The 57,671-nt window shown below is 42.5% G+C and carries 45 protein-coding genes, 1 tRNA gene and 1 pseudogene (1 of these 47 running past the window's edge); 14 read left to right on the top strand and 33 right to left on the bottom strand.

The features are described 5' to 3' along the window. Positions 1–2,725, top strand: the 3' portion of a protein-coding gene (locus H9X96_RS20435) for a triple tyrosine motif-containing protein (RefSeq protein ID WP_187668063.1). It extends 173 nt beyond the left edge of the window; 2,725 of the gene's 2,898 nt are visible here — the last part of the coding sequence; its start codon lies off the left edge, out of view; its stop codon occupies positions 2,723–2,725. Between the two features lie 105 nt (positions 2,726–2,830). Here H9X96_RS20435 and H9X96_RS20430 read toward each other — a convergent pair whose 3' ends face one another. After that, a complete protein-coding gene (locus H9X96_RS20430; protein ID WP_187668062.1) occupies positions 2,831–4,324 on the bottom strand; it encodes a PLP-dependent aminotransferase family protein in 1,494 nt (497 codons plus the stop codon). An 89-nt stretch (positions 4,325–4,413) separates the two neighbouring features. Here H9X96_RS20430 and H9X96_RS20425 point away from each other — a divergent pair, with 89 nt between their 5' ends. Continuing rightward, positions 4,414–5,604, top strand: coding sequence for a multidrug effflux MFS transporter (locus H9X96_RS20425; protein WP_187668061.1), 1,191 nt, complete (start codon positions 4,414–4,416; stop codon positions 5,602–5,604). Between the two features lie 116 nt (positions 5,605–5,720). Here the strand turns inward: H9X96_RS20425 and H9X96_RS20420 are convergent, their stop codons facing one another. The 21 genes from H9X96_RS20420 to H9X96_RS20320 all read right to left on the bottom strand — a co-directional run bounded on the left by H9X96_RS20420 (position 5,721) and on the right by H9X96_RS20320 (position 35,362). After that, on the bottom strand, positions 5,721–6,209 hold the full coding sequence (locus H9X96_RS20420; protein ID WP_187668060.1) for a DUF4625 domain-containing protein: 489 nt from the start codon (positions 6,207–6,209) through the stop codon (positions 5,721–5,723). A gap of 73 nt (positions 6,210–6,282) precedes the next feature. Continuing rightward, positions 6,283–6,819: a DUF4625 domain-containing protein gene (locus H9X96_RS20415; RefSeq protein WP_222943948.1), complete on the bottom strand. Its 537-nt coding sequence runs from the start codon at positions 6,817–6,819 to the stop codon at positions 6,283–6,285. A gap of 50 nt (positions 6,820–6,869) precedes the next feature. After that, positions 6,870–9,113, bottom strand: coding sequence for a TonB-dependent receptor (locus H9X96_RS20410; protein ID WP_187668059.1), 2,244 nt, complete (start codon positions 9,111–9,113; stop codon positions 6,870–6,872). Positions 9,114–9,240: 127 nt separating this feature from the next. Continuing rightward, complete coding sequence (locus H9X96_RS20405; protein WP_187668058.1) at positions 9,241–9,606, bottom strand: hypothetical protein; 366 nt, start codon at positions 9,604–9,606, stop codon at positions 9,241–9,243. A 231-nt stretch (positions 9,607–9,837) separates the two neighbouring features. Next, positions 9,838–10,740, bottom strand: coding sequence for an AraC family transcriptional regulator (locus H9X96_RS20400; protein ID WP_187668057.1), 903 nt, complete (start codon positions 10,738–10,740; stop codon positions 9,838–9,840). 119 nt (positions 10,741–10,859) lie between these two features. Further along, the gene (locus tag H9X96_RS20395) at positions 10,860–12,101 is read right to left on the bottom strand and encodes an FAD-binding oxidoreductase (RefSeq protein ID WP_187668056.1); all 1,242 of its coding nucleotides are present in this window, start codon (positions 12,099–12,101) and stop codon (positions 10,860–10,862) included. A 60-nt stretch (positions 12,102–12,161) separates the two neighbouring features. Next, a complete protein-coding gene (locus H9X96_RS20390) occupies positions 12,162–13,163 on the bottom strand; it encodes a 4-hydroxyproline epimerase (RefSeq protein WP_187668055.1) in 1,002 nt (333 codons plus the stop codon). A 1-nt stretch (position 13,164) separates the two neighbouring features. Next, positions 13,165–14,709, bottom strand: a complete 1,545-nt coding sequence (locus tag H9X96_RS20385) for an aldehyde dehydrogenase (NADP(+)) (protein ID WP_187668054.1) — start codon at positions 14,707–14,709, stop codon at positions 13,165–13,167. Then, positions 14,706–15,641, bottom strand: a complete 936-nt coding sequence (locus tag H9X96_RS20380; RefSeq protein ID WP_187668053.1) for a dihydrodipicolinate synthase family protein — start codon at positions 15,639–15,641, stop codon at positions 14,706–14,708. Before H9X96_RS20380 ends, H9X96_RS20385 begins: the two co-directional genes overlap by 4 nt. Before the next feature lie 276 nt (positions 15,642–15,917). Continuing rightward, a complete protein-coding gene (locus tag H9X96_RS20375) occupies positions 15,918–18,086 on the bottom strand; it encodes an IPT/TIG domain-containing protein (protein ID WP_187668052.1) in 2,169 nt (722 codons plus the stop codon). Between the two features lie 32 nt (positions 18,087–18,118). Beyond that, the gene (locus H9X96_RS20370; RefSeq protein WP_187668051.1) at positions 18,119–21,376 is read right to left on the bottom strand and encodes a carboxypeptidase regulatory-like domain-containing protein; all 3,258 of its coding nucleotides are present in this window, start codon (positions 21,374–21,376) and stop codon (positions 18,119–18,121) included. 30 nt (positions 21,377–21,406) lie between these two features. Next, complete coding sequence (locus H9X96_RS20365) at positions 21,407–22,405, bottom strand: fasciclin domain-containing protein (RefSeq protein WP_187668050.1); 999 nt, start codon at positions 22,403–22,405, stop codon at positions 21,407–21,409. 2 nt (positions 22,406–22,407) lie between these two features. Beyond that, positions 22,408–23,742, bottom strand: coding sequence for a hypothetical protein (locus tag H9X96_RS20360; RefSeq protein ID WP_187668049.1), 1,335 nt, complete (start codon positions 23,740–23,742; stop codon positions 22,408–22,410). 6 nt (positions 23,743–23,748) lie between these two features. Then, entirely contained in the window at positions 23,749–24,837 is a 1,089-nt protein-coding gene (locus H9X96_RS20355) for a fasciclin domain-containing protein (protein ID WP_187668048.1), read from the bottom strand. A 4-nt stretch (positions 24,838–24,841) separates the two neighbouring features. Continuing rightward, entirely contained in the window at positions 24,842–26,062 is a 1,221-nt protein-coding gene (locus H9X96_RS20350) for a hypothetical protein (RefSeq protein WP_255431185.1), read from the bottom strand. Then, complete coding sequence (locus H9X96_RS20345) at positions 26,062–27,801, bottom strand: DUF4397 domain-containing protein (protein WP_187668047.1); 1,740 nt, start codon at positions 27,799–27,801, stop codon at positions 26,062–26,064. The genes H9X96_RS20350 and H9X96_RS20345 overlap by 1 nt, the downstream gene beginning before the upstream one ends. Next, positions 27,801–31,241 carry a TonB-dependent receptor gene (locus tag H9X96_RS20340; RefSeq protein WP_187668046.1) on the bottom strand — a complete coding sequence of 1,147 codons (3,441 nt, stop codon included), beginning with the start codon at positions 31,239–31,241 and terminating at the stop codon, positions 27,801–27,803. Before H9X96_RS20340 ends, H9X96_RS20345 begins: the two co-directional genes overlap by 1 nt. 284 nt (positions 31,242–31,525) lie before the next feature. Further along, positions 31,526–32,557, bottom strand: a complete 1,032-nt coding sequence (locus H9X96_RS20335; RefSeq protein WP_187668045.1) for a FecR family protein — start codon at positions 32,555–32,557, stop codon at positions 31,526–31,528. Between the two features lie 72 nt (positions 32,558–32,629). Further along, positions 32,630–33,229, bottom strand: a complete 600-nt coding sequence (locus tag H9X96_RS20330; RefSeq protein WP_187668044.1) for an RNA polymerase sigma factor — start codon at positions 33,227–33,229, stop codon at positions 32,630–32,632. Positions 33,230–33,304: 75 nt separating this feature from the next. Next, positions 33,305–34,483, bottom strand: coding sequence for a hypothetical protein (locus H9X96_RS20325; RefSeq protein ID WP_187668043.1), 1,179 nt, complete (start codon positions 34,481–34,483; stop codon positions 33,305–33,307). A 39-nt stretch (positions 34,484–34,522) separates the two neighbouring features. After that, positions 34,523–35,362, bottom strand: coding sequence for a hypothetical protein (locus H9X96_RS20320; RefSeq protein WP_187668042.1), 840 nt, complete (start codon positions 35,360–35,362; stop codon positions 34,523–34,525). A gap of 258 nt (positions 35,363–35,620) precedes the next feature. Between H9X96_RS20320 and H9X96_RS20315 the strand changes: the two genes are divergently transcribed. Continuing rightward, the gene (locus tag H9X96_RS20315; protein WP_187668041.1) at positions 35,621–36,394 is read left to right on the top strand and encodes a glucose 1-dehydrogenase; all 774 of its coding nucleotides are present in this window, start codon (positions 35,621–35,623) and stop codon (positions 36,392–36,394) included. Positions 36,395–36,497: 103 nt separating this feature from the next. On the opposite strand, the gene H9X96_RS20310 is transcribed toward H9X96_RS20315, so the two are convergent. Then, positions 36,498–37,331: a DUF1080 domain-containing protein gene (locus tag H9X96_RS20310; protein ID WP_187668040.1), complete on the bottom strand. Its 834-nt coding sequence runs from the start codon at positions 37,329–37,331 to the stop codon at positions 36,498–36,500. A 298-nt stretch (positions 37,332–37,629) separates the two neighbouring features. On the opposite strand from H9X96_RS20310, the gene H9X96_RS20305 reads away from it, so the two are divergent. Both H9X96_RS20305 and H9X96_RS20300 read left to right on the top strand, forming a co-directional pair. After that, positions 37,630–38,070 (top strand): SRPBCC family protein, encoded by a 441-nt coding sequence (locus H9X96_RS20305; RefSeq protein WP_187668039.1) that lies wholly within the window; start codon positions 37,630–37,632, stop codon positions 38,068–38,070. A 422-nt stretch (positions 38,071–38,492) separates the two neighbouring features. Continuing rightward, complete coding sequence (locus H9X96_RS20300; protein ID WP_062548246.1) at positions 38,493–38,684, top strand: cold-shock protein; 192 nt, start codon at positions 38,493–38,495, stop codon at positions 38,682–38,684. Positions 38,685–38,838: 154 nt separating this feature from the next. Here the strand turns inward: H9X96_RS20300 and H9X96_RS20295 are convergent, their stop codons facing one another. Continuing rightward, positions 38,839–40,176 (bottom strand): alpha-L-fucosidase, encoded by a 1,338-nt coding sequence (locus tag H9X96_RS20295; RefSeq protein ID WP_187668038.1) that lies wholly within the window; start codon positions 40,174–40,176, stop codon positions 38,839–38,841. Between the two features lie 80 nt (positions 40,177–40,256). Beyond that, positions 40,257–40,472 (bottom strand): annotated as a pseudogene (locus H9X96_RS23155) (GNAT family N-acetyltransferase); the annotation flags it as partial. Positions 40,473–40,775: 303 nt separating this feature from the next. Here H9X96_RS23155 and H9X96_RS20285 point away from each other — a divergent pair. Together H9X96_RS20285 and H9X96_RS20280 are read left to right on the top strand one after the other, a co-directional pair. Continuing rightward, entirely contained in the window at positions 40,776–42,359 is a 1,584-nt protein-coding gene (locus tag H9X96_RS20285) for a BCCT family transporter (RefSeq protein WP_187668036.1), read from the top strand. 21 nt (positions 42,360–42,380) lie between these two features. Continuing rightward, positions 42,381–43,262, top strand: coding sequence for a universal stress protein (locus tag H9X96_RS20280; protein WP_187668035.1), 882 nt, complete (start codon positions 42,381–42,383; stop codon positions 43,260–43,262). Between the two features lie 32 nt (positions 43,263–43,294). Here H9X96_RS20280 and H9X96_RS20275 read toward each other — a convergent pair whose 3' ends face one another. The 6 genes from H9X96_RS20275 to H9X96_RS20250 all read right to left on the bottom strand — a co-directional run bounded on the left by H9X96_RS20275 (position 43,295) and on the right by H9X96_RS20250 (position 49,447). After that, positions 43,295–44,026, bottom strand: coding sequence for a hypothetical protein (locus tag H9X96_RS20275; RefSeq protein WP_187668034.1), 732 nt, complete (start codon positions 44,024–44,026; stop codon positions 43,295–43,297). A gap of 33 nt (positions 44,027–44,059) precedes the next feature. Next, positions 44,060–45,052, bottom strand: coding sequence for a hypothetical protein (locus H9X96_RS20270; RefSeq protein ID WP_187668033.1), 993 nt, complete (start codon positions 45,050–45,052; stop codon positions 44,060–44,062). Between the two features lie 91 nt (positions 45,053–45,143). Continuing rightward, positions 45,144–45,890, bottom strand: coding sequence for a LytTR family DNA-binding domain-containing protein (locus H9X96_RS20265; protein ID WP_255431184.1), 747 nt, complete (start codon positions 45,888–45,890; stop codon positions 45,144–45,146). After that, positions 45,887–47,377 carry a sensor histidine kinase gene (locus H9X96_RS20260; protein ID WP_187668032.1) on the bottom strand — a complete coding sequence of 497 codons (1,491 nt, stop codon included), beginning with the start codon at positions 47,375–47,377 and terminating at the stop codon, positions 45,887–45,889. Before H9X96_RS20260 ends, H9X96_RS20265 begins: the two co-directional genes overlap by 4 nt. A 204-nt stretch (positions 47,378–47,581) precedes the next feature. Then, positions 47,582–48,922, bottom strand: coding sequence for an NADP-specific glutamate dehydrogenase (gene gdhA, locus H9X96_RS20255; protein WP_187668031.1), 1,341 nt, complete (start codon positions 48,920–48,922; stop codon positions 47,582–47,584). Positions 48,923–49,204: 282 nt separating this feature from the next. After that, positions 49,205–49,447, bottom strand: a complete 243-nt coding sequence (locus H9X96_RS20250) for a hypothetical protein (protein WP_187668030.1) — start codon at positions 49,445–49,447, stop codon at positions 49,205–49,207. A gap of 122 nt (positions 49,448–49,569) precedes the next feature. On the opposite strand from H9X96_RS20250, the gene H9X96_RS20245 reads away from it, so the two are divergent. Next, on the top strand, positions 49,570–50,322 hold the full coding sequence (locus H9X96_RS20245) for a thioredoxin domain-containing protein (protein WP_187668029.1): 753 nt from the start codon (positions 49,570–49,572) through the stop codon (positions 50,320–50,322). A 153-nt stretch (positions 50,323–50,475) separates the two neighbouring features. Next, positions 50,476–51,867, top strand: coding sequence for a DUF3943 domain-containing protein (locus H9X96_RS20240; protein ID WP_187668028.1), 1,392 nt, complete (start codon positions 50,476–50,478; stop codon positions 51,865–51,867). A gap of 21 nt (positions 51,868–51,888) precedes the next feature. Here the strand turns inward: H9X96_RS20240 and H9X96_RS20235 are convergent, their stop codons facing one another. Then, entirely contained in the window at positions 51,889–52,179 is a 291-nt protein-coding gene (locus H9X96_RS20235; protein ID WP_187668027.1) for a hypothetical protein, read from the bottom strand. Between the two features lie 128 nt (positions 52,180–52,307). Here H9X96_RS20235 and H9X96_RS20230 point away from each other — a divergent pair, with 128 nt between their 5' ends. Further along, on the top strand, positions 52,308–53,018 hold the full coding sequence (locus H9X96_RS20230) for a hypothetical protein (RefSeq protein ID WP_187668026.1): 711 nt from the start codon (positions 52,308–52,310) through the stop codon (positions 53,016–53,018). A 37-nt stretch (positions 53,019–53,055) separates the two neighbouring features. Here the strand turns inward: H9X96_RS20230 and H9X96_RS20225 are convergent, their stop codons facing one another. Further along, on the bottom strand, positions 53,056–54,540 hold the full coding sequence (locus H9X96_RS20225) for a PLP-dependent aminotransferase family protein (protein WP_187668025.1): 1,485 nt from the start codon (positions 54,538–54,540) through the stop codon (positions 53,056–53,058). Positions 54,541–54,607: 67 nt separating this feature from the next. On the opposite strand from H9X96_RS20225, the gene H9X96_RS20220 reads away from it, so the two are divergent. The 4 genes from H9X96_RS20220 to H9X96_RS20205 all read left to right on the top strand — a co-directional run bounded on the left by H9X96_RS20220 (position 54,608) and on the right by H9X96_RS20205 (position 57,298). Continuing rightward, the gene (locus H9X96_RS20220; RefSeq protein ID WP_187668024.1) at positions 54,608–55,237 is read left to right on the top strand and encodes a hypothetical protein; all 630 of its coding nucleotides are present in this window, start codon (positions 54,608–54,610) and stop codon (positions 55,235–55,237) included. Then, positions 55,224–56,219 carry a biotin synthase BioB gene (bioB, locus tag H9X96_RS20215; protein WP_187668023.1) on the top strand — a complete coding sequence of 332 codons (996 nt, stop codon included), beginning with the start codon at positions 55,224–55,226 and terminating at the stop codon, positions 56,217–56,219. Before H9X96_RS20220 ends, bioB begins: the two co-directional genes overlap by 14 nt. An 85-nt stretch (positions 56,220–56,304) precedes the next feature. Beyond that, a complete protein-coding gene (locus H9X96_RS20210) occupies positions 56,305–56,655 on the top strand; it encodes a hypothetical protein (protein WP_187668022.1) in 351 nt (116 codons plus the stop codon). A 567-nt stretch (positions 56,656–57,222) separates the two neighbouring features. Then, a tRNA-Lys gene (locus tag H9X96_RS20205) sits at positions 57,223–57,298 on the top strand. Positions 57,299–57,671: the final 373 nt, after the last annotated feature.

Here is a 57,671-nt window from a genome sequence, read left to right as displayed (position 1 = left end):
AAATAATGAAGGGCTGCTCAGCTTTGATGGAACTTATTGGAAGACCTATCCTATTTCCAATAAAACCATAGTCCGCTCTCTGGCCATTGCAGATGACCATAAGATATATGTTGGTGCACAAGGTGATTTCGGTTATTTCTCTCCTGTGGAGAATGGAAAACTGCAATACCACAGTCTGATTGATAAAATACCTGTTGCCGACCGGTCTTTTGCAGACATCTGGGACATTGTGGCCTTAAATAATGAAGTATTCTTCCGCTCTGGAAAGCGAATCTTTAAATTGGCTGATCATAAGATCACTGTCTACCCGAATGAGTCAGAATGGATCTTTCTAGGCATGGCCAATAAAACCCTCATTGCACAGGATAAACAGAAGGGACTGCTGCAATATAAAAACAAGCAATGGCTTCCATTTTTAAACCATCCTCTTCCCGGAGCCGGATTTCTGCTCACCTCCATATCTGCCTATCATGCAGACACCTTATTGTTATCCACTTGGCAAAACGGACTGTACACCCTCAGCAACAACACCTTAAGCAAACTACCCGGTTATCAGTCGGAAAAATACAGCAACAAACAAGTATCCAAAGCCTTCCGCTTAAATGACGACATGCTGGTAGTGGCCACCAATATCAGCGGCTGTTATATCGTCAATAAAAAAGGCGACATTCTTTATAATTTTTCCCGGAGACTAGGCCTTCAAAGCAATGTAGTCTTGAGTATGCTGAAAGACAAGCAGCAAAATCTTTGGCTAGGATTGAATAATGGCATTGATTTCATCGCAAATAATGATGCCATCAGACACCTCAATCCAGAAGTTTTCAATGAAGGTGTTGGGCATACTTCTATGCTGTACCACAACGAGCTTTACCTTGGCCTATCCGGTGCACTGTTCAAAATTCCGGTAAAACCAGGTGCCGACATTAGCTTGCTGCAAGATAATTTTAAATACGTAACGAATACCGAGGGACAAGCATGGGGCATGAACATCGTGAACGACCGCCTGCTATTAGGGAAACATGAAGGTGCTTTTGAGGTCAAAGGCAATACCGCGATTAAGTTGGCAGATGGTAAAGGCTACTGGAACTTCCTAGGCTATCAGCTCCAGCAGCAAGCCGTTATCCTAGCCGGAAATTACAACGGAATAGACATTTTAGGCGAGAAAAACGGCAGTCTTGCTGCCATAGGAAAAATTGAAGGCTTTAATGAATCGGCTAGGTTTACTACCGTAGATAAAAACCAGGTAATCTGGGCTTCTCAACCCTATAAAGGGGTTTATAAAATTGAGCTCAGCAAAGCCAATGCGCCGAGAATCAGGTTGTATACCCAAGCCGATCAACTCCCTTCTACTTATAATAACCACGTTTACCGGGTTAAAGACCGGGTAGTGGTCAGTACAGAAAAAGGCATTTATGAATACAACCCGAAAAGCGACCAATTTGAACCCTCCCCATTATTCCATTCCGTTTTCGGCGACTTGTACATCCGCTATTTAAAAGAAGATCCAGATGGCAATGTCTGGTTTGTGCAAGACAAGAAACTCGGGGTTTGTGATTTTTCTAATGGCAAACCGAAACTCATCTATATTCCAGAGATGAATGGCAAACTAGCAAGCGGATTTGAACATGTAAACCCCATCAATAGAAACAATATTCTGGTGGGCGCACAAAAGGGCTTTTACCATATCAATTATGAAAAATACTTAAAAGGCTTGAGTCAGCCGGTAGTGCGTATCAACGTGGTTAAAGCGATTGGTAAGACGGACAGCCTACTTTTTGCCGGTTATTACGGAGAAGTGAACGACCTAAAAACGCAGCAGCTCATTCCAGAAACCAAGTTCAGCTCCAATTCTTTCCATTTTGAATTTGCAGCAGTATTACAGAAAAACCAGACCAATATCACCTACAGCTATTACCTGAAAGGATTCGACAACAAATGGTCAGCGTATAGCATAAAAACCGAAAAAGACTATACCAATCTACCCTATGGTAGTTATACTTTTCAAGTAAAAGCCCGTAATAATTTCGGCGAAGAATCTTCCGTAACGAACTACGATTTCGTGATTCTTCCGCCCTGGTACCAAACTCTTTATGCTTACTTTTTCTATGCGGCACTTACCGTATGGCTGATGTATTTAATCTATAAAAGACAGCAAAAGAAGTTTTCAAAACAGCGGGAAGAATTCCAGAAAGAACAGGAACGCCTAAAATATCTGCACCAGCTGGAAATCGATAAATCTGAACAGGAAATCATTAAACTTAAAAATGAAAGGCTCATCACGGAAATAGAGATTAAGAATTCAGAACTGGCCTCTACTTCTATGCACCTGGTTCAAAAGCAGGAGTTGATCACGAAAATCAAAAACGACCTCAGTAAATTGAATACCAATATTCCTTCTGATGAGAACCTCTATAATTTAAGAAAGATCATCAGATTACTGTCTTCGGAAGAAAAAAACGGAGAAAGCTGGGAGCAGTTTTCTATTTACTTTGATAAGGTACATGCCAATTTCCTGGAGGACTTAAAAGCGGAATACAGCAACCTGACTAATAACGACTTGAAATTAGCGGCCTATTTAAAACTGGGTCTATCCACCAAAGAAATTGCACAGCTGATGAAGATCTCGCCAAGGGGTGTAGAAATCAGTCGCTACAGACTCAGAAAAAAGCTTCAAATTCCAGCAGAGGTAACCCTGTTTGATTTCCTATCAGAGTTCAGGAATTAAATAGAGATCATCTCAAATATGGCTAAGGATATGGAGCGCCAGCGAATAAGCAAAAGCATAGAGGTAATCATTTTTCGTGCTAACAGGAATAAATCATAGTCGAATTTATTCTTCCCTTAAAATACTTTTCAACATGAGCACTGCCGCTTCCATGAGCTGATGGCTAAATCCGGTAAAGCCTATAATCAATGCTTTTGGATGCTTAAAATCTATCGCTAACTCATCTACAGCATAGATAAATACTCCCCTTGCTCTAGCTTTGAGCGCAATGGCTGTGCCATCCTGATTGGTAATTAGCCAGGCTACCAGGTGCATTCCTGCCTCGGCTGCCGCAATCCGAAGCTGATTTCCAAGGTGTTGTTTTAACAAACTAATCAATTCTTCCTGTGCTTTTCGATAGATCAGCCGCATTCTTCGTAAGTGTCGGGTATAATGACCTCCAAGGATAAACTCCGTTAAAATGGCCTGGTCAATTACCGGGCTCTGCCGATCAATAACTGCCTTTGCAATCGTAAATTGCTGTGCAATGGCTGCTGAAGGCAGCACCATGTATCCAATTCTTAGTGCAGGAAATAAGGTCTTGTTAAAGGTACCCACATAGATCACTTTTCCAAAAGTATCCAGCCCTTTGAGTGCCGGTATTGGTCTATTTACGTATCTGAATTCACTTTCATAATCGTCTTCTATCACCCACATGTCCTTTTGGGCGGCCCATTTCAGCAGCTTTATTCTTTCCATTAAGGGCATTGTTTCTCCCAATGGATATTGATGTGATGGCGTTACATACGCCAGTTTTGCCCTTGGAAAATTTGCCATCGCATAGTCCAGATCCATCCCTGAATCTTTTATAGGAACCGGACATATTTGAGCACCGAAACGGGCAAAAGCGGATTTCGCACGTAAAAATCCGGGGTCTTCCATCCAGCATTGATCTTCTTTTTTTAAAAGCACTTCTGCAATGAGGTGCATCGCCTGACTAGAGCCATTGACCAGCACAATCTGATCCGCAGTGCAGCTGATGGAACGGTTCATCCGAAGGTAATCTGTAAGGGCTTCCCTCAATGGCAAATACCCCTGCGCACTATCATATCCCAAATGCAGCTGATGAATATTCCGGTACACATTGGCCGCAATTCTCGCCCAGATCTGGAATGGAAAATCAACCAGAGAAGGCGTAGAAGGTTGAAATGGCAGCATTGCCTCCTGCCCCACATAGTTGAGCACATATTTTGTATGTGAAGGAAGATCAGTCATCTCAACTGGTTGCAAAACTTTTTCTTCCGGGGATACATGCTGCTTAGATTTCCTGTTATCAGGTTTTAGTTCATTGACTTGCTCAGAAACATAAGTACCATTACCTGTTTGACCGTTTAGAAAACCTTCGAGTGTCAGCTGTTCAAAAGCCAATAACACACAATTTCTGGAAATACTAAATTCTGCCGCCAGGCTTCTGGTAGAAGGCATGCGGTCGCCATGCTTCAGCATTCCCTCAAATACGCCCTGCTTCATCGCAACATACAACTGAATGTAAAGCGGTGTTTTAAGTGTGCGATCTAGATGGATGAAAGTCAGCAGGATTTCAGGCGATATTTTGCTCATAAAGTGGCTCCATAAATTACTTACATAATGGCTCTTTCTACGGAACCAATGTAAGCTTAGTTTTGCAGAATACAAATGACTATTTCACCATGCAAAAGCGCAATCTGCACCCAGTACTCGTTACACTCACCCTAGGTATTTTAACGGCTATAGGATCTATTTCCATTGACATGTATTTACCCGCTTTTAGTGTGATGTCTTCGTATTTTAAAGTACCAATGGTGCGGATGGAAACTACAGTAACGCTGTTTCTATTCGGGATGTCATTTGGTCAGTTGTTTATTGGTCCTCTTTCTGATATATGGGGTAGAAAATTACCCTTAAAAATAGGCTTGACAGTTTACATTTTATGCAGTGTAGCTTGTATGCTGACCAGCTCTTTCCCCCTATTATTGGCCTTACGATTCCTACAGGGCTTGGCAGGAAGCGCCTGTCAGGTAATCTCCAGAGCATTGGTCAATGATTTATATAAGGGTAATCGCGCGGCACATGTCTTCACACTTCTACAAATATTGATGGGGGTTTCGCCCATTCTTGCCCCTATGGTTGGCGGTCTGCTCTCTGATGAGTCTACCTGGAAGTACTTGTTCTTGATTATGGCCCTGCTTTCAGGAATGGGTTTATTGGGTTGCTTAACGGTGCTGCCAGATGGAAAACCCGGTACCGTCATCAAGAAACTAAATTTTAAAGGCATCCGAAAAGGTTACAGCCAATGTATCAAAAGCCCTTCCTTTGTCAATTATGCTTTAGTGAGAGCGGTAAGTAACAGTGCTGCCTTTGCCATGATTACCGGTTCTCCTTTTGTATTTACTCAAATCTATTCCATCGGCGAGAAACAATTTGGTTTTATCTTTTCTTTGCTGGCCGTAGGGATTATTTGCACAGGTATCATCAATACGAGGTTGCTGAAATATTTTGAAGTCAAAGTCATCACAAAATATGCCTTGATCTTTCAGCTGATTACCGGACTGGGGATGATCTTAGTGATTTACTTTAATGGCCCATTCTATGTGCTCCTGACCTTTACTTTTCTATTCTTATCGATGCTGGGTCTGATTTTACCAAATACAACAGCTTTATACCTGGCTTCCTTACCTGCGTTTTCAGGTTCAGCATCAGCACTGATCGGCTCACTGAGTTATTTATCGGCTTTCCTGATTACTTCGGTTTTAAGTTTACTCCATAATAACACTGCTTACCCGATGGTATTCACGATGTGGACTTGTACGATCGTTGCTTTGGGCTGTTTGCTGTTTAGGAGAAGGAATAACTATCGTTAGACATGACTAAACTAAGTCCTTTACATAAAATCGCCTGGATAGCGATAATTGTTTACTGCTTTAAGTATAAAAAAAGAGGCCTTACAGATGAATATGGTAAGGCCTCTTAGCCATGATTAATTAATTTTGATGCTCAGTCCTTTGATCGTCTGCCAGCCTTCCTTGTCCGTAAGTCTGATCATAAAATGATAATCTCCTGGATCTATGTCGGCAGGAACATCAATCTCTGTGTTCAGCTCATAAGATTTCAGTCCGGCTGGAATAGCGATATTCTTAATCAGTAAAAATGGCTTTACCGCTTGCTTTACCGGTGCCATGTCACATTCTTGCAATTCTGTACTGTGGGTATGGTGGTCAAAATTATGATGAATGTCTACACTCACTGAGCCTAGTTCTTTATTATCGCTCAGCAGTGCTTTAAAGGAGAACTTCTCTCCTCTTTTCAGCACACCGCACTGCTTTGGAAATGCAGTCGGACTATCTGTATTAATTTCCGGGTAAGTTGTATCTATCGGCTCTGCCTTATCTTTACTGCAATTGCTCAGCGCTGCAGCCAAAAACAAACCACCAACCAACAGGTTCAGTTTCTTTACATTTATCCTCATCGTTATTTATAATCTATGGTGATTGGAATCACCTTGTACACACTTCTGTTATAGGTCGTATTTTTATACAAAATCACCAGGTTATACTTCCCGGATGCCCATGACTTTTGTCCGCTGATTGGCTGAGCATGGTCTCATTGCGGGAGATCATATCGCGGCCAATGACAGGATCTACGGGCATATTTGTAGGATCGGTAATGGTAATTTCTTCCTTGATTTCTAGCTTTGTACCGTTTTCATCCTGTACAATAAACAAGAAATCATACTTTCCTTCAGGTGCTTCCGCAGGCACCGTAAAATGCTGGTGCACATTCGTGTTTTTTGTGCCGATGTATTCTTGCCAGTCGAACTCCAGTTTCCAGGTATTGCTATACTTTTCCGTACTTTTCTGCAGGATTCTAAGCTGTACCGCCTTTATTTTACTCGCCGCAATTACAGCTGCATTAAAATGGAAATCTCTTCCCCTTAGCGCTTGTTTATTGTTCGCAGTACCGATCTCTATATTATCGGCAGTCGGTTTGGCCAGTTCTATCCGCTCCTTCTCCTTTTTACATGCCGAAAAAGCTATGAAAAAGAAAAGCAGCATGGCCATCATTTTAGTTGTTTTCATGTTTAATAATTTGCCGGTGTTTAACCTTTTGTAAGTGTACATTTATTGGTTTATGATTTGTGAAATGGAATATTAAAAGGGAGTTTTATAGAGATAATAAGGTTCCTGCCGGATTCCGGAAGACCGATTAAGCGGTAAAAACTGGTGTGGTTCAGGTAGCGTGTATTCATCAGATTCTGTGCTTGCAGACTGACCAATACAGGTTGCTTTTGGAACCACAATTCCGTTCCGATCTGCAGGTCAATCAAACCATATCCTGGTGTTTTCTTTTCTGGCGGAACAATGTTATGCTGACTGGAAGTCAGCCTGTAGTCTATAGAAAAATAAGTCTTTTGGAAGTGTTCGTTAAGCACTGGCGACCAGCTCAGGTTAAACAATGCCGAGGCAGGAGGAGAAAATGGAAGCGTGTACCCTTTCTTGTCCCCCGACAATTGCCGTGCGTATAAATATTCTCCAGAAAAAGAAGTAGTCAGGGTTTTCAGAAGTTTCAATTTGAGCTGCAGCTCTCCCCCATAACGAAGCACTTTACTCTGCGCATATTGGAAAACCTGATTCCCCGCACCGTAATAATCGTCGTGTCTGGACGTCGGATTTAAGTAAATGTAATTCGGGAAATAATTGTAAAATGGGCTGAGCAATACTGACCATTTATCAGCCGTCCAGCCCAGACTTAAATCTGCCTGATAAGAATGTTCAGCATCGAGCCTAGGATCTCCCTTTTCAAAACTGAAATAATGGTAATTCACCCCATTAGCGCCGAGTTCCTTTGCAATTGGCATCCGGAAACTTTTACCCACATTGGCTTTCAAGGAAAATTGCTCCAGGTTATAATTCAATCCGGCCGACCAAACCAGGCTGTGAAATGTCCGGCTCAGGTCTTCCGAACGTACCAGTTTTTCAAAGGCAGCAGGCGCGTTAGCGGTACGCTTCGAGGCAAACCAATCTGTATATTTGAACATATGGAGATGGCTAAAATCATACCTTAAAGCGCCATGAAGCAAGAAATCATCATTTATTCTATACTTATCGTACGCAAAAATCCCTGCCGAAACCTGCTTAAAAGAAGGCACTAAAAAAGTCCAGCCGTTGATGGTGTTTTGCTGATATTCCGCACTGAGCCCAGTCGTGAATTCATGTTTCCCAAATAACAGCTTATCCCTTAAATTGAAACTATATACCTGTTTGTCAAACTCCCGTTCCAGATTCGGAGCAATCGACATCGTATCGGGATATACTGGCGGCATAAAACCATGGTTCACATACTGGCTAAACTCTTGTCGGAAGTTGCGCTGATAACCCAGATCTAAGAAAAACTGATGTGCATTGACCCGGTATTCTGTCCTGTTGATCAGCTTAAAATGGTTCACCTCCTGACTGGGCATTTGGATATCCCTGCTGGAGGCATCGTGCATTTCTTCGTCTACATTTCTCGGCTCCAAGCCATGTGCATTGGCGAAAAACCCGCTTTTGCTGTATACATTACTAAGGTAAACCAGGGATTTGAAACGCTGGCCAATATATCCAGTCGTATAGTGTATAGCCGTTTCTCTGCCTGCGGTATTGCGCAATTGTCTGTCCTGCAATTTTACTGCATAATCATAAACGAAGATTGTATCGATGGGCACGCGGTAATCTCCATAATTCTGGTAAGTAAGCCGGGCATCAAAAAACCAATTTTCCTGACGTCCGTTGAGGTTTACGGAGCTGCCGTACAGCTTATTGTTACTTTTGCCCAGAACATTTACCGATCCGCCCAATGAATTTTTAGCGGGGATGCTTTGGGGTTTAAGGTCTATTACTCCGGCAATTGCATCAGAGCCATACCTAAATGAGGCAGCCCCTTTAATCAATTCCACTTCGCCAAGCGCAAACTGATCGATCTCCAATCCATGATCGGCCCCCCATTGCTGTCCTTCATGTTTCAATCCCTGATCAACTACCAATACCCGATTAAAACCTAGTCCGCGGATAAGTGGTTTAGACTGACCAGAACCAATGCCGATGGTTTTAATTCCCGGCAAACGCTCCAGGGATTTCATTAAACTTCCACCCAGGTTGCGCTGTATAAAACCGCTGTTCACAATTTCTATATTTAAAGCTTCTTCTTCCTTGCGCAGCTGTTGCCGGCGGTCTTTAATGATAACTTCTTTCAGCTGTTTTGGAGCTTTTTTTTGAGGCTTTAACGTAGTATCTTGAACAGTCTGATGGCTTTGTCCAAAAACCGCAGGGCTGCAAATGAAAATCGGGACACTGCAAATTAAAAAGCATAGGAATAACCTGTAGAATTTCTTCATGGAATTGAAAATGTTGGAAAAAAGGGATGCGCAGAAACTTAGGGACCTTAAATAGGTCTGCAAAAACTCATCATCCGGATTAAGAATAATTTAGATCGCAAATGACCGCTAGAAAGCGGCCAGAAAATTAGGCCGTTTGGGGTGGTCCCTTATTGGTAAAACCCTGAACTGTGATTTTATAGTTCCTGGTGAAGCGATGCGGAATGGTGCTGATTAATTTTGAAAACACCGAAGGTAACTCCATAAGGTAATGGGAGAATATTTGCTTACCCTGGATATGGTGGTAATAATCGCAAACGGAGCATTTATCTGAAAGCTGTAATTGTTCTTGTCTGCTATTTGGCTCTGGATTGTTATTTTCTTGATGACGACTATCAACTGCCGTATGTTCGTGTAAAATCGGAGCAGCAGCAATACATAAAAACAGCAAGACCATCAGTAAGGATACCCCCTGCTTTAATCTGAACTGTATTTGTTTTTTGCTTCTTCTCACAACTGCATCAAAGTTGCATTATTATTTCATAACAAACAAGATAAATGCAACAAAGTTGCCAAACGTAAGATTTGTAAGCTCCCCAACAAAAATGAAATACAAATTTTTTTATCCTATCTTTCTCCTCCTAATGACTTAAAAGGCGACTAGCGCCATCGGAAAAGAAGCGACTGCTAATGGTGTGAAATTTGGCATCTGTTTACCCAACGCGGTAAAAACCTATTATAGTTTTTATGCGCCCGCATAGTTCACACGGCTGATTTGTCGGTATCGGTCCACATAATCACGAGGGGTTTGCCCGATCACCTGTTTAAATACCCGGTTGAAATTAGTAATGCTATTGAAGCCCACTCTAAATGCGACTCCGGAAATACTTTCCGAGCTTTCCCCCAGCACCAGACTTTTACAGGCATCGTTTACCCTTACTTCGTTTAAGAAAGAAACAAAGGTATGCCCAGTATGCTTTTTAAAATAGCGACAGAATCCTTGTCTGGTCATACATGCGGAATCTGCTACATCTTCCAGGGAAATCTGATGGTTGTAATTCAGCGTAATAAAATTGATGATTTTGCTCAGGCGCATGCCTTCAGATTCCGAAAAATCAGGGGAATAAAGATTGGAACAGAGTGATGCTGCTGTTTCGCTGCTTGCATTTAAGCGGTCTAAGAATTCCAGGAAATGATGCAGCCGATTCGATCCGCCTGCATTGTGGATGTCTATAATTCTCGAGTAAAACTCATTTTTCATCGCTTTTGGAACTTTAAAGCCATGCCTCATTTTAGTAAGGAAAGCGGTACTGAGCTTCATCTCCGGCAGGTTAAACAAAGGTGCCATTAATCCTGCCGGATTGAAGTATAGGGAAAGTGCCTTGATTTCGATTTGGCTATCAGGCAGGAAATATTCTGGGTTACTCTTAAAAAGGTGCGGCAGTTTTGCCCCGATCACAAAAATATCTCCGGATTGAAAAGCATGGAGATCATTTCCAGCCAGTAAGGTCCCTTCTCCTTTCTGTATCCAGGTCACCTGCCATTCATCATGGCGGTGAAAATGGGGATAAAAATGAGGCTGGGCAATCATTTCCGAAATCACACTCTTGTCGTCCGGAACAAGAATGGTGAATGGCAATACCTTCATAGCTTATATTTTGGTTGGTCTGGCAATTAAAGCTACCAATATTCACCCTTAATACAAAGGGCAGAAACTTTTCGGTTAATATCCTGCTATATATTTTGACTAAACAGCACACCAACCCACTATCGATCAGGAGAAAAAATCGCAATATCCATTTCAGGAGGTTGTTCTGCGATCAGCTGGCTCACCAGAAAGCCGGTTGCAGGTCCTAAACTCAGGCCCATCATTCCATGTCCGGTAGCCACAATCAGGTTAGTCAGCTTTTTAGTTCTGCCAATATAAGGTAAACCATCTGGTGAAGAAGGTCTGAATCCGAACCATATGTGTTCTGCTTTTGGCAATAAAGGATTTAAATCCGGAAAATATTTGGGAACGGATTCTACAATTCCCTTTACCCTTTTCATATCCACCCTTTGGTTGATTTTATCCAGTTCCATCGTGCCGCCAAATCTCAATCCCCCGTCCATTGGCGTAATGGCCACTCTTGCTTCACAGAGCAATGCTGGAATGGTCATCCTTTCTTCGATTTCCGGCTCCATAAAGGAATAGCCTTTTCCGGGCATAATGGAAATGTCCAATCCAGCAGTTTTTGCAATTGCCGGCGACCAGGAGCCGGTAGCCAGCACGTAATGGTCTGCTTCCAAAAGTCCTTTTTCAGTGCGTACTGCGATGATTTTGCCGCCTTTTTTCTGAAGTTCCTGTACTTCTTCTCCCTTACGAATTTCGACACCATTCTTTTCCAGGTACCTGGTTAGTGCAGCAATGAGCTTGCCCGGATATAAATGGGAGTCACAACGGTAATGAACGGCGCCAAGTACATCAAGATCCAGTTTCGGCTGCAGGGCTTTACAGGCGGCGGCATCCAGCAGGGCCATATCCAGTCCTAATTCATTGCCTTTTGCTGCAAGATGTGCCTCTTCTTCCGCTGCTTTTTCCGTTTTATAAAAGGCCAGAATCCCATGGTTACTCATCTCGAACTTAAAGTTTTCTGCTGTAGCGAGTTCTTCGTATAGTTTTTTGCTGAGTAATGAAAGGTCTCTTAATGGAACTGCTGCTTTTGACACTTGCTTTTGGTTCGCATTTCTCATGAATTTGATCCCCCATTTCAGGAGATCCATATTCAAGGAAGGGCGCACATAAAACGGACTTTTCGCGTCAAACATCCACCTGATCCCCTGAGTGATCATTCCCGGTGAGGCCAAAGGCACAAAATGGCTGGGAACAATCATGCCGGCATTGCCCAATGAGCAGGAATCCCTGATTTCTCCTTTATTGATGATGGTGACCTCGTAGCCTTTTTTATGTAAATAATATGCGGTGCTGAGCCCCATTATGCCCGCACCAATGATTAAAACCTTAGACATAATGCTGTTGTAAATAAACGTAGGTATAGTTTAAAATAATTCCCTGTGTAGTTCTTCTTTTTAAATCACTTGAAAGCCGTAAGCATAGGGATCATCGCTGTCTATTTTGATGGTGTTATAGCCAAAAACTTTAGCCCAGCCTTCCACACTTGGAATAATGGCTGTTATCCCTTTGAGGTCTACCTCCGCTTCTACCCGTCCAATGAATTTGCTGCCGATAAAGCTTTCATGAATAAAGTCTTCCCCAATTTTAAGTTTTCCTTTGGCATACCACTGCGCTAATCTGGCAGATGTTCCGGTACCGCAAGGAGACCTATCTATCGCCTTATAGCCATAAAAAACGGCATTTCTGGCGGTTGAGCTTTTATCTAATGTAGTTCCGGTCCACAGTATATGACTGCAGCCATTGATGGTAGGATCCAGTGGATGAACAAATGTATACTGCTCGTTTATGCGTTTACGGATCACCTGGCTCCAGCCAATCAGCTGTCCGGCAGTATAATTTTCCAGGCCAGGAAAGTTTTGCTGAGGATCTATGATCGCATAAAAATTACCGCCGTAAGCGACATCAAAATTCAGCAGCCCTAAATCTGGACATTCCACACTCATATTTTCTCCGGCGAGATAGGAAGGCACATTTCTTAATTTAACAGCGGTGACTTTCTGATCTTCCTGCTTGTATTCAATGAGTACCAATCCTGCTGGGGCTTCCATTCTGATGATTCCTGGTGTTTTCGGCTGGATGAGCCCCTCCTCTATGGCAATCGTAATCGTACCAATTGTCCCGTGACCACACATCGGGAGGCAGCCACTGGTTTCAATAAACAACACGGCTACATCATTTTCAGGATTGTGAGGCGGGTATAAAATACTACCCGACATCATGTCGTGTCCCCGGGGTTCAAACATTAGCCCGGTTCTGATCCAATCAAATTCATTTAAGAAATGCTGGCGTTTCTCGCTCATATTGTTACCGGTCAGCTGCGGGCCGCCACCGGCAACCAGTCGGACTGGATTGCCGCAGGTATGGGCGTCTATGCAAAAAAAGGTTTTACTTGCCATGTTATTTCGTTAATTGCTGATTGATCTTTCTATAAATATTTAATGGATTTCCATCTTTTAATGCATCTGGCAGCAGTTCCTGGGGCCAATCCTGATAGGCCAGCGGCCTCACGAAACGGTAAATTGCATCAGTGCCTACGGAAGTAAAACGACTGTCGTTCGTTGCTGGAAATGGTCCGCCATGCTGCATTGCCGCACAAACTTCTACTCCTGTAGGTACACCATTCAAAATGATCCTTCCGGTTTTGGATTTTAATTGGCTGACCAGGTTTTGATGGGTTTGGAGGTCCTGATTTGTGGCCATGAGGGTCATCGTTAGCTGGCCACTTAATGCAGCCAGTGCCCTTTCTAATTCCTGGATATTTTCGCAGGAAACCAGTATGGAATGCGGGCCGAAAACTTCTTCCTGCAAGGCTTCATTATCAATGAAATCTGAACCATTTACCGCGATGATTCTTGGAAGCGACTGGCTTTTCAAATGCTGGTTTTGAGCAGCGATTTCAGCTACTGCGAGCAGGAAAACACCTTTCTCTTTCAGCAGGGCATTTGCGCGGTTAAGGTAATTTTCAGCGATTCCAGGGCTGAGCATTGTTGCGGCAGGCGTTTTAGAGATCGCATCCGTCAAGGCAGATTTAAAACGACCCAGATTATAGCCGGCAATTGCAAACATAATCCCAGGATTGGTACAAAATTGTCCGGCACCCAAGGTAATCGAAGCAGCCAATTGTCGGGCCAGTTCTTCGGGCTTGCTGTCCAGCATTTCAGGGAATAGAATAACAGGATTGATACTACCCATTTCTGCAAAAACAGGAATGGGTTCCTTCCTTGCTTCGGCCAGTTTAACCAATGCCATTCCACCATTGAAAGAGCCCGTAAAGGCGACTGCTTTCGTCAGTGGGTGCTGTACCAATGCTTTACCGATTTCATAACCATCATCGAAAAGCAAGGCAAAAATTCCTGTTGGCATTCCTGTTTTCTCGGCTGCTGCAAGGATGGCATCTGCAACAAGCGCGGAAGTACCAAAATGTGCTGGGTGTGCTTTTACAACTACCGGACATCCAGCGGCTAAAGCGGATGCAGTATCTCCTCCGGCAACAGAAAATGCCAGTGGAAAATTGCTGGCTCCAAACACCACAGCGGGTCCTAAAGGCACCAGCATTTTTCTGATATCCGGACGTGGCATCGGACTGCGTTCTGGTATTGCCGGATCAATTACGGCATCAATCCAGGAACCTTCAGCCAGCAGATCTGCGAATAAACGCAGCTGTCCGGTCGTTCTGCCTAGCTCTCCCTGGAGTCTTGGCAAAGGAAGTCCGCTTTCCTGCATCGCTCTGTTCACAATTTCCTCCCCATTTGCCGATAAGGCATCGGCAATCGCATGTAAGAAAAGCGCTTTCTTGTTCTTATGGATGGTTTGATAGCTGTGAAATGCCTGCTCCGCAGCAGTTAAGGCCTCTTCTACCATTTGCACATCTGCCTTAGGAAAAGTACCGGCTAGCCTTTCTCCGCTTGCAGGATTGATGGCATAAAGTGTGGCGCCGCTCATGCTTCTACCTCGGCTTTGATCCCCCAGCTCCCTACAGGAAGCACAGGGCGTTCCGCTAAAGCATCGTTTATAATTTTTAACACTCGAGATCTTTCTTCTCCTTTTAAAGGCAAGCGAGGCGCTCTAACCGCTTCTGTTCCAATACCAGTAGCTACTTCTGCGAGTTTGATATACTGCACAAGTTTAGGATGGATATCGAGTTCTAATACCGGTAAAAACCAACGATAAATGGTCAATGCTTCTGGAATCCTATTTTCTTTGATTAAGTTAAAAATCGCCACGGTTTCTCTTGGGAAAGCATCCACTAAGCCGGCCACCCAGCCATGGGCACCCATCACAATACTTTCCATTGCCAATGGATCTACACCAGTAAAAATCTTAAAACGATCGCCAAACCTGTTGATCAGTCTGGTCACATTGGACACGTCTCTGGTGGATTCTTTAATCGCCTGAATATTCGGATACTGGGTCAACACCTCAAACATATCGAGGGTCACTTCTATCTTATAATCCACTGGATTATTGTAAATCATGATCGGCAATTCAGTGCTTTCTGCGATGGCGCCAAAAAAGCTCAGCGTCTCTTCTGCGGAAGCGTTATAACGCATTGAGGGAAGTAACATTAATCCATTTGCGCCCAATGAGGCTGCTTTCTGCGCCGCTTCAATCGCTCTTTTAGTGGTTCCTTCTGCGATATTCAGCAATACAGGGACTTTGCCATTTACGAATGCTAAGGTGTGCGAGAGCAATGTAAATTTTTCCTCATCGGAAAGCACACTAGCTTCTCCTAAACTTCCGCCAAGAATAATTCCGTTTACTCCGGCCTCCAGCTGTGCGCTCAGGTTTAAGTCGAATGTTGCTAAATCCAGTTCGTCGTTTGCTGTAAATTTCGTCGTTACAGCGGGGAAAACCCCAGTCCAGTTAATGCTCATTTGTTCGGTTCTTTAGGTTTAAGTTTAATTGTGGTTGTGATCCACCAAAATTATCGCCTAAGCAAACGAGAAACCTACCCGATGTTAACCGATATTGGCTACATCCTATCCAAATGAATTCATCTCCTGTGCGACAGGAAAAAACAGAGGTACAAAAAAAGGGATGAAATTGCTTTCATCCCTTTTAGCGCTTAAAGACAACTTATTTTTATCCTCGGAAAGACTATGCTTGATTTTATAGGTTTCACCAGATAACTTACCGATAAGTTTCAACTTTTACTTCAGAAACACTTTTCTTATCGCCTTATTTTGGGCATCCAGAATGTAAATATTTCCGTCTTTATCAACTGCCATATCGTCGATTGAACCGAGTTTTGCATCAGTGAATGCACCATCAGCAAAACCAGATCTTAGTTTTACTAATGTGGAAACCTTCCTGCTGGCGATATCAATCTCTCTTATGGCGTTATTATACTTATCGCCAGCAATCAATTTACCAGGGCCATATAAAGCCAATCCACCCGAAATACTGTTAAATCTTGCCGCTAATCCTACTCCGTCCTGGAATCCAGCATCGGAACTACCTGTGAAATAGTTTTCATTTCCGGCTCCGGCAGGAATCCACCCAACTGCATTATTACTGCTTGAACTGGAATCTACGTAAAAAAGATTTCCATTTGCATCTACTACTGCCTTAGCCATTGGCCAGAATGGGCCGCTGATCTTCGTATAACTACCTGCGGTATTTACTTTGTTCATCCCTGCATAAGCAGCTACAATATTTACATACATATTTCCAGCGTTATCAAATGTCATCAAACCTGGCGCAAAGCCAGAAACATAGACCGTATTTTGTCCGGATGGTGTGATCTTTCTGATGTGGTTGCGACCGATATCTGACACATAAATATTATCCTGTTTATCGATGACTATTCCGTAAGGCGTGTCAAAAACAATATCTGCGCCATTGGCCTGTAAAACACTAACTACACCTGCTGGTGTGATCTTTTTCACCAAATGGTTCATCCTGTCGGCCGCATAAATATTACCAGAATTGTCTACTGCGATACCCGCCATGAAGCCTCCAAAAGTATCACTGTTTGGTCCACCGGCTAGTGTCAGCATTCCTGCTCTTCTGAAATCCTGAGGTGCTATCGCTTCCTGACCATCTACCACTACTTTTAAGTCACCGGTGCTTAATCCTCCTGGAGCATCCAATATCAGGGTGTTCTCTGTAGCGGTTTTCACCGTGGCCAGCAAACCGTTAAAGTACACTTTGTTGCTTGCCGCGCTCGCGCTGAAGCCCGATCCTTTAATGGTTACCGTTGTTCCTGCCAAGCCATTATCCGGGCTCACCGAAGTGATACCAAGTGTTTGGTCTTTAAACTGAGGACCATTTGTAGCCTGATCGTTCACGATTACTTTTATCACTCCTGTTCCTGTACCACCTGGCACAACCAATTTAATCTGGCTTTCAGTAGCCGATTGAACAGGAATTTCCACCCCATTAATGAAGACTTTGTTTTCGTCCAATACGCCACTGAACTGCACACCAGAAATCGTCATCTCCGCTCCTTTCGGGCCGCTCAATGGGGTTACGACTTGGATCGTTGGTGCTGCTACGACCCTGAAAACCGGTCCGGCAATTTTTTGTCCGTTGATGTTTACAGAAAGTGGTCCTGTATTCACACCCTCGGGCGCCTGTACGATCAATTTCTCTTTAGTGGCTTCCAGAACGATAGCACTCGTTCCGTTAAAATCAATCAGGTTGCCTTCTGGTAATTCTTCAAAACCAACCCCATTGATGGTTACTTTTGTGTTTTTACCACCGGTTAAGGGTTTGATACTGCTAATCGCCTGGTAAGTGAAGTTCTGACCTTTGGCTTCTTTGCCATCCACTTTCACTACTATAGGTCCGAAACCAGCTTCTGCTGGCACTTCAGCCACAATAATCTGATCAGACACACTCACCACCAATGCTGGTTTTCCGTTGATGAAAACCGTAGCCGGTCCAGTGGTGCTACTGAAACCAGCTCCGGTAATCCGAATTTGAGAGCCCGCAGGCCCATTGGCTGGGAATACTGTTTTTACACTTAATGCCTGATAAATGTATTGCCCCAGGTCAAAATTACGCGAATCATAATTTATAGAAAGTGCACCTGTTACGCCGCCTTCCGGCATGCGGATAACGATCGTATTTTCCGTGGCACTGATCACTTCTGCAGCTTTTCCGGAAATGCTTGCCGAATATTTAGCCAGTTCGGTTCCAAAACCCGCTCCAACGATGGAAACCAGGGTTCCTGCATTCCCACTATTCGGGTAATAGCTGTCTATTTTAAAAGGCACCGACGGCACTTCTACTTTGTCCTTTTTACAAGCACCAATAAACAGCAGGAAGCACAGCATGATGCCAATACTAAAATTCCATTTGTGTTGAATATTCATCTTTTTTTGACTTAATTTCTAATCTATTTGAACTAAAAGGTATACCTCAATCCCAACTGCATCTGCGCTCTTGATCCAAAATAATCGATGCTGTAGGGCTGACCAGGGTTATTAAAAGTAAACACGGGATAATTACCCTCATTTTGCTGAGGCGGGAACAGCGAAGGTGTTAAGCCCACACTACTGGTGGAATTAAACGTGTTTGCTGAGAAATACTGAACACCCCAGGTCTTGCTGATCAGATTGGTCACATTCATCACATCCACCGTAAAGCTTAAAGACTGGGATTTCGCAGCGTTCACAAACAGCTCATGGGAAAGGTGTAAATCAGCCTGAACATTCCATGGTGTTCTTCCTTTGTTACGCGCTGTATATCTTCCTCTTCTGCTGCTCAGGTATTCATTTCCATCAATAAACTGATTAAATGCTGCTGCCTGCTGCGCCGCAGTTGCCGTTGGAATGTCTTTGAAATAACGGATCGCTTCTTCTCTTAATGGGATGTAGGTTAAACTCACTTGCTGTGGCAATCCCTGGATATTTCCATTTACAATTCCATAAGTAAAAGGACTGCCCGATTGTGCACTAAAGAACAGGCTGATATTCGTTTTTCCGGCTCTGCTCCATTCCTGGTTATAGCTGATGGTAGAGACAATGCGGTGGCGAATGTCAAAATTACTTGGACTTAATGTTGGGTGGTTTGGAATCAAAGCCTGGTTTAACTGCCAGTTACTTTCCATAGAGTTACGAACCCCATTACTTAAATCTTTTGATTGTCCGTAGGTATAAGATGCACTCACATTCAGCGCATTGATGAAGGTTCTGGCAATGGTACCCGTTAAACTGTAACGATAGCCTTCTTTGGTATTGCTCAGCAAGTAAATATTAGAGAAACGCGGATCTGCTTCGCCACCATAAACTGGCTGCTGCTTTTCTTTGTCGTAACCATAATAAAGCGGATTGTCTTTGGTATTCAATTGCTGGAACAACACATCTTTTAAGTTTTTGGTGTACATTGCTTCTACAGTAAAGCGCCAGTTGTTTTCCGTTTCGTAATCAATCCCTAAACTTCCACGCAATACCTGCGGCATTTCAAAACCATTATCTACCAGGTCGACTTGTGTCTTACCACTATTTGGGTTATTGATTACCGTTCCGTTTTGTTCGATAAATCCAGCAATGCCATTCGGGCTTGGTTTAATCGGATCTGTACCCGGTAAGAACGCCTGCTGTTCTGCCCGCTGATCAATCGCACCAAAACTATTCCCGGTGTTGTAATAAGCGTAAGCTAACCATGCAAAAGGAATACGACCGGTAAACATGCCCACTCCACCCCTTAGGATCAATTTTTGATCACCCAGGGCATCGTATCTGAAACCTAGACGCGGTGATAATTGCAGCTTATTTAAGAATTTATTGTTGATGCGGTTCAATGGCGTATAAGTGTAAGTATGTCCAAAATTTGGATCTCCAAGGACGTCGCGGACTTTATCACTTAACATCGGCATGGTAGGTAAATTCACGAAATCCGCACGCAGTCCCGGTGTGAGGCGTAATTTATCACTGATCCTGATTTCATCCTGCACATATAAACTATACATATTGACGTTGAAATCTGCTGCCGGATTTGCCAATAAGTAATCTCTGCTGTTGTTAAAATAATGGTAACTGCCTCTTACGCGGTAAGGATTGTTGTTCGTAAAATCTTCAATACTCTGATAATCCACACGACCATTCCAGGAGTTGACAAAACCATATTGAATGTTGTACAACTCGTTATGTGTACCGATTAAGAACTTGTGACGACCTTTTGTCCAGTTTAAGTTTGCGGTAAATTCCCAGGTTTTCTGTTTCATATTGAAGATACTCGCCTCGCGATCTGTACCTAAATAAATGGTAGTTCCTGGTGTGCGTCCCATAATTTGCACTTGGGGCAAGGTGGGGTCACTTAATGGATCCCTGCTGTCATTTACATGGGTAAAGCCGACCAACAAATTACCTGACAACTCATTATTGAACCTGCTTTTCAGCTCGGCAACCGTACTCGTCTGATTATTTTCTTGCAGGAAAGCCATACTGCTGAAGCGAAAATCCTGCTGATCACGGTCCATGTGTGTGGCTTTACTGAAAATCGTGTTGTTTCTGATCGCCAGCTGGTGCTGATCATTGATGTTCCAGTCTAAACGGTTAAAGAACTTCTGCGATTTGCTCCAGTTGGTATACACATCGGCAGTACCTGCATCAAAGATGCTTCCGTACCTTGTTTTCACCGTATTGGCAATAGACTGTGCGTCTGCTATGCTGAAAATAGCATCAGTTTCTGCCGTACCTACTGATAATTGTGTAGGGTCTTGTCGGCGCGTGATTTCCTCATTACTGAAAAAGAAAAGTTTGTTTTTAATGATCGGAAAACCGACGCGGAAACCAGCCTGATAATCATAAAAATCAGCGTTCATTTTGCCCAGACTACCTACGCGATCTTTGCTGGTTAATGCAGCGTTTCTTCCTAATCCATACACAGAACCTGTTACCGTATTGGTACCACTGCGGGTTACGGCATTGACCGATCCACCGGTAAAGTTTCCGATTTTCACATCAAACGGTGCCAGGTAAACCTGCATGTCTTCTATGGCATCTAAAGAAACCGGATTGGTTCTGGTACTGCTGCCATTCATCCCTGAAGTACCAGTTTGTCCGCCTTGCGAAGGACTAAAACCGATGGCATCGTTGTTCACCGCACCATCAATGGTCACGTTGTTGTACCTAAAGTTGGTACCGCCGAAACTATTATCACGGCTGCCTTGAGGGGTTAAACGGGTAATGTCCGTAATGCTTCTGCTGATCGTTGGCATGTTTTTCACGTGCTCCGCACTGATATTTTTACCCGTCCCGTAATTGTCTGCTTTTTGGCGGAACGTTTTCCTGGCGGACACCTCTACTCCTTTCAGTTCCTGTGCGTCTTCCAAGAGCACAAAGTTGAGTTGCTGACTGCCGCCCAGGCGAACAGCGATATCATTTCGTACTGCATTCTGCATCCCCATGGTGGAAACGGTCACCAGGTAAGGTGCGCCAATGCGGAGATTGTTTAAGAAATAACGGCCATCTTTATCCGCCGACATGGCGTAACGTGTACCCGATGGTGTATGGATAGCCACAACTGTAGCACCAGGGATCGCTAAACCTTTGGCATCCTTCACCTGTCCGGTTAAGGAACCACTTGTTTCTTGCGCCATGCTATAAAACGACACCAACATCAGGGCGCAAAGCATAACGACTGAATATATTTTCTTCATTTTTTAAGTTTAATTGGTTTACGAAGCCTTTTACTGGGTGATTCGCAAAGCGCCATCAATAATATGTAATACCCCATTTCCAGAAAGGACATCTTGTTTAACCACTTTGATCTGAGTGGTATTTCCGATTCCTTTGAGTGTAATTCCTTTAAAACGCTCTGCTGCAGTTTCATCTGGCAGCAGGGTCATTGTCACGGAATTACCGTCTAACATGGCTTGCAAACTCATTTGAGAAGGTCCGGTACTCAACACATAATCGTAAATAAACCTTCTGTCTTTTACCACGTGGTAGTTTACGAAACGCTTCAAAACAGCCGGATCGGTGTTGTTGATTTGTTCAACACTGCCATAGCCTATTGCCTCCATGGCCCTATTATTAGGGGCAAAAATGGTGTAAGGACCTGCTTCGTTAATGGTTGCTAACAGCCCGGAACTTCTTAAAGCCTGGGTAAAAAGCGTGGTACTGGCTTCTGCGGCGATGGCATCGCCCAATAAATCATGCAAATAGGGTGTCAGCACACGGTTTAGCACCTGAATCAATCCATTGGAAGCCGGAATGTTCTGTGAGATGACTCTGGAGCCATTCAGGGTCAGGATCGTATCCTGACCTTTGATCCAATGCGTTGCATATAACTTACCTCCGCGGGAACGCAGCTCCTGATTAAACAGGAAAGGGAGCTTGTTCAGTTCGTACTTTCCATCCAGCGTGTGGTAGTTCGCTATCCGCGAAATGAGGCTGGGATTGGCCGTCATGACCGCTACCGGACCTGAATATCCCGCAGCGGAGAAGGCCGCGTCTGAAGGCACTAATGCAGTATAGGGACCTGCACCTTCCTGTAAATACTTGTCTAACCCACTGCGTTTTAAGGCCGTACTAAATGCCGAAAGATTAAAGTTATCGGCAATGACCAGGTTGATCTTATTGTTATCGTATTTGCTGTTTTTCTGGTCATCCTTACTGCATGATGAACCCAATACGGTCAGCAGTACTAAAGAAAGTAAGGCGTTCTTTTTATATAAATTTGCCATGTTTATTTTAATTTAAATCCTTTAGGAAAAATCAAACGATCCACCACATGGATAGGTCCATTTAAGGTGTTGATGTCGGTAGCTATTACCGTTGCTGCCGGATATGCGGAGTCTTTTGCCTTCATCTGGATGCTGTTATTTACTGATGAAAATTCGATAGGCATTTTATAGGCAAATTCGGCAGGTGGGTTTCCCCCCGCATTCACCATGTAATCATTCAGTCCAGCATTGAGCACGTTGCCGTAGAATACTGTAGCATTAGCGGTAGCTTTATCACCACCATTCGTCACAGGCTGGAACATCCTTCCCCAATCGCGGTGAAAATTGTAAACCGTATCCATCGGATATCCACCTACTCCATAAAACAAATTCTCATCGAAATGAATCGTGCCGGCACTGCGTTCATTGAATTTCATCACATCTGCCAGGGTTTGAAATCCTGCTTGATGAAAAGCTTCATCTGTTGGTGCAAATAAGGTAGATATCGTGATATTTGGCCCGATATAACCTTGGTAAATCGGCGCATTGATGCCCCATCCAACGCTATACAGCCTTCGATTGGAGATGTAGGGCAGCACTTCTTCCGGTTCAGGTCTATAGCCAAAAAGCGGCTCCATATCATTGATCATGGCCTCGATATAACTTTCATCTGCCAGGCGCTGGGATTCCAGAAATATCGTAAATCTGCCATCCGCTTTTAAAGCTTCTAAAATGGTTTTTGTTGGCTTTTCTATGGCTTTTTCCAGCAGATAAAGTCCACCGTTGACCGCTGGCGAATAGTTCAGTTTACCGGAGTTTTTGCCATTGATCAGTAAGGATTCTCCTTTGATCCCTACATAGTTTTTATAATAATAGAGGTCATAGCGATTTGCTCCTTCACCTGTATTTTCATAATAAGGAAGGTAAAGACCTGGGTGCTGCAGCAATGTTTTCACTACAAAATTATCGGCCCGCTGGGTCAATTCTTGCTGCGTAACCGGCCCTAGTGTTGTATAAAACATCATTAAGCTATCCAGTTCTGCTACGGGCATCTGAGCGATTGCCGCTGCAGTTAAACCCGCAGCCTGCATTGCCGCATCATTTGGTGCGAAAACAGTGTATACCAGTTTGCTGCTCTTGTCTTTCAAGATCGTTTTGAGGTTACTTTTTTGCCAGGCGCTGTAGTAAAGTTTCGCTGGAGATGCCGCTAACAATTCTTCTACAGTTTGTGTGGCTTCCGGTTGAAAAGGAACCTGGCTTCCTGCCGGGTCAGGTAGGAATTCGCTTTTGGTACAAGCCGCAAACAGCAGCAGACCTGAGCATAAAATAACTGACCTTAAATTTCTCATATTCATCATGATATCTTATTTTTTTATCGCTTGTTCTGGTGTTACCATTCCATCAGCCAGGTGATGAACAAGCCCGTTGCTACATAAATTGTCATTTTTTGCGACGATGCTGCCGGTCGCTGACTGGATAGGACTACCTGTCGGTCCACCTGGACGCAAGGTTAATCCAAAACCAAGTTTAAAGGTGGGGTAGAGTTTTCCGCCTCCGAAAGTCATGTAATAGCTGCTGTCCTTCAGGTAATAATTAAAGGAGCCATTGGAATTGATTCTGGAGAACACCTGAGTATCGGACACAAAAAAGTGTTTATTGTATAAAAGGTAAACTCCAAAAAGCAGATCTCCCTCATATTTGCTGGTATCCATTTCATTCAAGGAAGCAGCAGTAATTCCCAGGTTTTTAAGGGCTTCGTTAGTGGGCGCAAAAATGGTGAATTCTGCTGTTCCCGCCAGTTGATCCCATAGGTTGAACTTCTTTAAACCGCTCACAAACACACTATAATCCGGATGTCCGGCCAGCCAGGCTTGTACGGTTTTATTGAAATTAGGCTTCATCACGTTATCCAGCACCTGCAGGGTCCCATTGGCCAGTACCACATCTTGTCGCATGACTTCAGATCCAGAAAAATACAATTCATTTTCTGCCCCTCCATTTGGATTGCTAGATGCTCTGGATACATACAGATCCGCATCAGATAAAGTGGTATAACGCACATCAATTCCGTTATTTGGAATATCGCTGACCCTCAATTTACGGGGCATCAAATGGTATCCGATTACCTTTTTTAGGCTATCCTGATTCATTTTATCAAAATCTGAAGGATTATAAACCCCCATCCTATTGAAAGCTTCATCTGTAGGTGCCAATACGGTAAAAGGACCTGCTCCATTGAGCTCATCTGCATAGCCTACTTTTTTAAGGGCTGCATAAAACAAGCGCATTTCATAGTTGTTCTTCACAAAATCGCCTGCCGGACGAATGTTTTCGTTCGGTGCAGCAATCGTTAAATCATCATGCTTACAGGAAGCCAGCAATAAGATTTGCATGCCTATGGCCAGTATCATCAGCGTTTTACTCCAATATTTTCTTTTTTCGATGAAAATCATATTCTTAATAAATTGGCGGTGCATATTTCCTTTGAACGGTAGTTAAATAAACCTTCCCGTTTACAACTTCAATGGTGTTTACGGTAGCGAATGTGGCTGGATTATTCAGTCCTGAGTGGATGTTGACCAATAGGTTGGGCAAAATCGCAGCGTTATCATTGCTCTCCATTCTGAGTTGACCATTTCGCAGGCAATTCACAGAAACCCAGTTTCCTCCATTATCCGTAGAACCGTCATAGAATGGGTTGGTGGTAATGTCCATTCCCGGTACAAAGAAGTCGAAGCGCTGCCAGATGTTGGTGGTGATGCCATTGGCTGATTTACTGGCCCAGATCGGGAAGCTCGAATAAGGACTCACCGCCGGACTTTCGGTATTTAACTTCACACTGGCAAAGTATTTCCCTTTATATCCAGGTACAGTGGCTCCGTTCTTACTCATTAAATTCTGATCTTCGTAAAGCGAGAGATAAACGTTCATGTCATCTTTCATTCCCCACTGAAAACTGGCCAGCAAAAAATTGTCTTCTTTAAGGGATTTATCGGCTTGCCAATACCCTTTTGCACTCATGTTATAGAAATTCACATAAGCTAGAGAGTCCGACAGCGGAAGTTTATGGAAAATCTCCTGACGCAATAGCACACCAGTTTTTTTGCTCACAAAATCTTTCTGCAGCAGGTGCAGTGTATACACCTCCTGATTCGTTAAATTGATGGTGGTATCGATCAAAATGTCCTTTTTAAGATGGTTTTCCAATTGGAAAAATGGCACTGTATTTTTAGGTCGGTAAGCGAACATAATGCGTACTTTTCCAGATGGCACCTGTGCCCAGCTACTCAAATCAAAACCGTTTAGAATCGGACCAACCAATACATTTTCTTTTCCAGGATACTCCGGATTGTTGACCGAAGTACTGTTTCCGATATGTGATGGGTATGGCGGCGCATAAGCATCCCGCTGATCCAGGAAATCACCTACAATTTCTGCACTAACGGGCATACCGCTGGCATCCACAACCGGGTTGATCAACATACAGAAAAACGGAACTTTATTGTCTTTACTGCCGAGCGTTTGCACATAGTTCAGGTTATTGAACACGCGCAGGTAAGCAGGCTCCTTAATTTTACTGTATTCGACTTTCACACAGCCGGAGGTCAGCAGCAGGAAATTACAAGCTACCAGCCAGACGAATGTGGTGTTCATTTGAAATAATTTAATCTTTTTCATTATTTGTTATGTTTGATAATGATCATTTTTGCTTTGGTGGCTGGCGCGCTTCCCGTTCCTGATTGCCCGATTAAGCTTACGGTGTAAATACCCGGCTCATGTACAGGCAATGCCCTTCCCGGACGCAGATACAAGTCTTTATTGGCGATAAAGGCATCATTTTTCAGGACTTCTATGTCGTTTGCCCAAACCCCAGGAACTACGTTAGGTTTAGAACGATAAGCCATCACTTCATACGCACTTTGTGCATAATTGCTGCTTACGTAAGGACGCTCGAACAATGGCATTCCCGGCTGAAGGTTGACACCTGCATTTGGATGGTCTTCGGGAGTCGAAATAGACTGTCCATTATTTAGCGTAAACGTGATATACGGGTTGCCAGTCGACAGATTTAAGAACCTTTTAAAGAAGAAATAGCGGAACTGATTTCTGGCATAAGTAGCATCTTCTTGGGCTGGACCGCCGGTATAAGTTGCACCACTCAAATCGTTGGCTACAATTAATAGTTTAGGTGTTCCTGCAGCATCTGGAGATAACCAGGCGGTATAATTTTGCGCGGGGCGAAGTACTTCTGCGCCTGCTGCAATGACCTTACCTGAGGCATCTACTGCTTCGATGGTATGCGTACCCTGAATGAAATTGCTGTAAGCACCAGCAGCGCCGAAGCCAAGATCCGTTGAAATGGTTTTACCATCTACTCTAAAACTTACTTTTTCAGTGTTTAAGGCATTCACACCCTGTATGCGGAAATAGGTATTGTTAACCGCAGGTGTATTGTCATTCAGGATCTGGAAGGAATTCTGGTAGGTATCAGCGGTTTCAGAATTCTCATTAATTAAATAATTGAAACGTTGTGGAGCGACCAAAATCGTGTAAATCCCGCCAGGCTGATACGTTTGAATTGGCGCATAAGTTAAAGCGGTAGAATTCGTGATTGTTCTTGGGATAGTAGAGGTTGGTGGATCAAGAATGGTGTATGGATTCAATTCAGAACCCAGGGCCGGCATTTGTCGGCCATCCTCCATCAGCACTTTAAACTGATAGGTGCCATAAGGCAGCTCTATATATTCGGAGGCCAGGTTGACTGAATTCATGTTGCTGGTTTGTGTATTGACCAGGGAACCATCCGAATAAGCCAGGGATACGCGGCCTGTTAAATCTTCCAGGCGGCCGCTGCTGTTGAAGGCAGGGTTTGTAATTGTACCGGAAAGGTTGACGATCCTGATTTTAAAATGATCAGGCTTTGAGGGTGCCGAAACGCCTCGTTTCACCGGAACTACGTCTGGCTGTCCTTCCATCGCAAAGGTGGGCATCAGGAAATAATCCGTAGGATTATTGTCATCATTTCTGACTTCCGTTTTGATATCTTTTCCTAATGTGGCCTGATAAGATCTGGTCATAAAATCCAGTTTTACCACTTCCTGTGCATTAAAAAGGTCTTGGGGCACATTCCAGATTTTAGTCAGGTAGCCGTTGACAGGGAAATAATCCGTTCCTGGCAATTTAGGCGGCGATCCCGGAGTTGGCGCTGGAGTAAGAAAACTGGTCAGACTATCGCCATTGGCAATCACCTGATTATACATGGCCAGATTGATCACCCTAGCAGTAGAATTTGCACGATTTTTCGTTAAAACGCGTTTATCTGCCTCAAAATTCAGCTTATCCTTTTTACAAGCCTGAAATAAAAGCATTGCGGCCAGGAAAAACAGGGGGAGGAATTTATATTTTAGCTTATTCATTATTTAAGAAGGTTATAGGTAAAGCCCAGCATAATTTCTGCACCACGGGTAAAACTGCGGTTGATGTATTCGTTACCGTACCATTTACCACCAGTCTGAGGATTGGCGTAAACAGTTTTGATATCCGGATTCAGGATATTCTTGGCGTATCCTTTAAATTTCAGGCTTTTGGTAATCCGCTGACTGAACACAAAATCCAATACAGGTACTGGCTGGGTATACAAATCCGGTTCTCCCGTTAGGTTAATTTGTACCAAACGCTCACCTACCATGTTAAAGGTCATGGTTAAATCAGTGCCCGATTTTGGGTTTTCATAGTTTAACCAAAGGTTGATCGAGTATGGTGCCTGTTCAAACAGCGGAGAGTTTTTTGGCGTATAACGGTCCAGTGAACGGATGGCTTCATAACGTTCCGGTGTTTTTTTGATGTCACTCTGTGCCAGTAATAAGTTAGAACCGAAATAGAAATTTTTCAAAGGATCATATAGAGAACCCAGGCTTTTCACTACTTCCAACTCCAATCCCCATACCCTACCGATGTTAGGATCATTCTGAAACTGAATGGTTGGAAACTCAGGATAAGTTGCGGCTAAACCTGCGGTTTGCAGACTGAATACCTTTACCAATTGATTTTGAATGCGTTTGCCGAATGCAGAGACCGCCAATACTTCACCTTTTTCCGGGAACCATTCCCATCTGAAATCCAGGTTTTGTGTAGATTGGTTTTTCAGGTTTGGATTACCTACGACCAATCCCATCTGGAAAGCATCGAATTCAAACACGTTGGTGATTTCCCTTAACTCTGGTCTGGCCAAAGTAGTGTTATAGGCCGTACGGAAATTCATTTTGTCGTTTAAGGCATAGGTCGCATTGACAGAGTAATATGGCTTGAAACCTGTTTTGTATACTGAATTAGGGTTGATCGGATTCAATGGAATCTTTCCGCCATTGGCGCCCCCTGCAGTTAATGAAGGATCTAAGAATACCCCTGCAGTATCGACTTTCGATCCGATATTAGTGGTTTCGAAACGTACGCCACCTGCTACACGAAGTTTCTCCGTGATTTTCAAATCTACCATCCCGTACACTGCGTTCGTTTCAAAATAGCCGGTATAGTTGTTTGGAGATTTCTGGGTGTTGTATAAGAAGCCTCCGATAGGCATCATCCCTTCGCCCTGATTGGCTGAAGGTACCTTAACGCCGATCATCTGACTGCTGACCAGTCGGTTCAGGTCGCCTTCCACATCGTACAATGGGATCGCTTTATTCGTCGTAAAGTTAGAGCCTGGCAGGAACAGCTGATTCTCTGTGAAAGAGCGGTCGCGGAACAAATAGTTGATCCCTGTTTTAAACTGCTGGGTCTGTCCGAATAATTTAAAAGGGATGCTTAGATCTGCTTTATAGTTGTAATTTTTCTCATCCAGGTTACGCCATCTGCGTCCGTTTGGTTCTGCCTGCATGATGCCGTAAGGGCCAAATCCATTCACATAACCGGAGGTTAAGGCATACAGATGCCTCGTGTAGGTCAGACCATCAGAAGTACTTCCAGCACCAATTCCTGGTCTTGAATACCAGCCACCGCCTCTAGGCATATAGTCTACTAAACTCGCGAAACGGAAATCCGGGTCGTTTTGTTTAGACCTGGAGCTGGCCACATTATAGCTTAAGCGAGGCGACATTTCTGTATCCAGAAATTTATGCTCTCCTTGTAAGTTGAACGTGTTCAGGTTGCGGAAAGTCTGTTTCAGGGAATAGGTGGTGGTATATACCTCCCCTGGTAAGCCGGTATATTCATAACGTCCGTATAGGTTGGTCGCCTTACTTTCTCCGCCCCAGCTGCCCAAATACTGCATACTGATTTCGTTTCGGCTGTTGAAACGATAGGTTAAACCTGCGAGCGTACCATAATTGAGGGTTTCTACACCAGTATTTTCTTTATAGGTCTGATATTTTCCCATATACAGACTGTTTGGTGTGATGTAGTTTGGAATATTCCTTGGGCTGTATACATCTGGGTTACCAGTTACCACCCCCTGATAAATACTGTATTGTGTTAAATCTCCACCAGAAATATCGGTGATGCGGCGGTAGTAATTCCCACCCAGGATCAGGCCTATTTTATGTTTTTTAAACACTTCATAGCTGTTTCCATAAGTTGCGGAATACAATTGATTTAAGGGTGCTTTTTTGTATTGGGTAGTCATTACCGGATCAAAAGACTGCATGATTTTATTGATTCGGTTGACTTCCTGGTAGGCAGTCGGGCTATAATTACTATTGGCAATCATGCTTTGAATAGAACCTAGTCCGTCGGGATATTGCTTGGCCAGGTTTTTAAAATCATGATTTAAGTTCTTGTCTTTGATCTTTCCCCCGAAAGTTCCCATATCACTGTTCCAGAAGCTATTGTACTGACCATTTAAACCTACATTTGAATTCAATCCGCTTTGCGCGATGATTTCAAAGGTTTCTTTTTCTGGAACAGATTTGGTTTTCAGCTCCACGATACCCGCTGCTGCGTCGGCAGGCTTATCCGGCGTTACTGTCTTATAAATGGTGATGTTATCCAATAAGGAAGCGGGTACTAAATCTAAAGGAATGGTACTGCGGTCTGGATCTGAAGAAGCCAGACGAACGCCATTCAATTGTCCGATTACACTTCTATCGCCTAAACCGCGGATCGCGACATATTTATCATCGGTTACCGTTACCCCTGATACGCGCTGTAAAGCCTGCGTAGTGGTGATACTTCCCGTACGTTCTATCAATTGAGAAGAAATCGCGTCCTGGATCACGGAAGATTTCTTTCTTTCGTCCAATACGGCAACTTCTGTATTCGCTTTTCTTCTGGCCTGCACGGTCACCTCATTTAGGGCATTGCTGGAAGCCGTCATGGCGATATTCAGGTTAACGCTGTTTTTATCCACTTTAACGGTTCTGGTATTGTAGCCCATGTAACTGAATACCAGCGTCACTTCCGGTTCTGTAAGCTTGAGGCTAAAATTACCATCGGCATCTGTGGAGGTACCACGCTGCTGGCCTTTAATCTGGATAGATACCCCAGGCAAGCTTTCTTTGTTTGCGGCGTCGGTTACCCTACCCGTAATTCGTTGCTGAACCGGGATGGCTTCAATCACTACATAATGCTCCACCACTTTATACCTTAAACCGGAATTGGAAAGCACATTTTTAATGGCTTCCGCAACGGTCATGTCATTTGTGGTCAAGTTTACTTTTTTGGTGCTGATATCCAGCACCTTCTGTGGAAGCAGAAACTTAACGCCAGTCTTGGCTTCTATACGAAGCAGGCTTTCTTTTACCCCAACTCCCTCCAGTTTCAGATCCACCTTTCGGTTCAGATCCTGTCCAGTTACGGTGTTGGCATACAGCATACCTACCATGGTCAGCTTAGTAAACAACAGGACAAATGAACATCTCATCAGCAAATAAATTATTCTTAAAAATCTGGAACCACCGGGTTCCTCCAAAAGTGAAGGATTAGCTATTGATCCTTTTTGCATATATTTGAATGTTATACGTGTTAAAATGCCCTTTGGGCTAATAATAGGTGTATGAGCCGGTTTTCCGGCTGCCATTTCATCCTGTCTATGTGTCGTCGAAAACATTGCAGACAGGAAGAATTTAATGAAGCGTTCCCTTTAACCTGCCAGGGCCATTGGGGACGTTTTTTTTTGAGTAACTAATCCGTCATAACCGCCTTTCCTTATTTAATGATGATATTTTTACCTTGTATCTGATATTTGAAATGTGCGCCGGCACTTAACACCCGCAGCGTTTCATTTAAAGGAATGTTATCCTGGAGGGTGACCGTCACTACTGCAGCTGCTTTTTTCGGAGATTTGATCGTAAAGCGAACATCGTAAGCGCGCTCCAGTTGTTCCGAGATTTCCTGAATCGTCTGGTCTTTGAAAACCAATCTTGAATTTTTCCAGCCCTGAATATCTGCAACGGCTGCTTCGCTGGAAACCGCCTGGTCATTTAAAGTTTTTAAACTCAACTGCTGTCCGGGGGTCAAGATGGCGAGCTCCTCTCTTTGTCCTTCGTTTATACGATCCACTCTCACCTTTCCAGTAGCCACCTGCACTTGAAAGGGCTTTCCTGAAATGGCATTCACTTTAAAGGAGGTTCCCAATACCTGGGTGCGAATGTTCTCTGTCTGGATGATAAATGGCTGCCTCGGGTTCTTTGCCACGTCGAAAAACGCTTCTCCTTTTAAGGATACACCTCTGATGGAATCTTTAAACTGCTCTGGATATTCCAAGGTACTTCCTGCTCCCATGTAAACGATGGTTCCATCGGTTAAGGTGACCTTTGCCCGCTGCCCCTTTACGGTAGTAAAAGTTTTCATGGACAATTGAACGGCGGCTATGGGATCTTTTTTCTGGAAGCTGTTAAAGGTATAGATACCAATTCCTAAAATGATCGTGCTCAGTACCGCAGCATATTTTAGAAAGTTGTTCCTTCTGAAAAAGCCTTTAGTGATTTTTGGGGTATCGCTTAAGGAAGCTTTACGCTGTTCAAATTTCGACTGCCAGCTGATGAGCTGTTCATCAAGTTCTACAGGCGCATTTGTGGCGCGCTCCCAGTCTGCTGCTGATTCCTCAGCGATCAGCTCCTGCAAAATTGCGGAAGTACCTGGTCTGCCTAAATACCCGCGTATTATTTCCAGCTCGCTGGGCGTACAAGCATCTTTCAGGTATTTTTTTAGTAGTTCTTTATCTATGGGGTGTTGCATATCCTATTTCCTTCAATAGGTATAGCGCAGAAAATTGTTGGTAGGGTGAATGGGTTTAGAAAAATAATTGAATTATTTTATAAACCAGCAGAAAAGCGTAACCACAATGGTGACGTCCAGGTATTCATGTAAACTTTTACGCAAGTGGTTCAAAGAATAGCTCATATGACTTTTCACCGTATTAGCGGAAAGATTCAATTGATGAGCGATCTGCGGGTAGGTCAGCTCTTCCTCTCTGCTCATTTCATAGACCTTACGTCGCTGTGGACTCAGTTCATTCAGTTTTTCCTGGAAGCAGGCTTCGATTTCTGTATAGATCTGGTGGTGGTCTGCATGTCTGGAATCCGGCATGGTTTCTTCATGGTACTCTTCCAGTGGCTGGGTATTTAAAGTCTTTTTGCGGAAGAAGCTGATCACGCTGTTGCGTATCGCTCTAAATAAATAAGCTTTCAGGTTGCCGTCAGGGCAAAAGTCGAGCTGTCTTTTTTCCCACACCCACATCATCAGGTCCATTGCCAATTCTTCGGCCACTTCCGGATCACGCACATATTTTAAAGAGAGTGAGTAGAGCGGTTTGAAATATCGCTGAAAGAGGAGATCAAATGCTTTATCATTTCCATTGCGACAAGATTTCAACAGCTGCTGGTCTGATAATTCACTTAATTCTTTCATAATCTTCCTGAATCTAACGGTGGCAAACCTAGCAGGAAGAAATAAGCTTATAGTTAATGTGGAGTTATGTGATTGTTAAGGCGCAAAATAAAAGCTTGTACCAGCGGTTTTGATATCCTCAAAAAGCGCTTCACATCCAGGAAGTCCGTAGAAATTGTGCTTTTTCATCTCCGCAATATACGCTGGTTTATTCAGCGTCGGGAAAAAGCTATAACCATAGTCACTGCCCTTTTCTTTTGCAATTTTAGTCCCTTGGTAACATAGGTAAGTCAGCAGTTTCGTTCTTTTTTCAAGGTCAAAACTTCGGTGTTCTTTTTTGAGGTCGATATTTGAAATATGAAGACTGAGGTTTTCCAGGTAGCTGCTATTTTCTTTGCTGCTTAAACTATTTAACACCTCGAATGCCGCTTCATGAAAAATTAACTCCCCATTACAGCCTATTCTCCATAATATTTCCCCAAGAATTTCCTCTGGCCAGCGCAATGCTAAACTTCTTTTCATCAGCCATTCCAGTAATTTAGGATCAGCGGTATAGCCGAAATCAGTGACCAGGTCTTCCAGAAATGCAGGATCATTTTTAATTAGCCATGGCAAGCGGCTTTTATCCTCATTGATCAGGTAGATATTTCGAATGGCAAACCTTTCGATGATCTTTTTCCGATCTGCCACGAGGTTGGCATCGTCTTTCCAGGGAGACATTTTAGGGTCTTTGGATTCCAAAGAAGACAGCTCAGGATACTTCGTTTTATAGTCTATGATTCGAGGCAAGGCAAACAGTTCCGTAATGAAATTACCGTTTTTAATGACATATACAGGATTGCTGTCTCCGAGACGGCTGCCCTTAAACACCAGTTCTTTATTACAAGCCGGACTGGCGTACCTTTCTGTATTGGGCGCCGGATCAAAATGAATGGCTAAATACCTGGAACTGGAAGCGGGATCGATCTTTCTTCCGAATATCTTGCCTATTCTTTCTGCGAAGACTTCATCGGTGACGGGTTTAAAACCATACTTCAGCAATTCTTCCTTAAGAACGGGTACAGTGACATCAAGGTCCTTTTCGGTATATTTAAATTTTTCATCGTCTCCTTTTTTGAGCTGCTCGGATAACACTTTGATCAGTTCTGGATCTTGGTTTAAGGCAGCAGGTATTTTGGATTCCTGTACGGATTGCTTTGAGGCATTTTGACAGGCCGTGATCATTAAGGTCAATAGTATGATATATATGGTTTTACTTTGGGTCAATATTTTCATTTTTCAGGTCGTATATCTTTTTTTTACTTAGAGGAATCGCTATTCTTTGCTTTTGATCAGCATCATGTGATATAAATCCAGCATAGCTATTTTATAGGGATGACTGATTTCGGCTCTTTGGGGAATTACAAATCTGATGAGCTCTGGTTTTTTGAAGGTCCAGTTAATATTGGTTTTCAGGGTATCAATCGGTTTATTTGGCCCTTCATAAGTATGCATGTAATGTTGTACCTGCTGCAATTGACCAGAATGATCCGCATTAAATCGAACTTCAATAAACCTCTTGATCACACCACCAGTAAGGTTTTTACTATTGGAATGGTAATAGTTATCTGTTAAAACCTCATAACTGTTATAAAAAGCATGGCAGTTTTCCGTTTTGCACCATTCGTTAAATTTGGGGCTAACCATATATATGGTATCTGCATTTTTAGTATAGCTTAAATTCCAGGTTTTGTCGGCCAGCAGACGCTCGACATCGAATTGTTGATTTACTTTCTTTAGGAAAATGGTATCTATCTGGTACTTTGCTCCTTTAGCTTGACCGCCGCCACGTGGATTCGAAAAGGTAATGGCATCACTTTTAAAGCCTTCTTTCGTAATTGGCTCCATCACCCAGATTGGCGGCGCTTCCATGACCATCATTTCTGAGAGTAAAAACTTGTTGTATCTTTTTTCTGTGAGGTAAAACTTTCCGTTTTTGTCTGTGGTCGTTTCTCCAACACGGCAATCCGCTACTGGTTTCTTGTCATAATCCACGATCACACCTGATATAGCCGGCCTGGCTAATCTGGAAACGCAGGAAGAAAATGAGACCACCAAAAGAAGGAGCAATAAGATCTTTAGTTTAAAAAATTCGTTTTTTCGGCTAGTTTTCATTTATACTCAGATTTTACAGGCTATATGCTACATTTTAAGATCAATCTGATTTTACAATCAGCCTGATTTAATTTCCTGAACTTCCAATATCTTAATTTAAAATAGAATACCTGCATTACAATGGCATCCCCACAGAAAATTGACAGTTCTTCAGATGAACTGCTCTATCCTCCAAACATTTCCCAGGTCCTGTTGTTTTTTTTATGTCTAAATCAGTTGTCAAAGTTGGATTTAGGCCATTTATATTAAAGAAAGGATATGCTTATGAACGAACTTTTTAACCTGAAAGGGAAAGTCGCCATTGTAACTGGGGGTGGTAATGGAATTGGGAAAGCTTGCTGTGAAACGCTTGCAGATGCTGGCGCCGCTATTGCCGTTGCCGATTTAAAACTGAAAGATGCAGAAGCAGTGGTTGCAGAAATCATCGCTAAAGGCGGTAAAGCCATAGCGGTTGAATGTAATGTGACCAATGATGATGATTTGGTCCGTCTTGTGGAACGCGCTGATCAGGAATTGGGTGGGGTGCATATCCTGGTCAACAATGCAGGCGGCGGCGGTGCTGGTCGAGAAAACCCATTTAAAATTACTGTAGATGACTTTGCACACGTTTTCAAGCTAAATGTTTTCAGTGCCTGGCGACTTTGTCAGCTGTGTGTGCCCTTAATGAAAAAAGATGGCTATGGTAGCATTATCAATATCACATCGATGAGCAGTATCAATAAAAGTCCGAATATAAGTGCATATGCCTCTTCTAAAGCGGCAATCAACCACATGACCAGCAACCTGGCTATGGATTTCGGACCGGAAGTTCGCATCAATGCTGTTGGCCCGGGAGCAACCAGAACTGCAGCATTATCTACAGTACTGACGCCAGAAATTGAAGAAAGAATGCTGGCACATACGCCAATTAAAAGATTAGGGGAGCCATCGGATATTTCTGGAGCTGTATTGTATTTTGCTGCCCCTATTTCAGAATGGGTAAGCGGACAAACCCTATTTGTGAATGGCGGCGGGGTTCAAACTCTCGACTAAACTTTAAACCTTGGTTAAATAAAAAAACAGGCCTCGCTATAGTTTCTTAAGCTACAGATGAGGCCTGTTTGTGATTCGACTCCTTTATTCAGGGTCTAATTTGTTAATCGTTTAACACCTTGGCAATCATTTTATCCAGCTTTGCTTTATCTTTTGCATAAGGCGCGAGATTAAAAAGCTTTACGGTTTTAAACTCTATAGGATGACTTTCGCTCTGCAAAGAAATGTAACCGCCGGTCAGCGCTTTACCATCCTGCTTTATTTTCGGATCATAGTTAGCGACGTTACCTCCACCAATTTGCGGTTTAGTATATTCCAATACCACTTCTTTATCAATGATGTGTTTAATCACCGAATCTCCTAAGACTAGAAAATCAGCAGTTACCCATTGGTCGCCATCATAAGTTTTGGACTTAGAATCCAGACAATGCGGGGTAAATAATTTCCCTTCATATACGATTTGCGTACCTGGTGTACATACATTACTGGTATGACGCACATGTTCTCCATCACCACCTAAAATTTGTCCTTCTACAGAAATTGGGAAATCCTGGTTTTTAAGCATCGTTTCCGGTGCCTGGCAATGCAGCATCGCGCCGCTATTTCTTATCGCCCATCCTTCTCCCCCTTTAGCCTGATCGCCAACAAAGCGATAGGTCACTCTAAGCAGGTAGTATGAAAAAGGTTTTTTGTAAAAAATATGTCCATATTGCTGATCAAACTGCTCATAGCCGTCGTAATTTACTTTGATCAGACCACCTTCTACTCGGAAAGTGTTCGCATAATTATCGTTATAATCATGTTTAGAGATTTTAATGTTCCAATCTTTCAGGTCTTTTCCGTTAAAAAGATTGGTCCAGCCTTTTTGAGCGGAGGCCTGGCTTACCAATAAGAAGCTGAGTGCGGCAAAAAGGGATAAGTTAATTTTTAGTTTCATATTTCATTTTATGGTTCGATTTAAAAATAGGGATTAAAATTAGATCAGTCAATAATTATCCTGCCGATGCACTAAAAAATTAACCATTATTAAATAGAGGGATTTGATGTAGAGAAAAGAAAGGAAACATAGCGATGGAGTTGAACAGCAAAAAGACCTTGACATCCAGACAATTGCCCAGATAGCACAGTTACGGAGACAGATCAAGGGATTATTTTATATGGATAAAACATTATGGTCCCGATAAAAGTTATATGGAAATAATAGCTCATCATAAATAATTTAAAAAATGGAAATCATGAACGATCAACTCCCTGCTCATGCTACAGTAAGCCGTCATTTTTCGGTATCTGCGGAAGACGTGTTTGATGCCTGGTTAAATACCGCAATGGTTGGAAGATTTATGTTTGGTCCCGAAGTTCGGGATGAAAAGATTGTAAGTCTTCACTCCGATCCTAAAGTTGGAGGATCTTTTTCCTATATCGTACGCCGGGAAGAGGATCAGGTTGACCACATTGGTGAATATACAGAGATCAACAGACCACTGCACCTGGCTTTTACCTGGGCTGTACGCTCAGATTCTCCGGATCACTCAGAGATCGTGATTGACATTATACCGAATTCTACTGGTGCAGAACTCACCTTGACTCAAAAAATGCCAGCAAACTGGGCTCATTTCGTAGAAAGCGCAGAGAGTTCCTGGACAAAGATGCTAGATGCCCTGGATAAAATTCTTTAAACAGGATTATTCCCAGTTTGTAGCAAAAGGTTTAGGTTCATAAACCGGATAATCTTCAGCGGATGGATATTCAAGAAATATAGACATAATGATGGACTTTATATTTAAAACGACTGAGCAGAGAAATAGTTTTAGCTACTATTAAAACTATTTCCCGAAGAATATCTGAAACAACCTTGACAAATTCGACGCTACAAGAAAAAATAGTTAAGAAAAGCTATTCATTTCAAAATAGACTAAATCGCTAAAAACCGCGTTAAAAGGCATGTTAAAGGGGGAAAGGAATTATTTTAAAATATTTTATTAAAAAAACTTAGATTTCTTTTAAACAATCCCTATTTTACACTTGTTATTCACTATCGTTGAGCAACCACTTAATTGGAAGCGATAACAACTTATCTTTAATAACTAAATAAAATACAATGCCAGAAGGAACAGTAAAATTTTTTAATGAGTCAAAGGGATTTGGCTTTATCGTACCTGAAAACGGAGATGCAGAGATCTTTGTACATGTAACAGGATTAGCAGGCCCAGTTAGGGAAAACGACAAAGTTACTTATGAAGTTGAAAACGGCAAAAAAGGCCTAAACGCAACAAATGTTAAAGCCATCTAATTGATCGATGATTTAATCAAAGCATCTCCAAAAGAGATGCTTTTTTTGTTTATATCCGACATTGGTTACCCGCTTTTCAAACCGAATGCATTAATTAAACCCGAAAAAGCGGCTGTATTTCTAAAGCAATACGTACCGCTTCCAAGTTTATTTCTTATTTCCCTTTACTGGAAGCGACTTGAATTTTTAGCACCCAGGCATATTTACCGGGCAAGTCTGCCGGTAGTTTAACCCTTAACTTCCCATCGCTGCTGGTCCAGTTTAAGGGTTGATTCAGACCTAGCAGATAGATTTTTGATCCTTTCTTTGGCTGAATTGCAGCAATTGAGATTTCATTTTCCTGCTGCTGATTAAAGATCGCATAGGTAGTTTTACCATCCTTACTTTGCGTAAAGCGTAAATGATCCCCTTCCTTATAGTTTTCTAAGCTGTTTGTCGAATAGATCGCTTCTTTATTCTGTTTCAGCCATTCTCCCATTTCTCCCAATCGTTCTACGCTTGCTGCAGGAATTTCACCTGCTGCGTTTGGGCCTACATTTAACAGGTAATTCCCTCCTTTTGCGGCCACATCGATCAGGTTATTGATCAGGGTTTCTGCAGATTTCCAGTTTTGGTCATTTTTCACAAAGCCCCAGTTGTTGTTGATCGTCATACAGCTTTCCCAATATTCCTGAGAATTGGTTTTTAAGATTTCTTGTTCCGGTGTACCGAAATCTCCGGCTGCATTTTCGTACTTATCCATGCCTTCCATCCCGCCACGGGCTTTACTGATGCGATTGTTGATCACTAAAGATGGTTTTAGACCACGCAGATAGTTATATAGTTCTTTGCCCTGGTCTTCTGTCCATTCAGAAATCCATTCTCCATCAAACCATAATATCGCCGGGTCATATTTCTTGATCAGTTCTGCCAGCTGTGGCTTTAAGTATTCTTCTCTATATTTCGCGAAATCTGGTTTCTGCTCAGGCTTTTGTTTCGGATTGGCGTTTGGATGGTGCCAGTCCATGATCGAATGGTACAAGCCGAATTTGATACCAGCACTTTTGCAGGCATCTGCCAGCTCTTTAATCACATCTCTTTTAAATGGCGTCGCATCCACAATATCATAATCCGTTACCTTGCTGTCCCACATACTGAAACCGTCGTGGTGTTTTGAGGTGATCACCATATATTTGGCACCTGCCGCTTTCGCAATACTGACCCATTTTTTTGCGTCAAACTGTTGAGGATTGAATTGTGAAGCATATTTCTCATATTCTGCGGTAGGAATCTGATGCGTTTCCATAATCCACTCTGCGCCACCATCCTTTCCGTTGTAAGTTCCGGCAGGAACTGCATATAATCCCCAATGGATGAACATTCCAAAAGTATCGTCATGCCACCATTGCATACGCTCGGTTTTGGCGGTTTTCGACTCTTCTAAATAGTTCTTTTGGGCAAATACCGAACAGGACAGGGCCAGACCGGCAAACAGCAAACAGCTCTTCTTCATAGTTTTATCATTTGGTTATTACAAATAACGGAATTAAGACCTGCTGCAATTCTGTAATAATGCCAAAGCATTAAACGATTTTAGCTTTGGCTTTTTATGAAATTCCAGAAGCTAATTTTCCTTCTGGTAACAAAACCTAGTTTTTCATAGAGTTTTATCGCTCCGATATTGCTTTCAGCAACGTGCAGGTAGGGTGTTTTATTTTCTAAAAGGATCTGTTTTGAGGTATAGGCTACCAACTGTTTGGCGTATCCTTTCCCTGTATGCGCTAGATGTGTCACCACAGCACTCACTTCAGTAAAATACTGGACTCAGGGTAGATCGTAAAAGTAATCATCTCATAATAAGTCATTTTCATGAAACCCATATCGATTTTACTGTCTAACTTCTCTTCATCAATCGTTCCTGCATTCTGGTACTAACGGCGTTGATTTCCATAATTTTATGATTTTATTTCCAAGGCTATTCCTAACGATGATTAAAGTTAAACAGCCATTTTCAGAATTAAAGGGGAGTAAAACGTCAATATAAAGGGGCAAATGTGGCATAATCAGAAACTTAATCACAAAAACTGTGTTATGCTTTCATAAACCAGAAACATGCTCAAAAATCACCCGGGAAATTTCAAATTCGTCATCAATAAACCGGTCTTTTATACCTCAATATTGCTGATTGTATGCAGTTTGGCTTTGTGCCTGCTTTTTCAGGAATCTTTAGACGCCTGGTTCGACAGTACAAAACTCCTGATCACACAAAACCTGGGTTGGTTTTTAATCCTGACGGTAAATTTTATTCTTGGTTTTTGTCTGTATCTGGCTTTCGGAAAATTCGGAAGAATACGGCTTGGTGGAGAGGATGCGGAGCCGGAATTCAGCAATATCTCCTGGTTTGCCATGTTATTCAGTGCAGGGATGGGCATAGGAATTATGTTTTTCAGCATTGCTGAGCCAGTTTCCCATTTTAGTCATCCCCCACGTCCAGCGGGTTCAGAACCTGAACTGGCCATCCAGGCGATGGAATTTACAGCCTTACACTGGGGACTGCATGCCTGGGCGATTTATGCGGTAGTTGGACTTGCACTCGCTTTCTTTTCCTTCAATAAAAAACTTCCACTCACTTTCCGCTCGCTATTTTACCCATTTTTAGGAGAGCGCATCCATGGTTGGTGGGGACATTCGATCGACATTCTTTCCGTAATCGCCACATTGTTTGGCCTTTCCACCTCCCTCGGACTAGGCGTACAGCAAATGAATGCCGGTTTAAACTTCCTTTTTGGCTGGGAGATGTCGACCACCCTGCAATCTTTTATCATCATCATAGTTACCTCTATAGCTACCATTTCTGTAGTTTCCGGTTTAGATAAAGGCGTTAAGCTCCTGAGCCAGGGAAATATGATCATGGCTTTCGCGCTGATGCTGCTGGTATTTGTACTTGGCCCGACCACCTATCTGTTAAAAAGTTTCATTCAAAACACCGGATCTTACCTGGCGGACTTCATCGAAATCAGCACTTGGAACGACAGTTACCGCGAATCGGGATGGCAAAATTCCTGGACGGTGTTTTACTGGGCTTGGTGGATCGCCTGGTCGCCATTTGTAGGCAGTTTTATCGCGCGGATTTCTAAAGGAAGAACCGTGAAGGAATTTATCCTTGGTGTCCTGATTGTCCCTGCCATTATCACCTTATTATGGATGACTGTATTCGGCGGAACTGCCCTTCATTTTATTCTGGAAGGAGAGCATAGTTTGATCGCTGCCGTAAATGCTGACATCTCCACTGCCCTGTTTGTGTTCTTGCAGAAAATCCCTTTTACGCCCATCTTATCAGGATTAGCGATCCTCCTGGTCGCTTTTTTCTTTATCACTTCTTCTGATTCCGGGTCTTTGGTGATCGACAACATCACTTCAGGTAACGCCGCCTATACCCCACCACTACAGCGTGTTTTCTGGGCTTTCCTGCAAGCAATAGTGGCGATTGTTTTACTCTGGGGAGGTGGATTAGATGCTTTGCAAACTGCCGTGATTATTGCCGGACTGCCTTTTGCCGTCATCATTTTACTCATGTGCTACAGCCTGAAAAAAGGATTACAGGAAGAGCTGAACAAGAATAAAAAGAAGCTGCGTTCTAAACAGGAAAAAAGCTACAGAGACACCATTTCAGACCTGATGGCTGAACAAAAGTAACCCCTTAAAGAAGAAAACAACATGGCATTAACCCCTAAAATAAACGTAATCGCAGGTCTGGATCTTTCTGAAATGGACCAGTCGCTCATTCAATACCTCCAGCTGTTAACCGAACTACTGCCCTTAAGCAAGGTGACCTTTTTTCATAACATCAAACAATCTGAGCTTCCTGAATCTTTTAAAAGCCCGGAAAAGCTCCATACCATCGCCAATACACTTAAAAAGAAACTTTCTGATACGATTCCTACCCTGCTTGTTGATCAGCTGCCTTACGATGTGGAGATTACCTTTGAGGATTATACAGAATTGTCATTTCAAAAGATGGCAAAGAAAAAACAAAGCAATCTAGCAGTATTGGGCAACAAACAGCACCTGGAGGGCAATGGCGGGCTCGCTCATAAGCTCATCCGCATGCTTCCTTTTGAGACCCTGCTGGTCCCGGAAACCTATAATCCAAAACCAACAAAGGTGGTTGAGGCCATAGATTTTTCAAAATACACAGCTAAAGTGATGCAATGGGGCAGCCTGATTAAAAATTACAGCCAGATCGAAGAGCTGACTTTTCAGCCGATCAACATCTCCAAATTGTCCTGGCAGTTCTTTCCAGGTCTATCCAACGCAGAGATCAAGAAGAATACTCAGGAAGATGTGAAGATAAAATCGGAGAAGTGGACCAAGCTTTACCCAACTGCCAGGCCTTTAAAGGTGATTCCGGCAGAGGATAAAAATATCGCCTCCGCGTTGATGTATCATGTAAAAAAAGAGCAGGCAGACGTTTTGATTATGGGTGTTCAGGGGCTCACTTCCCTGACCACGTTATTTATGGGCAGTGTGGCAAATGAAGTGCTTTACCTGGAAACCGACACCTGTTTATTGTTCGTAAAACATAATATTGAAGGTTAAAACGGGTTAAATGAATTGTTTTACCCAGACATTTATTGTGCAGTCATTTTATTCAGATCGTAAGTAAGGGCCAGCATAAAATACCGCTTAATCACCGTAAAACGCTGCTGACTGATGAGATTGCCGGAAGTATTTCTGGTAAATCCAACATTCTGGTTCAATAAATCACTTCCCGACAAGGATATTTTCAAAGCATTTTCTTTACAGAAAACCTTGCTGATGGATGCATTGAGTATCATTCTGGAAAGTCCCTCTTCAAAAATAGCTGTTTTTCCCAGCAATGATTTCGAAACTGGCTCCGAATAGGTCGCGTTCATATAGAGCCCTTGATTGGAAACTGCAGTGTTTTTATCCTGCTCAATGTCTTCATTTTCATTGTCCAGCTCGCTTTTGGAAACCCTGGTATTCGACTTGAGCTGTGCATTCATCTGGAGCTGCTCCAGCGAAGTCATGAGCCCGACTGTAAAAGTCCGGCCTGCTTTCTTTAGTTTCTTTAAATATAAACCAGAAATCATAAATCGCTGTTCTTTTGATTCTTCTGATAAATACCTAAAGTTTTTAGTTTCCTTTAACAATGCCGCTGAATCTTCCCGATTCAGCAATAAGCTAGAAAAAGTGCCGCTGTTTGATGTCTTATTTTTAAGCCCTCCATTCATCGTGACCTTCAGGTTTGCGGTCGTTCCCAGCTTTAAATTAAACCCGCCATCCAACTTTTGCCGGAATACTTCGTTACTGAATTCCTCCCCAGCCGAGGTGTTGACCAAGCCAGATGGCAAGCTATTTTGGGCATTGATTTCCTAGGTTCCCTTAGTTTTTAATGACCCGATTTTGTAATTGAAGTTGAGGCTATTCTCATTTTTATTCCATTTATTCTCATAATGCAAGCCGGAAGTCCTGGCAACCGGAATCCCTTGTCCCCCATAATTGCCGTTACGCGACTCCAGTTCATCGTAACCGCCCAGGTCAATCATATATCCCGGAATAGAAATATCTACGTTAGAGGCGGCGTATTTTGCGTTATCCTGCCAATTTAAACTCGTCGCCCCATTGTTTCCTGCCACTCGATAAACAGAAATCCGCTGCTGACCGTTAAAATAATCCCCCATCAGCTGGGCCGCATGAAAATCGCCGGTTCCCATCCCAGCTTCGGTTTTACCGAAATATCCTTTCTTTTTATCGGCCTTGAGTTTGATGTTAATTGTCCGAATACCTTTCCCATCGTTCCTGCCAACCAGGGTTGCCAAATCACTTTTCTTCTCAAATACCTGGATCTTATCTACCATATCTGTGCGTATATTCCGGGTAGCCAGTGTGGGATCATCTCCAAAAAACTCCTGCCCATCCACCAATACTTTGTCGATGGTCTGACTTTGAGCACTCAATTTTCCATCTTTATCAACCGAAATCCCGGGCAGCTGTTTCAGCAGATTTTCTACCTTATCGTTCGCATTAGACTGGAAGGACAGGGCATGATATTCCGTAGTATCTCCATTGATCCGGATGGGATTTACTTTCCCTAAAATCGTCACTTCCTTCAACAGATTGGTTTTCATCCGCAGCGTAATCCGATCAAAATCAAAGACTGGATTCTTCGGGCTCAATTCAAATTCCGCAGTGTAATCTGAATAACCAATGCAGGTCATCAGCAGGGAAAACTTACCGGCAGTTAAGCCCCTTAACTCAAAACCATCTCCAACAGCAATCTTATTGAACTTTTGCGGCACATCACGATTTCTTATAACGAAATTGGCATTTAAAATCAAATAGTTAACATCATCATAAAGCACCATCACTTTAACTTAAAATTGAGAAAATCCGGGCAAAAAAAATCCTATTGACAATAAAATTGTCATTAAATATTTGAGTAACATGGCTATTTATTTAAGGAGATGAGGGGGTAATGGGATTCGTTAAAATCATCTTTTCAAGCATTGACCTGTACATAGATCCAACAGGAATAGGCTGCTCTTCCAGCCAGACATTTCGCTTGTCGAGCTTTCTAATTCTGGAACTGGAAACCAGGAAGGAACGGTGCACCCGAACGAATGCCGGAGCGGGTAACAGTGCTTCCGCTTCTACCATAGTTAAGCGAGAGCGTACCAGTCCGCTGGTCAAAACGAACTGCACATAATTGCCCACACTTTCGGCATACAGCAAATCATCCAGTGCTACCTTGATCAGCTCATAGCCACTTTTAATAAAAATTACAGGAGCAGGTTTCTGCACCGCAGCCGTCTGCTGATGGCGGAGCTGGCTATGTTCAAAAGCCTTATTGCATGCTTTCAAAAATCGCGGAAATGAAAAAGGTTTCAAAAGATAGTCTATCGCATCCAATTCAAAGCTCTGCACTGCATGCTCCGAATATGCGGTGCTAAAGATCACCATTGGTGGATTAGGAAGAGACTTCAGGAAGTCGATCCCAGACAAACCAGGCATCTTGATGTCCAGAAAAATCAGGTCTACCCCCTCCTGCTGAAGGTAAACCAGGGCTTCTTTAGTCCGGGCAAAACAGGCAACAAGCTGGATACCTGCCACTTCCGAAGAAAGGTTTTTGATCACCTCCAGGGCAATGGGCTCATCATCGATTGCGATTGCCTTTAAAACGGATGGCATTTCAGTACTGATCATGAGATGTGAAGGGTTAATTCGGCTATAAATTCATTTTCAACCCGACCATAATTCAATTGATGCCTGCCTTCATAAAACAGCATTAGCCTTTCTCTAACGTTATTCAAACCTATTCCTGTCGACTTTCTTTCTGGATCCAGGTATAAGGCCTTAGGAAGGCTATTTCTCACCTTAAAACTAATGCTATCTGCTGTGCAAGATAACTCAATGATTATCCAAGACTTTTCATCTGGATCTATCCCGTGCTTAAATGCATTTTCTACAAAGGGAATCAACAGCATGGGGACAATCAAATGATCGCATTGGGAAAGTGACAGCTCAGCGGCTACTTGGATCTGATCTGAAGGCAGGATGCGTAGTTTCTGCAAGGCGATATAGTTTTCCAGGTAAGCGACCTCATCCTGCATCGGAATAAAGTCCTGATGGTTATCCTCCAGCATAAAGCGCATCATGTCTCCCAGCATCTGAATCCCGTTAGCTGTTCTTTTTGACCCATCCATCAATGCCGTTCCATACAATGTATTTAGCGCATTAAACAAGAAGTGAGGATTGATCTGGCTCCGTAAAAACTGCAGGTCAGCTTTTGAACGTGTCAATTCCCACACTGCATTTCTCAATTCCAGCGCCTGATGATTCCCCTGGCGGTAAACCCACCAGCTGAAAGGTACCGTAAAGAACAATTGAACCGCCCAATTTTCCATCCATAACACAGGCAGCTCTCCCCTGTGACTAAAAAATGATAACAATGGAAAAGAGTATAGGAATGTAGAGAGCAGCAGCCTGAGAAGGAAGCCCGCAGTAATCTTACCGGAACTTAAATACCTAGGGAACAACCAGCAAGTATTACTCACATAAACAAATACCATAGCTGTGACCACTAAAAAATAGGCAGAATAAAACCCGTCATTGCTGATGAGATTGAAATTAAGGAGGAATGCAGGACAGAGCAAATAGAAAACTAAAAAGCCGGAAACCTGGTTTACGATCAAGGCATAGTAGGGTCTTTTTGCGCCTGAGTTTTCAATTCTGCAAATGACATAGGTCCTAAAAGCAGCGTAAACACCGTATACCATCAAGATGATGGAGGCCCTATCCCAGCCTGTCGAGAGCGTTTTTAAAGGTGTATCATTGTAGCCCAGCCAGGCAAACAAGGCGTATCCACCATAATTAGACTGTGCTGGATTTGCATAATAGCTGGCCACATTCACCCCTAGGGCAAGCAGAAAGCTCAAACCTGCAAACTGCAGCAGCAGTAAAATCCAGGCAAAATAGCGGTTATTTTTCTTGTTTAAGAAGGCCGGAATACTGAACAGATTGATCCATAGATACACCGCCAAAAAGAGCAGGATCACGCCAATTCGCGGCAGTAAAATAGGTAGTTCAGACACTCCACTCAAGAATCCATCTGGGAAGAGCGCTTTGACGAGCAGTATTGAGGAGAACAATACAACGAAGAGTATTTCATGGGTAAGCAGTTTATTTTTCATAGGTTCAGCATCAATTATCAGTTTAATCTGACACAAGAATACAAAAGGCAGTAATTGCTTACAAAATATGGGATCGATACCCTATATCTGGTACGAAAAGCTAAAATATGGTTTAAATTTCAACAAAAAAAAGCTGAACACTTCTCTTTTAACAGATCCATGTTCAGCCATTATCAGATGATAGCCGGGCTATATCTTCGTTATTTAGACGATTCCTTGTGCAATCATAGCATCTGCCACCTTTACAAATCCTGCGATGTTTGCGCCTTTACCATAATTGATATAGCCATCTGCTTCCTGACCATATTTCATACAGGTTTTATGGATCTGCGAAATGATCACTTTTAATTTACCATCAATTTCTTCTCTATCCCAAGAGTAACGCTGCGAGTTCTGAGACATTTCCAGACCGGAAACGGCTACTCCACCTGCATTTGCAGCTTTACCTGGTGCATATAAGATCTGAGCGCGTTCAAAAACATGGATAGCTTTAGGTGTAGTTGGCATGTTCGCGCCTTCTGCCACGCAGATACAGCCATTGCTTACTAATAGTTCGGCATCACTTTCATCCAGTTCATTTTGTGTTGCATTCGGGAAAGCGATGTCACATTTGACGCCCCAAGGTTTTTCATTAGGGAAAAACTGACAATTATATTGATCTGCATATTCCTTAATTCGGCCTCTACGCACATTTTTAAGCTCCATAATGAATTGCAGCTTTTCGGCATCAATCCCCTGAGGATCATAGATGAAACCTTCTGAATCAGACATTGTCAATACCTTTGCCCCAACCTGAATACATTTTTCTACTGTAAACTGGGCTACATTTCCAGAACCTGAAATCACTACATTCTTTCCTTTTAAGGAATCATTTTTGACTTTCAGCATTTCTTCGACGAAATAAACCACGCCATAACCGGTGGCTTCCTGACGGATCAAACTACCACCCCATTCAAAGCCCTTACCGGTTAAAACACCTGTAAATTCCCCTTTTATACGTTTATATTGGCCAAACAGGTAACCGATTTCTCTGGCACCTACACCAATATCGCCGGCAGGCACATCAATATCAGCACCCACATGGCGGTACAATTCCGTCATAAAGCTCTGGCAGAATTTCATGACTTCTGCATCAGATTTCCCTTTAGGATCAAAATCGGCGCCGCCTTTTCCGCCACCCATTGGCAGACCTGTTAAGCTATTTTTAAAAACCTGCTCAAAAGCAAGGAATTTGAGCACACTTAGGGTAACTGAAGGATGGAAACGCAAACCACCTTTATAGGGGCCAATTGCGCTGTTCATCTGTACTCTAAAACCACGGTTTACTTCTACTTCTCCTTTATCATTTAACCAGGGTACTCTAAAAATGATCACACGTTCAGGTTCAACAATACGTTCTAAAACCTTATTTACCTTATATTTCAGGTTTTCTTCTGTAAAAGGGATAATAGATTCTGCAACTTCATAGACTGCTTGTAAAAATTCTGGTTCATGAGTATTGCGACACGATACTTTACTCATAAATTCATTGATAGTTTGGCTCATTTGTGTGTATTAGGTTAAAAAATTGGCAAAAAAAAGGACATAGCACATCCGATGCAGACCTTATTCTTGGAGTTAATCAGTTTTTCTCAGGAAAAGAGTTAGTATTTGAATTTTCAGGATATGAAATACAATAAAATGCTTCATTTGGCTCCGAAAACAAAAATAACCTAATTTTTTACAAAAAAAACTAAATAATCAAATTAATACAAAGCATATTAAACTGAAGCCAGGAAATAAATGACACGCCTCTCTACAAAACAGCAAATAAATTTATTTTAATCGCTACAATTCAGCCCGAACCAACACCAATAGCAGATGAAGACGATTGGCCAGGCGATTAGTAAGGCGCTGATGAAACAATCCTTCCAGAAAACGATACTCTCTTGGAATTGTAATCACCAATTGAGCCGCGTACTTGTCGGGGAACTCAATAATCCCTTCTGCCACATCCTCATGATCTCCTTTTAAAGATCGGCTCAGCACAATAGGATCCCGTTCATTGTTTACAAGCTCTACTTTAAACAACCTACAATGATTGGCAGTGGAACCAAGCGCTTTTCATCACGGCACCACTGCTTTCCCCAAATCGCGACTCAAAGATCCAATAGTATTTCCTAATTTTGGCTATCACCATTTTACAAGTGCACATGAAAACTTATCAGCATCAACACAGCAGTACCTCCTCTTTATATATCCTGGCCATCATGATCAGTTTTCTCCTTTTCAGCTCCAGCTTATCAGCAACTGCGCAAACGGTTAGCAAAACAATGTCAGCGGTAGAGTTTCAAAATCAATTGAAGGCCAGCCCTAAAGCAGTGATCCTTGATGTAAGGACCCCGGAAGAGTTTAAATCCGGACACCTTAACCAAGCAAAAAATCTGAACATTTATGATCCATCTTTCCAGGATCAAATTTCCAAAATGGATAAAAAACAACCTGTTTATGTTTACTGTAAAGGTGGCGGAAGAAGTGCAAATGCAGTAAAGAAGATGCAGGAACTTGGCTTTAACACGGTTTACGAGTTAAAAGGCGGAATTATGGCCTGGGAACAAGCTGGATTGCCATTGCAAGGTGCAGGAAAGTCAGAAACAGACCTGTTTACCAGCAATGATTTTGATAAAATGCTGAAAGCAAATAAAAATGTATTGGTCGACTTTTACGCAGAGTGGTGTATCCCCTGCAAAGAAATGGAGCCTAGCCTGGCAAAACTAAAAAATCAATTCAAAGGCAAAGTAGCCATAGAAAGAGTAAATGTTGATGAAGCAAAATCTTTAACCAAATCCATCAATATCGCAGGACTTCCGGTAGTCGCCATCTACCGCAATGGGATTGAAATCAAACGCGTTACCGGCTTTCAATCGGAACAGGATTTATTAAATCTACTGCAGGAACTTAAATAAAAAGCTTTCTTGAAATTTTTTACTTGAGGCAGAGCTAGGAAAAAAACCTTCATTTGAGAAACATTACGGAATTTTCAGTGTTACCCATTTAATACATCTTTATCTAACGCCAGGAGTAGATAAAGGTGTTTTTACTTGAAGGTAATAAAATATATGAGCATAATTTCCGGCTTCAGAACGACGCTGCCCCTCCTTTTTCTAAGTATTACAATTCCAGTTTATGCACAAACTCCGCCTCACTCCATTGAAACTGATAGTCTCGCCAGTCCGATCGTCGAAATTCCGGTAAAGAAACGCTTTGTAAGGGCCGCATCATCATTAGTGCTCGCAGAACTTATTCCTTGGTCTTATAGTAAATTCATTACCCAGGCAGAGTTTTCGAACATTAGTCTGAAAACTATTGGACACAATTTAAAACTCTCTAGCTGGGCTTGGGATGACGATGCTTTTCCTACCAACCAGATTGACCATCCCTACCATGGAAGTGTCTTCTTTAACTCTTTCCGGACCAATGGTTTTACATTCTGGCAATCCGCCCCTGCTGCATTAGTGGGCAGTTACATCTGGGAAACTGCTGGCGAAAATCAAGCTCCTTCAAAAAATGACATCATCAATACTACTTTTGGTGGGATAACCATTGGTGAATCTGTTCATCGATTAACGAAGAAAATACTGCAAACCCGAAGAAGAGGTTTCAGAAGATATATCAATGAAACCATTAGTCTGGTGATCAACCCAACCAATGGTTTCAGGAGAATTGCAGATGGAGAATGGGGGAAAGTTCCTGGCCTATCAGAGAAACTAGACAGCACGGTACTGCTGCTGGAGGCAGAAAGTGGGATTAGGAAGATGAATATGAGAGATGATCAGGCCAATTTTGGTGTATATGGGCGTTTAAAACTGATTTATGGAAACCCGTTTGAAAACTATAAGACTCCATTTGGCAGCTTCACTTTTAATGCAGAAGTTGGACAGGACGACAGTTCTTTTGTAAATTCCGTAAACATTGCGGCTGCGGTGAATGGCTGGCTTTTAAGTGCAAATAGCCGGAACAGACATTTGATGTCCATCACTTCCAACTATGATTACATCAACAACCAAAGCTTTTTGTTTGGTGGACAAAGTATCAACCTTAACCTATTTTCGGAGTTTGGACTGAACACAAACACCAAGGTGAAGACATCAATTGGTATGGGGCCGATATTAGTAGGCGCTTTTGGAGAAAAGGGAATTTACAACAATAGGTTCTACGATTATGGGGCTGGCGGTGGCTATAACGCCAATGCAGAAATCAACGTATCGGATAAATTCATGTTTGAAGTTCATTACAATGGACGCTGGCTAGGTACGCTCAACGGCAATACTTCCAGTTATTTTTCACAGTTGATTTCCACGGAAGTGGAGTATGCATTGAGCAAGGAAATCTCTTTCTCTACTGCCCCAAGTTTGTTTCTTGTGCAGGAAAACTACAAGAATTCGGAAGATGTGCATAAGACGATTCCCGGTTTAAAAATTGGCTTTAAATATAGGCTGGCTTACGATTAATAGACCATCAGAAAGACCTAGCTAACATTTTACTGTTTTCTTCTTTTTCCCAATTGCGCCTTTAACTTTTATATTCAAAATATAATCAAGCGCATTTGGGACTTTACAGGCAGTACCATTCATATGAATAGTGAGGACACCCAAATTCTGAGCCGCTTCAATTGCAGTTGGGGTTAAAGCGGCTACATAAGCCCCTACCGCAATGATAAAGCTATTCATTTGATAACGTACCCGATTATCCGCATTGGGAATCTCTCGCACTGCTCTTTCTAACAATCCTTTGATCGCCGGAACATCTAATTCTTCAGTCATATTTGCTTCAGCTATCCAATACGGATTTAGGCTAATTTTTAATCAAAACCGATTGATTTTCCAGGAAAAGGTGGTTGAACAACTATAGCAAAAATCAGTATATTAGTATCACGATAAAACCGCTGAACATGCTTGAACACCTACCAGTATACCTTTCTGTATTATTTTGTTTGATCGCTATTGCTTCATTAATTCTGCTGCAATGGACCATTCTGGGTTCTGACTCCCGTTTCACAAAAAAGAAAGCGGGCATTACGGCTATCATATTAAGTGCATGGCTGATCCTGCAGGCTATTTTAGCCTTAAAAAACACCTACAACACAGACACCAATGCATTACCCCCAAAAATCATCCTATTTGGAATTTTACCGATGGTGATCGCCATCGTTTCCTTATTTGTGAGCGTAAATGGCAGAGCATTCATTGACGGTCTGCCTTTAGAAAGGCTGACTTACTTAAACCTGATCAGAATTCCTGTTGAGATTGGGCTTTACTTACTGTACCTAAACAAAGTTGTACCTGAAATCATGACTTTTGAAGGCAGGAATTTTGATATTTTAGCTGGCATTACTGCCCCATTAATAGCTTGGTATGGCATTAGAAAAGGGAAATTAAGCCCGAGGCTGATCCTTTTATGGAATGTTATTTGTCTGGCGCTGCTGTTCAACATCGTGTTTACCGCACTTTTATCCAGCCCATCTCCGCTTCAAAAGTTCGCATTTGATCAACCCAACATCGCCTTGCCTAATTTTCCTTTTGTATGGCTGCCTACCTTGATTGTGCCGATTGTCTTTTTTGGCCACCTGGTTTCCATCAGGCAATTACTTCGTAAAATTTAGCCTGATCATGCTTTTCAAAGGAGCAATTACGAATAGTTCAGGATTCCTTGACGGCAAGGGATAAAATATGAACGGCTTCTTCCAGTTCGGGGGTACTCAAGTTTCCAAAACCGAGGCGCATTGCAGTGAAACTATCCGTTTGATACAGCAATTCCTGAGGCAGGTGTAGATTTCTTTTCAGACAATTTTTACTGATACGCATCAGGTTGAGCTGAGGATTCCATTTTGTCCATACAGACAATCCACCAGGAGGCGAAGCAAAATTCAGCTCTTCGCCAAGCTCATTTTGCAGGAGCTCTGTAAACACATCTCTCCGTTCCTGGTAAATTTTGACTGCTTTTTTAAGGTGTCTCTGAATTTCTTTTTCGTCCAGCAATTCTGCGAGCGCTTGTTCCATCAGCATATCTCCCTGACGGTCTACTAATCTTCGAAATTTCGCCATTTCCCGGATCAGATTTTCCGGAGCAATCAAATACCCAGATCTGAAACCTGGCGCCAGCGACTTGCAAAAAGAGCCAATATAGACTACCATGCCATTGGTATCGGCACTTGCAAGGGGCAATACAGAATTCCCATTATAATGAAAATCATAGTCGTAATCATCTTCAAGAATGATAAAGCCGTGTGTTTGTGCCAATTGCAGCAATTCGACCCTTCTTTCTGCGCTCAACGTGACGGTAGTTGGATAATGGTGATGCGGTGTCAAATACAACATTCTGATTTTCTTCGTTTTGCAGAGTTCCTTTATCGCCTCCACAGAAATTCCATCTGCATCTACGGGCACTGAGATGATCTTGCCTCCACTTTGCTGAAAGCACATATTGGCAAGATAATAACTCAGATCACCAACAATTACTAAGTCGCCAGGCTCGATTAACATACTGGAAGCCATGTAAATACTCATGTGAATCCCTCTGGTGGTCAGGATATTATTTTTATTGATATGCAAACCTCTGGTATTGTTCAGGTATTGCGACAAAGTTTCTCTAAAATATTCATTTCCTTCTACATGAGAATAGCCAAAATGCTTGTAATTGGTTTTACTTTTCAGAATTCCGCCGTAGACTTTAGACAATCGTTCTAAGGGCAGCAGTCTGATATCGGGTAAGCCATCATTGAATTCCAGTTTGCTGGATGTGGTTACACTGAGGACATCCAATAGTATACTTTGCTTAAAACGGTAACCAGTTTCAGCAGGATAGCTTGTCAAGATCTTTTCATCGTAAGACTGCAGGGCGATATTTTCCTGCGGGCCTTTATTTCTGACAAAAGTTCCTTTATTTGGCCTGATTTCCGTCCATCCTTGAGCATCCAGCTCATCATAAGCAGCAATAATGGTCTTTCTGTGAACTTCCAAATCTGTTGCCATACTTCTAGTACCTGGAAGTTGGATACCTGCCAAAAGCACCCCTCTCTGGATGGCATTAATCATTTGATGGGCGATTTGAAGGTACACCGGACGATCTAAAGACCGGTCTATACGGATCACGCTTTGAAATGGAATTTGAACCGGACTACTCATAAACTTAAAACTGGTACCTATTAACTATCCGGCAAGGTAATACTTTTGGTGCAAACAAATGAAATCAATGGAATTAGAAGAACTGTTACAGCATATAGTAAACCATGATGAGGTACACGCACGTTTTCTCAACACCCTGTCTTTACAAGAGAATATCGGGGCCAGAAAGATCTCTGCGAACGAACAGCCAGAAACATCTACCTATATGGTCTTAAAACATGCAGCCGAAGAACACCGTCATGCCTTCTACCTGAAAAAACAAATTACCCGATTAAATGCCAATGCCTGTCCTACTTATGAGCCGGACTACCTATTGGCACCTTATAGCAGTAAATACTACCTGAACAAACTGGATCTGATGACCAGTCGCTATTTGAAAAACACACTAGCACTACAGGGAACACCTCTAAAATTTGCTGCTTACTTATTGGTTACGTATGCAATTGAAGTACGTGCGGACCTGATTTATCCAATTTATCAGGATGTTTTGAGTAAAAACATGAGTAAAGTCAGTGTCCGATCTATCATTTTGGAAGAACAGGGGCATTTGGAAGAAATGATTGTTCAATTGAAAAGCTTTTCCGCGGATTGGGAATTCCATGCGGAACATATTCTTAAAATAGAAAGTCAATTGTATCACAACTGGATCAGTGACTTATCAAAAACCATAAACATAACTTCAAATGAGCAATACTAACCTACGTAATGACTGGTCTATCCAGGAAATAGAAAATATTTACCACCAGCCTTTATTAGAACTTGTTTACCAGGCTGCAACGGTCCACCGGGTGTGGCATAAAGCCAGTGAAGTACAGGTCTGCACACTACTTTCCGTTAAAACGGGTGGATGTCCGGAAGATTGTTCTTATTGCGGTCAGGCGGCAAGGTACCATACCGGTATCACCGTAAAAGCATTGATGGATAAGGATGACGTAGTTGCTATTGCACAAAGGGCTAAAGATGCAGGCTCTTCCCGATTCTGCATGGCTGCAGCATGGCGAGAAGTACGTGACAACCGTGATTTCGATAAGATTATTGAGATGGTAAAAGGGGTCAATGAAATCGGTCTGGAAGTTTGCTGTACTTTAGGAATGATCAATGAGGCGCAAGCGGAAAGATTACAGGAAGCTGGATTATACGCCTACAACCACAACCTTGATTCGTCTAAAGAATATTATCAGGAAATTATCAGCACCAGAACTTATGACGACCGCCTGGCGACTTTGAACAATGTACGAAAAGCAGGCATTTCAGTATGTTCAGGAGGTATAATTGGGCTTGGCGAAACACATGAAGATAGAATTCGGATGCTTCATACCTTATCAAATTTAGAGCAGCATCCTGAATCAGTACCAGTAAACGCATTGGCCAGGGTGAAAGGAACGCCTCTTGCCGACCTGCCGAAAGTGGACACCTGGGAAATGGTGAGAATGATTGCCACCGCAAGAATCCTAATGCCAAAAGCAATGGTGAGACTGAGTGCCGGAAGGGCAGAAATGACTACAGAAGAACAAAGCTGGTGTTTCATGGCAGGTGCTAATTCTATTTTCACAAGTGAAAGTGAAGAAATGCTGGTGACACCTAATCCAAAATTAGACGATGATCGTCGGATGTTTGAATTATTAGGCTTGAAACCTATGCAAAAAGATAGAACTTCTGATTCAAAAGTGATAGTATAAGCCTTTTATGGGGGGAAATATCAGCGAATGATATAAAAGGAGAGTAAGGAAATTGTCCTTCTCTCCTTTTTTTATATCTTGGAGCATGGAAATCCTACCACTAATTCTGCTCGTTATCATTGTTTTGATGGTTGTTTTCGGCAAAAAAATTGACAATAGGGTAAAGGAAAAAGCTAGACAGTCACCTGGATTTATTTGGTTAGTTTTAGGTATCGCAGCAGTTTTTGCCATCGCTTTTGGTGCGATTAATGCCAATCAATCTGCCGAATTTGTGCTCTTTGGCGCCTGGTTTATTTTATTTTTGATCGGACTTACCTTATTTGCTGGCGTAATTGATCTGTTTCTAAAAACCAGTTATTTCAAATACCCGGGAATTTTGTCCTTACTTCTTATGATCACTTACGTGACGATTTTGGTTTTAGAAAAAAAACCATAAAAAACTCTATAAAGAATTGCTCTACTGGTTTGGTTTAAGATGTAGTTAGGATGTAACCTGATTAAGTTCAGCATTGCTTAATCTTTGGTAAAGGATTGATAGGTTTGGGGAGTAAACCAAGGCCCTACCTCCCCCCTGCCAGAGCCCTATTACCCCCCTATCAGTATTGAACTAATATTGGTTAGTATTTTCTCTTTATGATTGATTTTATAGCAGCAGCACTGATTGGAAAAAACGAGGAAATTTGCGTTACCAATATTTTTCTAAAAAAAACAGGACCTATGTGGAGATTTTTAAAAAATAACGAATGCTAGATAAGAAGGTTTGAAGTTAGGCAAATCCAAAGGATTTTACCTGATGATGAATAAAAAAGCACTTTCACTTATGAAATAAAAAAATATCAGAATTTCTTCAACAAACTCAAATAACTGATGATCAAATAGATAATATGCAAAAACAACGTTTAAGTGATGACAAAGGTGTTTATTTTAGATAAATTTGAATTTAGAATATTGTTTTTAAATAAATATTTCTATATTTGCACTCCCGAAACAAGGGAACATAATTGATTCCGTAGCTCAGCTGGTAGAGCATTACACTTTTAATGTAGTGGTCCTGGGTTCGAATCCCAGCGGGATCACCAGAAATAGGAACAAAACGTTTAAAAACCTGCAAATCAATTGATTGCAGGTTTTTTTTTGCCCAAAACTACAGTTTATTCAATAAATCACGGAACTGCTTTATAAATTGGGGTCGATATCGGTTCATATTAACAACAAATTTATCGCAGATTTGAAGAGAATCGGGATCAAGCGGAATTCTTGGGGGGAAGGAAATAAATTCTTTCTTTTGCATTCGTAAACCAAACAAAAATTTTCATTTTGAGTCGAGCCGAGCAAACCCTGATCAGTTTATTATTACCGGAAGGTATTCTGGATTATTTTGAATTAACGCAGGTAGAAAAAGAAGGTAAGATGCTAAACATCTACCTTGAAGAGAAAAATATAGCCCCAGAT

Origin of the sequence: Pedobacter sp. N36a (genome assembly GCF_014472395.1) — a bacterium.
Lineage (GTDB): Bacteria > Bacteroidota > Bacteroidia > Sphingobacteriales > Sphingobacteriaceae > Pedobacter.
This window is presented reverse-complemented; position numbering and strand designations above follow the sequence as displayed.

What these genes read in the sequence shown, in the direction of transcription:
- H9X96_RS20430 (WP_187668062.1), bottom strand. Translation starts at nt 4,324, where the DNA reads ATGAGCAAAATATCGCCTGAAATCCTGCTGACTTTCATCCATCTAGAT.
- H9X96_RS20425 (WP_187668061.1), top strand. Translation starts at nt 4,414, where the DNA reads ATGCAAAAGCGCAATCTGCACCCAGTACTCGTTACACTCACCCTAGGT.
- H9X96_RS20420 (WP_187668060.1), bottom strand. Translation starts at nt 6,209, where the DNA reads ATGAGGATAAATGTAAAGAAACTGAACCTGTTGGTTGGTGGTTTGTTT.
- H9X96_RS20415 (WP_222943948.1), bottom strand. Translation starts at nt 6,819, where the DNA reads ATGAAAACAACTAAAATGATGGCCATGCTGCTTTTCTTTTTCATAGCT.
- H9X96_RS20410 (WP_187668059.1), bottom strand. Translation starts at nt 9,113, where the DNA reads ATGAAGAAATTCTACAGGTTATTCCTATGCTTTTTAATTTGCAGTGTC.
- H9X96_RS20400 (WP_187668057.1), bottom strand. Translation starts at nt 10,740, where the DNA reads ATGAAGGTATTGCCATTCACCATTCTTGTTCCGGACGACAAGAGTGTG.
- H9X96_RS20395 (WP_187668056.1), bottom strand. Translation starts at nt 12,101, where the DNA reads ATGTCTAAGGTTTTAATCATTGGTGCGGGCATAATGGGGCTCAGCACC.
- H9X96_RS20390 (WP_187668055.1), bottom strand. Translation starts at nt 13,163, where the DNA reads ATGGCAAGTAAAACCTTTTTTTGCATAGACGCCCATACCTGCGGCAAT.
- H9X96_RS20385 (WP_187668054.1), bottom strand. Translation starts at nt 14,709, where the DNA reads ATGAGCGGCGCCACACTTTATGCCATCAATCCTGCAAGCGGAGAAAGG.
- H9X96_RS20380 (WP_187668053.1), bottom strand. Translation starts at nt 15,641, where the DNA reads ATGAGCATTAACTGGACTGGGGTTTTCCCCGCTGTAACGACGAAATTT.
- H9X96_RS20375 (WP_187668052.1), bottom strand. Translation starts at nt 18,086, where the DNA reads ATGAATATTCAACACAAATGGAATTTTAGTATTGGCATCATGCTGTGC.
- H9X96_RS20370 (WP_187668051.1), bottom strand. Translation starts at nt 21,376, where the DNA reads ATGAAGAAAATATATTCAGTCGTTATGCTTTGCGCCCTGATGTTGGTG.
- H9X96_RS20365 (WP_187668050.1), bottom strand. Translation starts at nt 22,405, where the DNA reads ATGGCAAATTTATATAAAAAGAACGCCTTACTTTCTTTAGTACTGCTG.
- H9X96_RS20360 (WP_187668049.1), bottom strand. Translation starts at nt 23,742, where the DNA reads ATGATGAATATGAGAAATTTAAGGTCAGTTATTTTATGCTCAGGTCTG.
- H9X96_RS20355 (WP_187668048.1), bottom strand. Translation starts at nt 24,837, where the DNA reads ATGATTTTCATCGAAAAAAGAAAATATTGGAGTAAAACGCTGATGATA.
- H9X96_RS20350 (WP_255431185.1), bottom strand. Translation starts at nt 26,062, where the DNA reads ATGAAAAAGATTAAATTATTTCAAATGAACACCACATTCGTCTGGCTG.
- H9X96_RS20345 (WP_187668047.1), bottom strand. Translation starts at nt 27,801, where the DNA reads ATGAATAAGCTAAAATATAAATTCCTCCCCCTGTTTTTCCTGGCCGCA.
- H9X96_RS20340 (WP_187668046.1), bottom strand. Translation starts at nt 31,241, where the DNA reads ATGAGATGTTCATTTGTCCTGTTGTTTACTAAGCTGACCATGGTAGGT.
- H9X96_RS20335 (WP_187668045.1), bottom strand. Translation starts at nt 32,557, where the DNA reads ATGCAACACCCCATAGATAAAGAACTACTAAAAAAATACCTGAAAGAT.
- H9X96_RS20330 (WP_187668044.1), bottom strand. Translation starts at nt 33,229, where the DNA reads ATGAAAGAATTAAGTGAATTATCAGACCAGCAGCTGTTGAAATCTTGT.
- H9X96_RS20325 (WP_187668043.1), bottom strand. Translation starts at nt 34,483, where the DNA reads ATGAAAATATTGACCCAAAGTAAAACCATATATATCATACTATTGACC.
- H9X96_RS20320 (WP_187668042.1), bottom strand. Translation starts at nt 35,362, where the DNA reads ATGAAAACTAGCCGAAAAAACGAATTTTTTAAACTAAAGATCTTATTG.
- H9X96_RS20315 (WP_187668041.1), top strand. Translation starts at nt 35,621, where the DNA reads ATGCTTATGAACGAACTTTTTAACCTGAAAGGGAAAGTCGCCATTGTA.
- H9X96_RS20310 (WP_187668040.1), bottom strand. Translation starts at nt 37,331, where the DNA reads ATGAAACTAAAAATTAACTTATCCCTTTTTGCCGCACTCAGCTTCTTA.
- H9X96_RS20305 (WP_187668039.1), top strand. Translation starts at nt 37,630, where the DNA reads ATGAACGATCAACTCCCTGCTCATGCTACAGTAAGCCGTCATTTTTCG.
- H9X96_RS20300 (WP_062548246.1), top strand. Translation starts at nt 38,493, where the DNA reads ATGCCAGAAGGAACAGTAAAATTTTTTAATGAGTCAAAGGGATTTGGC.
- H9X96_RS20295 (WP_187668038.1), bottom strand. Translation starts at nt 40,176, where the DNA reads ATGAAGAAGAGCTGTTTGCTGTTTGCCGGTCTGGCCCTGTCCTGTTCG.
- H9X96_RS20285 (WP_187668036.1), top strand. Translation starts at nt 40,776, where the DNA reads ATGCTCAAAAATCACCCGGGAAATTTCAAATTCGTCATCAATAAACCG.
- H9X96_RS20280 (WP_187668035.1), top strand. Translation starts at nt 42,381, where the DNA reads ATGGCATTAACCCCTAAAATAAACGTAATCGCAGGTCTGGATCTTTCT.
- H9X96_RS20270 (WP_187668033.1), bottom strand. Translation starts at nt 45,052, where the DNA reads ATGGTGCTTTATGATGATGTTAACTATTTGATTTTAAATGCCAATTTC.
- H9X96_RS20265 (WP_255431184.1), bottom strand. Translation starts at nt 45,890, where the DNA reads ATGATCAGTACTGAAATGCCATCCGTTTTAAAGGCAATCGCAATCGAT.
- H9X96_RS20260 (WP_187668032.1), bottom strand. Translation starts at nt 47,377, where the DNA reads ATGAAAAATAAACTGCTTACCCATGAAATACTCTTCGTTGTATTGTTC.
- gdhA (WP_187668031.1), bottom strand. Translation starts at nt 48,922, where the DNA reads ATGAGCCAAACTATCAATGAATTTATGAGTAAAGTATCGTGTCGCAAT.
- H9X96_RS20245 (WP_187668029.1), top strand. Translation starts at nt 49,570, where the DNA reads ATGAAAACTTATCAGCATCAACACAGCAGTACCTCCTCTTTATATATC.
- H9X96_RS20240 (WP_187668028.1), top strand. Translation starts at nt 50,476, where the DNA reads ATGAGCATAATTTCCGGCTTCAGAACGACGCTGCCCCTCCTTTTTCTA.
- H9X96_RS20235 (WP_187668027.1), bottom strand. Translation starts at nt 52,179, where the DNA reads ATGACTGAAGAATTAGATGTTCCGGCGATCAAAGGATTGTTAGAAAGA.
- H9X96_RS20230 (WP_187668026.1), top strand. Translation starts at nt 52,308, where the DNA reads ATGCTTGAACACCTACCAGTATACCTTTCTGTATTATTTTGTTTGATC.
- H9X96_RS20225 (WP_187668025.1), bottom strand. Translation starts at nt 54,540, where the DNA reads ATGAGTAGTCCGGTTCAAATTCCATTTCAAAGCGTGATCCGTATAGAC.
- H9X96_RS20220 (WP_187668024.1), top strand. Translation starts at nt 54,608, where the DNA reads ATGGAATTAGAAGAACTGTTACAGCATATAGTAAACCATGATGAGGTA.
- bioB (WP_187668023.1), top strand. Translation starts at nt 55,224, where the DNA reads ATGAGCAATACTAACCTACGTAATGACTGGTCTATCCAGGAAATAGAA.
- H9X96_RS20210 (WP_187668022.1), top strand. Translation starts at nt 56,305, where the DNA reads ATGGAAATCCTACCACTAATTCTGCTCGTTATCATTGTTTTGATGGTT.